The following is a 57,671-nucleotide window of genomic DNA, read 5'->3' as shown; positions in this document are numbered from 1 at the left end:
CCGGTCGAGATGGAGCTAAAATCGGCTTGAACCCTGTCCACTTTTTCGGGGGAAGATCAGTTCTGGATTGCCTCGCTTCGCTCGCAATGACGGCAGCGATCACTCCGCCCAGATCAGCTCCTGGAGCTCGATCAGATCGTTCGCCTGCTCCTGCCAGCCGTCGATGCAGATGTGGCTGTTGAGGTCGCTGGCCTGATGCAGCAGCATCAGGGCCATCAGGCGCCGCTTCAGCGCGAAATCGGGATTGGGATAGCCGAAGCCTTCGAGCAGGCTGCGCACCCTGCCCGGCCGGGCCGCCGACATGAAGGCGCTGGGGCCGAGCAGATCGTAATCGCGCCAGCCGGCCCGGACGTCGCCGAAATCGAACAGGCCAGCAAGCGACCAATCGCCGTCGTGGCAGGCAAGCAGAAAATTCTCCGGAATGTACTCGCCGATCAGGATCACTGGCGGCGCGTCCATCGGGATCAACGTCGCGGCGTCGCGCAGGAGATCATCGAGGCCTTCAAGGAATTTCGGCGCGAGGCCAAGACGCGTGTGCCGTGCCTTGCAGCCCTGCATCTGCGCGCGCATGAACGCATCCCAGCGCGGCTCGATCTCGGCGAGCGGGCCGAGCGGCGCGCCCTGCACGGCGGCGATGGTCTCGCCGATCTGGCGCAGCACGCGCTCCTTCTGCGCTTCCGGCAATGAGGGCCAGGCCTCCGAGCCGAGCGTGCCTGTGAGGCGCGTAATGATCAGATAAGGCCAGCCATCGCGCTCACCTTCCGCGACGATCTCGGGGATCGGCAAATGAAGCCGGCCCGCAAGCTGCATCAGTGAGCCGCGCTCGGAGACGAATTGCGCGCGGAGCAATGGCGGGAAGATTTTCAGGATCAGCGTGTCGCCGAAGCCGATGACGAGGTTGGTGCCGGTCGAAAACACGTGGGGCCAGCTGATGTCGACGTCGTGGCTACGAGCGATGTCGAGGGCGATTCCCAGCCATCGCGACGAATCGGAGCGGAAGGCGCGGAAGGCCCGAGCGTCAGCGAAAGCTGGGAATGCTTGTGATGCAGGGGTCATTCGCGCGCAGCAGACGGTGCACCTCGCCCGCGTGCGGGAGAGGTCGCGCCGAAGGCGCGGGTGAGGGCTCTCTCCGCTTGGGGATTGTCCCATTGCGAAGACACCCTCTCCCCAACCCTCCCCCGCAGGCGGGGGAGGGGGCGCACCGTGCTCGCGGCCATAGCTGCGCTCATCCGCAACATTACTGCTCCGGGCTGGCGCGCTCGAACTGGCGCAGCAGCTTGTTGCCGCGTTCGACTGCGGCATCGAGGGCGGCCTGCGCGCTCTTCTGGCCGGAGAAGGCGTGCTCGAGCTCCTCCTCGATCGTGCCGCGGATCAGGTTGAAGGAGCCGAGCCGGATGCCCTTCGAATTCTCCGTCGGCGGATGCAGCGTGATCTCCTCGAACGAGATCGCCGAGCCCGGATTACGCTCGTAGAAGCCCTGTGCGCGGGTCACCTCGAAGGCGGCGCGGGTGATCGGCAAATAGCCGGTGTTCTGATGCCAGGCGGCCTGCACGCCGGGCTGCGACAGATAGGCGAAGAATCGCGCCACGCCCTTGTATTCCTCGCGCGGCCGGTCGCGCAGCACCCACAGCGTGGCGCCGCCGATGATGGAGTTCTGCGGCGCGCCCTTGACGTCGGGCCAGTACGGCATCATGCCGTAGCCGATCTCGAACTTCGAATTTGCCTTGATATCGGCGCGCGTCGCCGAGGATCCGATGAAGATGCCGCATTCGCCGTTCTGGAAGCGCGGCTCGGCGGCCTGACCGCGGCCGCCATAGTCGAACAGCTTTGTCCTTTGCCATTCGGCGAGCTGGGCAATGTGCTTGACCACGACCGGATTGTTGATGGTCAGCTCGGCATCAAGGCCCGCAAAGCCGTTGGCCCGGGTCGCAAGTGGCAGATTGTGAAACGCCGAAAAATTCTCGACGTGAATCCACGACGGCCACGACGTGGTGAACCCGCAGACAGCGCCGCGCTCGCGCAGGCGCTTTGCAACGGCGCCGAGTTCGGGCCAGGTTTTCGGCGGCGTCTCCGGATCGAGCCCGGCATCGCGAAACAGGGTCTTGTTGTAATAGAGGATCGGCGTCGACGAGTTGAACGGCAAGGACAACAGATTGCCTGAAGCATCGCTGTAGTAGCCGGAGACCGCCGGAAGGTAGTCCTCGAGCGAGAACGGCTCGCCCATGTCCCGCATCATGCTGTACACCGGATAGATCGCCCCCTTGGCGGCGGTCATGGTCGCGGTGGCGACCTCGTTGACCTGGACGATCGCGGGCTGGCTGCGCGAACGGAAGGCGAAGATCGCGGCCGTCACCGTCTCGGTGTAATTGCCCTTGTAAGCAGGCACGACGCGATAATCCGACTGCGAGGCGTTGAAGTCGGAGGCAAGCTTCTCGATCTGCTTGCCGAGCTCGCCCGACATCGCATGCCACCAGGCGATATCGGTCGTGGCGCGCGCCTCGCAGCTCCATGCGAGAGCCAGGGTAGCGGCGGCGACCTGCAACAGGCGCAAAGCTGAAGTCACGATGGCTCTTCCCGGATCAAGCAGCAAAAGGCGACCATACCGTGCTTAAGGCGCTGCACAGGCGCTTTCAACCGGGAATAAGGGCCCGTCGCGCTGCACAATGGCCCGGCGGGATGGCCTTCTCTTTACCATCTGGTAGATTGCATTGAACCATTCGGTCTCGCCATAGACTCCATCTCCGAGGGGTTGAGTGTGCCAGTGTTAAACCGTGCCGAACCCACACGGACCGGGGTGATCTTCGTCGCATTTCTGCTCGCCACGTTCGCGACGGGCGTGTGCGCGATGCATGCTGCTGCGCGCGAATTCCGCGCCGCCGACACCCAGACCGAGGATTACCCGACGGTCCAGGCGCTACGCTACATGAGCGCCCTGATCTCCGAGCGCACTGGCGGCCGCCACGAGATCAAGGTGTTTCACTCCCGCCAGCTCGGCGAGGAGAAGGAGACCATCGAGCAGACCCGCGCCGGTGCGATCGATCTCAACCGCACCAACGTGGCGCTGATCGGCAATTTCGTCCCGGCGATGAACGTGCTCGCCATGCCGTTCCTGTTCCGGTCCATCGAGCACATGCAGAAGGTGCTGGATGGGCCTGTTGGCAAGGAGATCCTCGACAGCTTCGAACCTTACGGCTTCGTCGGGCTCACCTTTTACGATTCCGGAGCACGCTCGATCTACAACAGCGTCCGTCCGGTGAAGAGCATCGCCGATCTCAAGGGATTGCGGATCCGGGTGCAGCAATCGGAATTGATGAGCCAGATGATCCGCTCGCTCGGCGCCGAGCCGGTCGAATTGCCCTATGGCCAGGTACTGACGGGGCTCGCGACCCATCTGATCGACGGCGCCGAAAACAACTGGCCCTCCTACGTGACCACGGACCATTACAAACATGCCGGCTACTACACCCTGACCGAGCATACGATGAGCCCGGAGGTGCTGGTGATCTCGCTCAAGGCCTGGCGCAGCCTGTCGGCCGAAGACCAGACCATTTTCAAGGAGGCCGCGGTGCGCTCGAGCCTGTTCATGCGCGAGAAATGGCGCGACCTCGAGGAGCGATCGCAGCGCAGGGCCGAGGCCGCCGGCATCACCGTGATCAAGACGATCGACCGCAAGCCGTTCGAGGACGCGATGGCGCCTGTATACGCCAGGGCCGCGCAGGATCCCGCCACTGCCGCGCTGCTCGAACGCATTCGCAAGGTGGAGTGACGCCGCTTGATCGCGCCCGGCACCAGCGAGAGCGCAGAGCGGCCGCCCGGCCCGATCGGGCGGCTGCGTGCCCGCCTGGTCGGCGTGCTGCGCGCGGTGCCGATCCGCTGGCGCATCCTCTCGATCGCGGCGCTGAACTCCGCCGTCGTCATCGTGCTGGTCGCGATGATCTGGAACGGCGCGCAGGTGCTGGGCTCGGCCTGGGACGACGTGCGCCAGGTGCGCCAGTCGGACCGGGTCCTGGCGCTGCTCGAAAGCGAGACCGGACGGCTGCAGAACCTGATCCACCGCTACATCAACCAGCCGAGCCCCGAGCTGTTCGCCGAGATCCTGCTGCTGCGCGAGGCCGTGCTGGGCACGCTGACCGACCGCGCCGCCAAGGACCCGATGCTGTCAGGCTCGGTCGAGGAGCTGGAGCGCACCACCGACCGCTTCCTCAACGGCTTCGGCGAGCTGCGCACCGTGCAGGCCACCATCGCCAAGACCTATGAAGAGCAGGTGCAGGGGCCGGCCAGGGACATGGCGGGTCTTTACTCCATCATCGAGGGCGCCACCGGCCATCGCGATGCGCTGATCTGGCCGTCGCTCGGCAAGTCGCGCGAGGCCTTCACGGCGATGCTGGTCGCAGCCAATTCCTATTATTTGTCGCTGTCGCCCGGCGCGGCCGAGGAAGCGCGGCGCAACACCGAGACGATCGAGAAGACCATTCCCGTCATGATCGATCTGGCCGACAACGATCTCCAGAAGATGGCGCTGCAGAAGCTTTCGACCCGCACGACGGCGCTGCGCCAGGGCTTCGCAAAGCTCAGCGAGCAGCTGAGCAACCGCACCGAGCTGCTGCGCAACACCATCGATGCCAGCCAGGCCGAGGCGATCGGCGCCATCGACGATCTCTCGACCAAGATGCGCCAGCGCGAGCAGAAGGCGCAGGAGACCTTCGACCGCACGCTCGCCGACATTTCACGGCGCGTGCTGTCGATCGCGGTGATCTTCCTCGGCATCATCCTCAGCGCCGGCGTGCTGATCGCGCTGTCGATCCGGCTGCCGCTGCAGCAGATCATGGCGGCGATGCGCGCGATCGCGCTCGGCGATCTCGGCCGCGAGGTGCAGGGCACCAAGGCACGCGACGAGGTCGGCGCGATGGCGCGCGCGGTGGAGGTGTTCCGCGAGAACGCGATCGCGAAACGGCAGACCGAGGACGAGCTGCGGGCCTCGAAGGAAAAGGCCGAAAGCGCGCTGCTCGAGCTCAATGCCGCACAGCAGAATCTGATCGATGCCGAACGGCTCGCAGCACTCGGCGGCCTCGTCGCCGGCGTCGCGCACGAGGTCAACAACCCGATCGGCATCAGCCTGACGGTCGCCTCGAGCTTGGCGAGGCGCAGCGAGATCTTCGAGGCCCAGCTCAGGGGCGAGGGCGGGCTTCGCCGCTCGCAGCTCGAGGAATTCGTGCAATCCTCGCGCGATGCCTCGCAGCAGCTCGTCGCCAACCTCACCCGTGCCGGCGAGCTGATCCAGTCGTTCAAGCAGGTCGCGGTCGACCGCTCCCACGCCGAGCGGCGGCAATTCTCGTTGAGCGAAGCCACCGACCAGATCATCGCGAGCCTGCGCCCGGTGCTCAAGCGCTCGCCGATCACGCTTGATGTCGACGTGCCCGAGGGGCTGTTGCTCGACGGCTACCCCGGCTCCTATGGCCAGATCCTGACCAATCTGTTCCTCAACGCCGCCAACCATGCCTTTGCCGACGGCCGCGCCGGCACCATCACGGTCTCCGCCCGCCCCCGCGGCACCGACGATATCGAGTTCAGCTTCGCCGATGACGGGGCCGGCATGACCCCCGACGTGCAGCGCCAGGCCTTTGACCCATTCTTTACCACGAGGCGCAATGAAGGTGGCACGGGACTGGGCCTGCATATCGTCTATAACCTCGTCACCCAGCAGCTCGGCGGACGGATGATGCTGGAATCCAAGCTGGGACAAGGCACTACTTTTCGCATTATCATACCGCGGATCGCCAAGGGCGGCGCGCAAAACACAGAAAGTGACGGGACTTCTCAATGGCCGAACAGGACGATGTCCTCCACCTGATCGACGACACCGGTACCGCGTCGGAGGATATGGACGCCCGGAAATGGAAGATCGCCGTGATCGACGACGATCCGGCCGTGCATGACGGCACCCGCTTTGCGCTGTCCGATTACAGCCTGAACGGCCAGAGTCTGGAGATCCTCTCCGCCCATTCCGCGGCGGAAGGCCGCAGGCTGATGGCCGAGCACAACGACATCGCCGCGGTGCTGCTCGACGTCATCATGGAGACCGACGTCGCCGGCCTCGAGCTGGTCGAATACATCCGCAACGTGCTCAGGAACGAGACCGTGCGCATCATCCTGCGCACCGGCCAGCCCGGCCAGGCGCCGGAGCGGCGCGTGATCGTGCAGTACGACATCAACGACTACAAGGCCAAGACCGAGCTCACCGCCGACAAGCTGTTCACCTCGCTGACCGCGGCGCTGCGTTCCTACCAGCAGCTCGAGCGCATGGTGCAGACGCGGCGCGGGCTCGAGATCATCATCGATGCGGCCTCGACGCTGTACGACTTCAAGTCGATGCAGCGGCTCGCGGAGGGCGTGCTGACCCAGCTCGCCTCGCTGCTCAATGTCGATTGCGCCGGCATCCTGGTTTTGCGCGACAATGGCGGGATCGACCCTGAACTCTCGGTGCTCGCGGGCAGCGGCTGCTACAGCCGCTTCATCGGCACCACCTCGTCGAAGGCGCTCGACCCCGATTTGCGCCAGCTGGTGGAGGACGCCTTCCAGCGCCGCAAGAACGAATTCGCCGACCACCGCAGCGTGATCTACTTGCGCACCGGATCCGGCCGCGAGGTCGTGGTGCTGCTGCAGTCGGAGCGCGATCTGTCCGAGACCGACCGCTCGCTGGTCGAGATATTCTCCTCCAGGCTCTCGATCGCCTTCGACAACGTCATCCTCTACCAGCAGCTCCAGGCGGCCAACGCGCAGCTGGAAGACCGCGTCGCCCAGCGCACCCGCGCCTTGATGCAGGCCAACCGCCGCCTCTCGGCGCAATGGCTGCGGCTGCAGCGCGCCAACGGCTTCAAGAACGAGATCCTGGGCACCGTCGCGCACGATTTGAAGAACCCGCTCGGCGTCATCCTCGGCCGCACCGAGATGCTGAAGGAGCTGATCTCGACCGGCGCCTCGTCTTCGGGGGTGGTCGCCCAGGTCGACCACATCCGCGACGCCACCAAGCGCCTGACCACGATGGTCGACCATCTGATCTCGGATGCGATGGCCGACGCCTTCGACATCACCATCCGCCGCGAGCCGGTCGACGTCGCGGCGCTGGTGAAGGAGGTCGCCGAGGCCAACCAGCCGCTCGCGGTCAACAAGCAGCAGACGATCAGCGTCACTGCCCCGGCCAATATCGTCACCATGTGCGACACCGACCGCATCCGCGAGGCGATCGACAACCTCATCAGCAACGCCATCAAATACTCGCCGATCGCGGGCAAGATCACTGTCGCGGTCAGCCACGAGGGGAACGACACCATCATCCGCGTCAATGACGAGGGCGCCGGCCTCTCGCCGGAAGACCTCGGCCGGCTGTTCGGCCGGTTTCAGCGGCTATCCGCAAAACCGACGGCAGGTGAGAGCTCGACGGGGCTTGGGTTGTCCATCGTCAAGCGTATTATCGACATGCATGGCGGCGAGGTCACCGCCGAGAGCGACGGTCCGGGCAAGGGCTCGACCTTCACCATCACCCTGCCCGCGACCGAGGTGCCGTGATTTGCGTCCTGAGATCTGCAAGAATCTGAAGTGACATGACACAAAGCCAACACATCATGATCGTCGACGACGAGGCCCCGGCCCGCGAGATGGTCGGCGATTACCTCAAGATGCACGGCTTCACCGTGACGCTGTGCGACGGAGGCAAGAGCTTGCGCGCCGCGATCGACGGCAGCATGCCCGATCTCGTCGTGCTCGATCTCAACATGCCCGAGGAAGACGGCCTCTCGATCATCCGCGACCTCAAGAGCCGCATCAACGTCCCCGTCATCATGCTCACGGCGACGGCAAGCCCGATCGACCGCGTGGTCGGCCTCGAGCTCGGCGCCGACGATTACGTCGCAAAGCCCTGCGAGCTGCGCGAGTTGATGGCGCGCATCCGCTCGGTGCTGCGCCGGAGCGTTCCGGTGAAGGCCGCCGCATCCGAGGCAGCGGCTGCGAAAGCGGACAAGGACCAACTGGTGCGCTTCGGCACCAAATGGCTCGACCTCGAAGCCCAGGCGCTGCGCGACGACGAGGGCAACGAGCATCCGCTGACGGCGTCCGAATTCGGGCTGCTGAAGGTGTTCGCCGCCAATCCGAAGCGCGTGCTGTCGCGCGAGCGCCTGCTGGAATTGGCCAATGCGCGCGACGCGGAAGCCTTCGACCGCGCCGTGGACCTGCGCATCATGCGCATCCGCCGCAAGATTGAGCCCGATCCGACCAAGCCCGCCGTGATCCGCACCATCCGCGGCGGCGGCTATCTGTTCTCGCCCGTGGGCGAGAAGACGTAAAGCGCCTCGCCCACGGCGCTGGTGTTCGGCGCGACCAAACGCAAGCCCCGGAAATGGGTTCCGCCCAGTCCAAATCAGCGGCTCCGTATTTTCCACACATTGAAATCACACGGCTTTTTAGTCCGAATGTTTCGTCGCGACGTGAGTGACGAAACAATTTGGCGGCGCACGAAACCATTTTCCCCTTGTCGTGCAGACGTCCCGAAACGTTGGCTCATTAACAATTTGGTCCAAGGAAACGCCGCTCGGTTGCGGCGCACCGGGGAGCAAAGTCAATGCCGAACGTCATCGCCATCAACGCCCAGGCCAATCAGAGCATCATTGCCGCGCAGGCGACTTCGGACGACATGCTTCTGGAGAGCATTGCCGACGGCAACCGGACGTCGATGCACATCCTTTATTGCCGGCACAATGTGCGGGTCTATCGGTTCATCCTGCGCATCGTGCGTGACGCCACCACCGCGGAAGACCTGGTCAGCCAGGTGTTCCTGGACGTGTGGAGGACCGCCGGACAGTTCCAGGGCCGCTCCCAGGTCTCGACCTGGCTGCTCTCGATCGCCCGCTTCAAGGCCCTGACCGCGATGCGCCAGCGCCGCTTCGAGGACATCGACCAGGAAGACGTGCGCGAGATTCCGGATGGATCCGATACGCCCGAGGCGTCGCTCGACCGCAGCGACACCAGCGCGATCCTCCGCGCCTGCGTGCAGAAACTGTCACCGGCACATCGCGAGATCATCACCCTCGTCTACTACCATGAGAAGTCGGTGGAGGAGGTCGGGCAGATCATCGGCATCCCCCAGAGCACGGTGAAGACCCGGATGTTCTACGCCCGCAAGCAACTCGCCGATTTGCTTAAGGGTTGCGGGGTCGACCGTTTCGCGGCTTGAGGTCAATGATTTCAATGGGATGGGGCGTGACTTGCGACCTATCCCGAGACACCAAAGCGTTACCGCCGACGAAACAAATGAAACGAAGCACAACATCAGGCGGAAAAACTTCCTCCCTATAAAGCTCACATACGGTTTCGTTAAACCTCCCAAGACCTCCAGCGACCCGGACGGGATGCCCCCCTCCGGGTCGTTTCATGTCTCAGGTGGCCCTCCCCGTCACGACCGCGTGACGGCGCGTAACGATCCTCGCCTCCATCCCGAACTGCCCTCGTGACCTCATTCACGGGTGCCCCATGCTCGAGCTTCTCTTCGCTGTCCTTGCCGGCATCCTCACCATCGCCGCGCCGTGCACGCTGCCGATGCTGCCGATCCTGCTCGGCGCCTCGATCGGGCGAAGCTCGCAGTTGCGGCCGGCGATGATCGCGCTCGGCTTCGTCGTTTCCTTCTCCGCGGTCGCGCTGCTGCTCGGCGCGCTGACGCGAACCTTCGATTTCGATCCGAACGTGCTGCGCGAGGCGGCTGCCGTCCTGCTGCTCGGCTTCGGCCTGTTGATGCTGTGGCCGGCGCCCTTTGAATGGCTGTCGATCCGGCTCAATGGCTGGCTCAATCCCGGCACGACGAGCGGCCTGCAGCGCGAGGGCGCGCTCGGCGGCCTCATGCTCGGCACCACGCTCGGCCTGGTCTGGACGCCCTGCGCCGGCCCCGTGCTCGGCTCGATCCTGACCCTGGTCGCAACGTCGAAGAATCTGGCCTGGGCCGGCACGCTGCTGGTCGCCTACGCGATCGGCGCGGCAATTCCGATGCTGGCGATCGCCTATGGCGGGCAGGCCGCGACCACGCGCGTGCGCAGCCTCGCCCGCGCCTCGCCGAGGCTGCAGCAGGGCTTCGGGGTGGTCGTGATCGCCTTCGCGCTCGCCGCCTACTTCCAGTACGACACGCTGATCGTGGCGTGGCTCACCGGCTTCTACCCCACCGGCCAGATCGGCCTGTGATCCCTCACCTCTCAACGGAGACCAAGTCCATGACCTTCAAGCTGCTCACTGTGGGCGCCGCGTTGATCGGCATCGCCGTCACCGGCGCCGTGATTCCCGGCATCTGCGACGAGGCCACGCAAGCGGCGCCGGTCAAGGTCGCGGCGGCAAGCCAAACTGCGACCGCGCCTGATTTCACCGGCATCACCAACTGGTTCAACTCGAAGCCGCTCAAAATCGCCGATCTCCGCGGCAAGGTCGTGCTGGTCGATTTCTGGACCTATGGCTGCGTCAACTGCGTCAACACGCTGCCGCACGTCACCGATCTCTACGCCAAGTACAAGGACAAGGGCCTCGTCGTGGTCGGCGTGCACACGCCGGAATTCCCGTTCGAACGCTCCGCCGCCAACGTGCAGGCCGCGCTGAAGCGCCACGGCATCACCTATCCGGTGGCGCAGGACAATGATTCCAAGACCTGGAACGCCTACAACAACCAATATTGGCCGGCGCAATACGTCATCGACCAGACCGGCAGGATCGTGTTCCAGCACGCAGGCGAAGGCCGCTACGACGAGATCGACCGCACCGTCGCCAAGCTGCTGAACGCCGAGAGTTGATGCCGCACCCGGCGGCGTTCTGCTTGACTCCACGGACCCGTCCGTGGAGTTTCGCGAACCTCGAAAACAGCCGCCGCAATGCACGACGCGATCATCAGCAACGACATCCGCCTTCGCGAAGGCTCCTCGATCGCGCAACGGCTGGTCGTGGCCGGCTCTGCGGCGGCCGTCGCGCTCTGCTTCACGCCGGGCCTGTTGACGCACGACATCCTCGAAGTGACGATCTCCGTCCTCGCCCTGCTGGCAGGCGCCGCCTTCGTTGGCGTGGTCATGCTGACGCCGGCCGTGGTGTGGATCATCACGCCGGATGAGATCCTGATCGGACGGCAGCGGCCGTTCGGGAAGCTGCAGACGCGAATCGTCGCGAAGGACGACATCACGGGGTTACAGGTTCCCGGCAGCAAGACCGCAAAGGCCCGCTTCCAACTCGCCTTCACGCTGGCCTCGGGCGAGCGCCTGACCTCCCCGCCCCTGTCCGACGTCACCCATGTCCATGACACCGTGGCGCGGATCGCGGCGCAGTTCGACGTCCCCAATGTCGAGACACCCGTCAATCCGCTCGATGCCAGCAATTCCGAGATGCGGCTTGGTGATCCCGTCGAGCCGTTTTCGCAGCGAGACCTTAGGATCGCGGCCTTGATCGCCGTCGCGCTGAGCGTCGCACCCTATGCCTACAGGCTATGGCGTGGCCTGCCGCCCCAATGGATCGACTACTTGCTGCTGCCGCTGGGTCTGATCGCGGCGTTCGGCGTCTACCGATTTGCCAACCTGCTCACCGGCGCGTTCTGGATCATCCGCGAGGGCGATATTCGCGTCGAACGCCTGTGGGGGAACGGCCAGCCGCGCGTCGACCACGTCGAAGGGCACGAGGTCAAAACGATCACCGTCGAGCGCCGCGGCCGGTCCGAGGACGAGCATTGCATCGTCGTGATCAGATTGCTTTCAGGACGGCGCTTTCGCAGCCCCCGCATCGGCTCGCGCAACGAGGCCCGCGCCGTGGGCGCCGAGATCGTCCGGCGGCTCGGGATCGGGGCGGAGGCAAACCAGATCTAGAGCGCGACAAGATGAGACCCCGCTAGCGCTCAGACAAAGGTGCGTTCCCTCCCCCCTTGTGGGGGAGGGCTAGGGAGAGGGGTAGCCCCGGAAAAAGGTGCCGATTTTTTGAAAGATGTATGGGCGGGTTCGCAATCGATGGAGTGCGCGAGTGGCACCCCCCTCCCTGACCCTCCCCCACAAGGGGGAGGGAACGGAGAGAGCGAGCCACCTCAACCGTGGGCGAGTCCAGCTCACTGCTTTTCGCGCCAACCCACCCTGTTCATGGTGTTGATCCACGTCAAAAAACCAAAGCATTCTCATGACATACCAACCGGGCGCGCCTTGAACTTGCCACGAAGCTGCCCCTGAGTTCAGATGGTTCCTATCGATTTGCGCCGTGGCAGCGGGGAGAGCTTTGAAATGACGGATTTTCGTCGCCTGACGGGGACCTGGCTGGTTGCGATGGGGCTGATCCTGTCCGCATCGCACGCCTTGGCCCAGCAGCCTGACCGGGGCGACGAGCCCGGCCTGATCGCGGACGACAGCTATCAACTCGATCCGGAATGGCAGAAGCAGGTCGTCTACTACCGCACGACCGAAGCGCCGGGCACCATCATCATCTCGACCTCCGAGCGTCACCTCTATCTGGTGCAGCCCGGCGGGCGCGCGATCCGCTACGGCATCGGCGTCGGCCGCGACGGCTTCCAGTGGCAGGGCCTGGTGCAGATCACCAACAAGAAGGAATGGCCGGACTGGACGCCGCCGCCGGAGATGATCCAACGCCAGCCCTATCTGCCGCGCTTCATGGCCGGCGGCCCCGGCAATCCGCTCGGCGCCCGCGCCATGTATCTGGGCACCACGGTCTACCGCATCCATGGCACCAACCGTCCTGACACGATCGGCACCAAGGTATCCTCGGGCTGCTTCCGTCTGGTCAACAATGACGTCGCCGATCTCTACGATCGGGTCCCTGTCGGCACCAAGGTGGTCATCCGGCAGAAGCCAGAGCTCTAAGCCTGTCGTCTCGGCATGATCGCTCCGGATCATGCTTCCCGCCTTCGCAACACTTTCCTTTTTTCTTCCGATTTTTTCGAGAGAGCAACATGATGCGCACATTTCGAGGCGGCCTGCTGATCGGGCTCGCGGTCGCCGTGCTGGTCGCCGCCTTCGCCATCACTTACGAATTCTACGACACCCGCACGCTGAAGCGCACGGTGCGCCGCGGCGAAGTGCTGTGCGGCGTCAACAAGGGCCTGCCGGGCTTCTCGATCCCCGACGACAAGGGCAACTGGACCGGCTTCGACGTCGATTTCTGCCGCGCCGTGGCCTCCGCCATCTTCGACGATCCGAGCAAGGCCAAGTTCGTTCCGCTCGACGCCAACGAGCGATTCAAGGAATTGCAGAGCCGCAAGGTCGACATTCTCTCGCGCAACTCGACCTGGAGCATGTCGCGTGAGCTCGACTACGATCTCTACTTCCCGGCCGTGGCCTATTACGACGGCGAAGGCTTCATGGTGCCACGGTCGCGCAACAAGGAGACCTCGCTCGATCTCGCCGACAGCAAGGTCTGCGTGCAATCAGGCACCACCACGTTGCTCAACCTCGCCGACTACTTCAAGGCCAACAACATGAAGTATGAGCTGGTGAAGTTCGACAAGCTGGACGAGGTCGTAAAGGCTTACGACACCGGCAAGTGCGACACGCTCACCGCCGACGTGTCCCAGCTTTATGCGCTCAGGCTGAACATGACCAAGCCGGGCGACCACATGATCCTGCCCGACATGATCTCCAAGGAGCCGCTCGCCCCGGTGGTGCGCCAGCGCGACGACGACTGGATGATGATCGTGAAGTGGACGCTTTACGCGATGATCAACGCCGAAGAGCTCGGCGTCACCTCGCAGAATATCGACGAAGCCCTGAAGTCGAAGAAGCCGGAAGTGATGCGACTGGTCGGCACAGAGGGCAATTACGGCGAAGAACTCGGCCTCACCAAGGACTGGGCCGTGCGCATCATCCGCCATGTCGGCAATTACGGCGAGATGTACGAGCGCAATATCGGCGAGAAGTCGCAGCTGAAGATCCCGCGCGGCATGAACCAGCTGTGGAATGCCGGTGGCGTGCAGTATGCGCCGCCGATGAGGTAGGCTTCGCGGCGAGACCCTCGTAGGGTGGGTTATCGCTGCAATTGCGCGAAGCGCAATTACGGGGCGTAACCCACCATGCTTCCGCGTTCGCCGAACAAAGTTGGTGGGTTACGCCCAGCAGATGCGCTTCGCGCTTCTGCAGCGCTAACCCACCCTACGTGAGCAGATCAATACCCCCGCGCCCGCGCCAGCTGCTCGGTGTGGTAGTTCGCATCGCCGAACAGTTCCTCGCACACCCGTGCGCGCTTCATGAAGAAGCCGATGTCGAACTGGTCGGTCATGCCCATGCCGCCGTGCATCTGCACGCCTTCCTGCACCGCGCGGGTGGCGGTGGTGCCGGCGCGGGCTTTTGCCACGGCGACGGCTGAGGCGGCCTTGGCGACATCGCCATCCAACGCCTGCAGCGCCTTCATGGTCGCGGCGCGGGTGATCTCGACGTCGATGTAGAGTTGCGCTGCGCGGTGCTGCAGCGCCTGGAATTCGCCGATCAGCTTGCCGAACTGCTTTCTGCTCTTGAGATACTCGACGGTGCGGTTGAACACTTCATCGCTGAGTCCGACCATTTCGGCGGCGACGGCGCCGCGGCCGATATCCAGCACGCCGTCGAGCAGAGCGGCGCCCTGATCGACTTCGCCGAGCACGCTGTCGGCGTTGACCTCGACATTGGCGAGCTCGATCCGCGCCGCATTGTGCGCGTCGACCATGATGGTGCGCTCGATCGACACCCCCTTGACCTTGGGATTGACCAGGAACAGCGTGAGCCCCTCGCGCTCGCCGGCCGATCCGGCCGTGCGCGCGGCAACGATGAAGAGATCGGCGACGTGGCCGTCAACCACCAGCGCCTTGGCACCGGACAGCTTGAAACCGTTGCCGGCGCGGACAGCCTGCAAGTTCGTCTGCAGCGGACGATGCTTGGCGCCTTCGTCGATCGCGAGCGTCGCAAGCAGGGAGCCGTTGGAAACCTTCGGCAGATATTCCGACTTCTGCGCGGCATTGCCGCCGCGGTTCAGGGCCGAGGCCGCGACCACCGAGGTGGCGAGGAAGGGTGACGGCATCAGGGTGCGGCCGATCTCCTCCATGACGATTCCGGCCTCCATGAAGCCGAGACCGCTGCCACCGAACTCTTCCGGCACGAGCAAGCCGGCAAAGCCCATCTCGGCGAAGGAATGCCACAGCTCCTTGGAGAAGCCGGTGGGATCTTTGGAATCGCGCAAGCTGCGCAGGTGCGACACCGGCGCCTTGTCGCTGATCAGCCCGCGCGCGCTGTCGCGGAGCATCGATTGTTCTTCGGTGAGGACGAGGGCCATGATCTTGAATCTCTAGCAGCTAGCGAAGTGCTTATTGTTGGTGTCATTCCGGGGCGATGCGCAGCATCGAACCCGGAATCTCGAGGTTCCGGGTTCGGTCCTGCGGACCGCCCCGGAACGACGGAAAGCCTTACGCCCCCGGCAAATCCAGGATGCGTTTGGCGACGATGCCGAGCATGACCTCGGACGTGCCGCCCTCGATCGAGTTGGCCTTGGTGCGTAGCCAGGCGCGCGGGCGGGCGCCCTGCCGCGAGCGCTCGCTCTCCCATTCCAGCGCATCGACGCCGCCGGCCGACATCAGGATCTCGTAGCGGCGCTTGTTGAGCTCGGTGCCGTAATATTTCATCGCCGAGGAGAACGCCGGATGCGCCTGCCCCGCCTTGGCAAGATCGACGGCGCGCTCGGCGCAAGCCGCGAGCGCGGCTTCATCGACGTCGAAGGTCGCGATCTGGCCGCGCAGCATGGAATCGTCGAGCCGCCCCAGCGCATCGGAGCCGACGGAATCCGCGGCGATCTGACCGAGCGGACGGCCGACGCCACGTTCGCCCATGCCCGAAATCATCGCGCGCTCGTGCTGCAGCAGATATTTGGCGACGTCCCAACCGCGGTTGACGGTGCCGACCACGTGCGATTTCGGCACGCGGACGCCGTCGAAGAAGGTTTCGCAGAACGGCGAATAGCCTGAGATCAGCAGGATCGGCTTGGTGGTGACGCCCTTCGAGGTCATGTCGAACAGGATGAAGCTGATGCCGTCGTGCTTCTTCGCCGTGGGATCGGTGCGGACGAGGCAGAAGATCCAGTCGGCGTAGTTGGCGTAGGAGGTCCAGATCTTCGAGCCCGTGATGACGAAATCGTCGCCATCGCTTTCGGCGCGGGTCTGCAGCGAGGCCAGATCGGAGCCGGCGTTCGGCTCGGAATATCCCTGGCACCAGCGGATCAGGCCCGCCGCGATTTTTGGCAGATGCTCTTTCTTCTGCGCCTCGTTGCCGTATTTCAGCAGCGCCGGCCCGAGCATCCAGATGCCGAAGCTCGACAGCGGCGGACGCGCGCCGATCCTGGCCATCTCGGAACGCAGCACCTTGTGCTCGGCGGGGCTGAGACCACCACCGCCATATTCCCTGGGCCAATCAGGCACGGTCCAGCCCTTGTCCCGCATCCGCTCGAACCAGATGCGCTGCGGCTCGGAGGAGAATTTTGCGTTGCGCCCGCCCCAGAACACATCGGCATCAGCAGTCGCGGGCTTGCGCATTTCCGGCGGGCAATTGGCTTCCAGCCAAGCCCGCGTCTCCTTGCGGAATTGTTCGAGATCGGCGGTTTCAGTCTCGCTCATGGTCGCTTCCATCAGTCACATCAGATTTGTTGGGCGCGACTCTGGGCCATCGCACCGTGGAATTCAACCACTTCCGCAGCCCGCATTCAGCTATAGTCGGGACCACGACGGTGCTTGAAAACAAAGAGGAAACGACAATGCGCCTGAAACTTCTTTCGCCTGGCGAAATGAGTGAGAGCCAGCGGCAGACCTATGACGAGTCGATCGCCGGCAAACGCGGCAAGCCACCGGCGCCGATGATGGCCTGGCTCAACAGCCCCGACATGGCCCGTCACGCCACGCGGCTCGGCGAGGTGCTGCGCTATGACACGATGTTTCCGGCGAAGCTGTCGGAGATCGCGATCCTGGTCACGGCGCGGCACTGGACCGCGCATTACGAATGGTATGCGCACAAGCGCCTCGCGCTGGCGGGCGGCATGAAGCCCGAGATCATCGATGCGATCCGTGATCGCCGTACGCCTGAGTTTGACGATCCCAAGGCTGAGATGATCTACGATCTCGCGAAGTCGCTGCACGAGGGGCACGGCGTCGAGAAGGGCCTCTACGATGCAGCCGTTGCATTGCTGAGCGAGCGCGGCGTGGTCGAGGTGATCGGCCTGTGCGGCTATTACACCATGGTGTCGATGACGCTGAACACGTTCGAGTTCGAGCTGCCGGAGGGTGAGACGCCGGAGCTGACCTAAGTTTTCACATTTGGAAACGCTGGGTTTCGGGATCAGGCCATGGCGCTGTTCCGATCCCCGGCATAAGTGAGGTTCAGACACGGAGCAGCCACATGTCGCCAATATCACCCGTCGCCGCGGGGACCCGCATCGGCCACGTCCACCTCAAGGTCGCCGATCTCGATCGCGCGCTCGGCTTCTATTGCGGCGTGCTCGGCTTCGAGCTGATGCAGCGGATGGGCTCGGGCGCGGCCTTCATCTCGGCCGGCGGCTATCATCACCACATCGGCCTCAACACCTGGGAAAGCAAGGGCGGCTCGCCGCCGCCGCCGGGCACGACCGGCCTGTTTCACACCGCGATTCTCTATCCGACGCGCCCGGCGCTGGCGGATGCGCTGCACCGGGTGCTGACGGCGGGGATTGCGCTGGATGGCGCGAGCGATCATGGCGTGTCCGAGGCGCTGTATTTGCGCGACCCCGACGAGAATGGCGTCGAGCTGTATTGGGACAAGCCGCGGGAGCAATGGCCGTTCGGGCCGGATGGGAAGCTCGCGATGTTTACCAAGCGGCTCGATGTGGAGGCGTTGCTGAGACAGCGGGAGGGGTGAGTCCACCGCGATGAATGCGTAGGGTGGGGTTAGCCGAAGGCGTAACCCACCTCTTCTATTTCCGCAGAGATGAACAGTGGTGGGTTACGCCGAGCAGATGCGCTTCGCGCATCTGCAGCGCTAACCCACTCTACGCAGTTTTCGTGTGGCTGGTACCCCGCACCATGATCAGCGCTGCCGCGATCACCTCGAGCGCGATGCAGAGATAGAACGGCAGCGCGTAGCCGCCGGACCAATCCCGCAACGCCCCGACGACGCCGGGGCCGAACGCGTACGTCACCTGGTTGATCGCGGTGTTGAGGCTGATCAGCACGCCGAACGCGGCGCTGTCGAACTCTTGCTGCACGATCAGCGACGGCAGCGTGATGAGATTGCCGACGGAGAAGCCGAACACGGCGCACGCGGCGATCAGCACGTAATCATTGTGCAGATTGATGACGACGCACAGCGCGGCGGCCTGGCTCAGGAATGACAGGGCGGAAGCGAGCCGCTGGTTGAGGCGGTCGATCACCATCGAGAACAGCACCCGGCCGATCACCGCCATCGCCGTGAGCACCGCAACCGCTGCGGCGGCGCGCTCACGGCCGATCACGGGATCGAGGAACGAGATCAAGTGCACGATGAAGCCGACCTGCGCGAACAGCACCAGCGCGAAGGCAATCGTCACCGTGAGGAAGCCGATATCGCGCAGCGCCCAGCAGCGGATTTGTGTCGATGATTGCGGCTTCACCTTCGCAGCCGCCTGCCAGCCGTGGAGATCGGGCGGCCGGCCGACAACTACGAGGATGACCGGTAGCAGCAGCACCAGCATCGCGCCCGATGTCGCGAACATGGCGTTCGCAAACCCGATATGGTTGATCATCACCACCAGCAGCGGCACGCCGACGATGCCGCCAAAGCTGGCACCATTGAGCGCGAGGCTGATCGCCATGCCGCGCTTGTGGTCGAACCAGAGGCTGATCGTGTTGGTGATCATGGCCAGACTGGTGCCGGCCCAGCCGAAGGCGAGTACGGCATCGGCGAAATAAAGCTGCCAGGGCTCGCGCACCGCGCCGATCGCAACGCCGGCTGCCGCCATCGCCAGCGTGCCGGCGACGAGGCAGATGCGTGGGCCGTATTTTCGCACGGCTTCGCCGACGAAGACGACCAGCAGCGCGCCGAACAGGTAGAAGAACGTCGTGCCCGACGAGATCAGCGATGTTGGCCAGCCCCGTGCGCGCTGCAGCTCGGCGACATAGACGCTCTGGCCATAGAAGCCGAGACCCCAGCCGAAGGTCGCGAGCAGGAAGCAGACCGCGACGATGCGCCAGCCTTCGTAGCGGAGCGAGGATTCGTCGATTGACGTGGTGGAGCGGGGATTGTCCAGCATTTGCGCTTGTCCTTGCTTTCCCCCGCGAGCGCCTTCACGCTCGCCTGTTCATGACGAGCATCATGTAACAACCCGACGTCCGAAAATCACTTCGACCGCGATCGAACCGTCAACGCTGCTGACAGCCTGCCGCCAATTCAAATCGCATCCGGGAACTCGCCGAGCGCGGCCTCGAGCCGCGCCCTGCGGCGGCGGGCCCAGGACGCCAGCGAGAGCGCGACGAGGCCGATGGCAACAGGCGGGAACACCACCGTGTTCACCGCGGACCAGCCGTAATTCGCAAGCAGCTGCCCCGATGAGAACGAGCCGATCGCCATCATGCCGAATACGAGGAAATCGTTGAAGGCCTGCACCTTGTTGCGCTCCTGCGGCCGGTGCGTCTCCAGCACCAGCGCGGACGCGCCGATGAAGGAGAAGTTCCAGCCCATGCCGAGCACGATCAGCGTCGCCCAGAAATGCAGCGCGGTGATGCCGGAGAGACCGATGCAGGCGGCGCCTGCTTCCAGCAGCAATCCGGCGGCAACGATTCTGGGTGCGCCGAAGCGGGCGATCAGCGCGCCGGTGAAGAAGCTCGGCCCGTACATCGCGACGATGTGCCATTGAATTCCGAAATTGGAATCGGAGAGGCTTAAGCCGCACATCTTCATGGCGAGCGGCGCCGAGGTCATCACCAGGTTCATCATGGGATAGGCGATGACGCCGCAGAGCGCGGCCGCGATGAAGCGCGGCTGGGTCACGATGGTCAGCAGCGGCCGGCCACCATGCAGATCCGCCGGCGCGGGCTTCGGCATATCGACGCCGGCGACGATGCCCATCGCGACAAGCGCAACCACGGCCTGGACCAGGAAGCTGAAGGCGAACAGATAAGGCGACCAGACGTTCATGGTCCATTGCACGAGCTGCGGACCGAGCACACCGGCGAACACGCCGCCCGCCATCACCCACGACACGGCTTTCGGCCGGTCGGCCGCGCTGGCGCCGTCGGCGGCCGCGAAGCGATAGGATTGCGCCACGGAGCCGTAGAGGCCGCCGAGGAAGGTCGCCAGACAAAACAGTGCGAAGGAGGCGTGCAGGATCGCGAACGAGCCGATCAGGCCGGTGAGCGCACCGAGGCCCGTGCCGATGACGAAGGCGCAGCGGCGGCCGAAGCGGCGCGAGATCGCGCCTGTCGGCAGCGTGCCGGCCGCGAGCCCGACGACGTACATGGACAACGGCACGGTCGCGAGCGACATGTCGGGCGCCAGCGTAGCGCCGACGATCGAACCGGTGGCGAAGATCACAGCCGAATTGGCACCCGTCAGCGCCTGCGCGGCGGCAAGGCGCACCACGTTGGCACGCACGCGAGCGTCGTCGGCGATCTCATTGGCTGCTGTCACGTCGATCATCGGCATTTCCGCCCGGAAGGGCCTTGTTGATTCCCGGCACTATGGAGAGGCCGAAAGGGCCGGGCAACCGGCGCAAACGGGCGCAGGCCATGCCTCCGACGCAGTCGGGCCGATGATAGCGGCCCCCGCTCTTGACGGCTTGCGCTCGATCAAATCCTATCCCGCCGCGACTTTTTGGGAGTTTCGTTCATGCCCGTCGATAGCAGGCCCACGGTTCAAGCTCCCGATGACGATCCCTGGATCTGGCTGGAGGAGATCGACGGCGCCCGCGCGCTCGATTTCGTCGCGCGGCAGAACCAGCGGACGCTGCTGGAATTCGGCGGCGCGGCGTTCGAGCGCGACACGGCCATCCTTGCGGCGATCTACGACCGATCGGACAACATCCCCTATGTCGGCCGCAGCGACGGCCTGCTCTACAATCTCTGGAAGGACGCGAACAATCCGCGTGGTCTGTGGCGGCGCACCACGATGGCGGAATTTCGCAAAACAGCGCCGTCCTGGGAAACGCTGCTCGATATCGACAAGCTCGCGGCGGACGAAGGCGAGGACTGGCTTCTCAGCTGGTCGAGTTCGCTTCCGGGCGATGCCCCGCAGACGATCCTGAGCCTGTCATGCGGCGGTAGCGATGCCGTCACCATGCGGGAGTTCGACCTCAACGCCAAGAGTTTCGTTGCCGGAGGCTTCACGCTGCCGGAAGCCAAAGGGAGCGTTGAATGGGTCGATGCCGACACGGTGCTGCTATCGAGCGCTTATGGCGGCGCGAAGATGCAGACGACCTCCGGCTATGCCCGGACCGTGCGGTTGTGGCGGCGCGGCGAGGCGATCGAGAACGCGCGCGTGGTGTTCGAGACGAGGCCAGACCGCATGAGCGCCTCTTGCGACGTCGATCGCACCGCCGAAACGCCGCGGGTCTGGTTCGTTGACCGGCTCGACTTCTTCAATTTCGACGTCTGGCTCGGCACCGAGAACGGCGCGACCGTCAAGCTCGACTTGCCCCCGGATATCTGGCTGCAAGCTCACCGCGACTGGTTCGCCATCAAGCTGCGCTCGGCATGGACCGTCGGCGGTGTCACCTACGCCGCCGACAGCGTGCTCGGAATTTCGCTGTCGGCCTTTCTCGCCGGCGATCGCAACTTCACGACCGTGTTCGCACCAGGCGAGCGGCGCGCGCTTCAGGGATTTTTCTGGGCCGACGGCAGACTGCTCCTGTCGATTCTCGACGAGTTGCGGCCGGTATTCGAGATCTGCGCGCCATCGCCGGCGGGCTGGAAACGTGAGACGCTGCGCGGCCTCCCCGGGATCGGCGTCGTCGACGTGTGGCGCTTCGACCATCATGAATCCGAGAGCAACGGCGGCCTGCTCGCCAATGTGCAGGACCCGCTGACGCCGCCGTCGTTGATGCTGATCGAGCGCGGCGTCGAAAGCCCTGTTGTCCTGAAACAGGCACCGAAGATCTTCAACACGGACGGCCTCGTCGTCACGCAACACGAGGCGATCTCTGTCGACGGCGAGCGCATTCCCTATGTGCAGACCGGACCCGCCGGCGTGTCAGGGGATGCGCCTGTTTACATGAGCGCCTATGGCGGCTTCGGCCTCGCCGTGAAGCCGCAATACAATTCCGCGCTCGGCAAGCTGTGGCTGGAGCGCGGCGGCACGACCGTACAAGCGAACCTGCGCGGCGGCGGCGAGTTCGGCACGCGCTGGCACGATGCCGGCCGTTACGCCGGCAAGAAGCTGTCGCACGACGATTTCGCGGCGGTCGCAGCCGACCTCGTCCGCCGCGGCGTGACCAGGCCGAACCGCATCGCAGCCCAGGGCGGATCGAACGGCGGCATCCTCATCACCAACATGCTGGTGCGGTACCCCGAGCGTTTCGGCGCGCTGTTCTGCACCATCCCGCTGATCGACATGCGCCGCTACACAAAGCTGCTTGCGGGCGCGAGCTGGATTGCGGAATATGGCGACCCCGACAAGCCGGAAGAGTGGGAATGGCTCAAGACCTACTCGGCCTATCACAGCGCAAAGCCCGGCCAGCCCTATCCGCCGATCCTGATCGCCACCACGCGGCGCGACGACCGTGTCCATCCCGGCCACGCGCGCAAGATGGCGGCCAAGCTGCGGGCGATGGGCTATGAGGCCTGGTTCTACGAGCCTGAAGCCGGCGGCCACGGCTACGGCAAGGACAACAAGGAGCGCGCCGGTTTCCAGGTGCTCGGGTTTCAGTTTCTGAAGGAGAAGATCGGATGGAAGGAGGGTGAGGCCTGATGGCCTCACCCGCGCGCGAACACCAGCGTCAGATTGTTCGCGGGCATCTCGATCGTATCGACGAGACGAAGACCCACGCCGCGCGCGAGTGCCTCGACATCGCCGACGTCGCGCACGCCCCAATCGGAATTGCCTTCGCGCAGCGAGGTGTCGAACACGGCGTTGCTCAGGGCCGTGTGCTTGCCGTCGCGCTTGAACGGGCCGTAGAGGAACAGCTGGCCATCGGCGCGCAGATACCGGCCGGCGCCGGCGAACAGGCCTTCGGCCACGGTCCAGGGCGCAATGTGAATGACATTGGCGCAGAACACGGCGGCAAGATTGTTCGGCCCCTGCCCTTTCTTCATCTCCGGGCACCAGTCCGGATCAGAGAGATCGATCCGCAACGGCGAGCGGATGTTGGGCAGGCCCGAATGCAGGCGCCAGGCCTCGATGCTCTTCACATGGCGCTGGTTGAGGTCGCTCGGCCACCAGACGAGAGCGGGCGTATGGCGGGCGAAATGGACCACGTGCTGGCCGGTTCCACTGCCGACCTCGACCACGTCGCCTGTCCGCCCGGCGAGATGCCTCTCGAGCGCGGCCCAGAGCGGGACGTGATTGCGATGGAAAGCCGGCGCATCCAGACGGCCGTCGGATTCGACCCTCCCGCCGTCCCTGCCAAATTCAACGACATATTCAGCCAAATGGTGTCCCCGGAAATGAGAAAGCAGACGAAAACGCAACAAGGGCCAAACGCCCCGGACCTTGCCTGACAAGGCCGGCTTGATGAACGATCCTTCACTTCAGTTGCAATGCGGAAGATATTAACGGCATTTTGCGGGCTGCATAGTCTTGATTGTCAGGGCATGTCCTTTGTGCTTTTGAACACCATGTTTTCCAGACGTCACAAGCCTCGGAACGACGCCTTGACCGCCTTTCCTCGCAAGCCCGCCCTGCTCCTCGCGCTGGTCGTCCTCACGGACCTCGCCACGGGCCCGGCATGCGCGCAATCCACCGTCGCCGAGGGCGAGAAGCTCGCCTTCGACCGCGGCAAGGGCAATTGCCTGACCTGCCATGTCATCAAGGGCGGCGATTTGCCGGGCACGATCGGGCCCGAGCTGAAGGACCTCAAGGCCAGGTATCCCGACCGTAACGATCTGGTCGCGATCCTGACCGATGAGACCAAGCGCAACCCGCAGACCATGATGCCGCCGTTCGGTCGCAACCGGATTCTCACCGAACGGGAGATCAACGCGATCGTTGATTTCCTGCAAACGCTGTAACGGTGGGCCAAGGAGACCTTTGATGACCACGACCACCGGCCCTCACCCGACGCGGCGCCTCATCCTTCAGGGCACAGCCTCGGTCGTGCTGTTCGGCCTCGGCAATCTCGCATTCGCGCCGGCGCGCGCCGCGGCCAATGACAAATACCCGGAGGACGCGTTCAAGCAAAAGAGCGAGGCCGACGCGATCAAGGCGCTCTACGGCAAGACCGCGGAGCCCTCCGAGAAGGTGAAGCTCGATGCGCCCGAGATCGCCGAGAACGGCGCGGTGGTGCCGATCTCGGTGACGACGACGCTGGACAAGGTCACCTCGATCTCGTTCTTCGTCGCCGAAAACCCGAACGCGCTCGCGGCGAGCTACAGGATTCCCGACGGTACGATGCCCAGCATCGCCAATCGCCTGAAGATGGCCAAGACCACCAACGTGGTCGCAATCGTCGAGGCCGACGGCAAGCTCTTCAGCGCGACCAAGGAAGTCAAAGTCACCGTCGGTGGCTGCGGCGGCTAGGAGAATCGAAATGGCATCCAGCATTCGCGTCCGCGCCACCGCCAACGGCGATATCACCGAGGTGCAGGCGCTGATCCAGCACCCCATGGATTCCGGCTTCGTCAAGGACGCCAAGGGCGAGCTGATCCCGCCGCATTTCATCCAGGAGCTGAAGTTCGCCTGTAACGGCAAGGAGGTCTTCGTCGCCGATTGGGGCCCGGCCGTCTCCAAGGACCCGTACGTCAAGTTCAGCTTCAAGGGCGGCAAGAAGGGCGACGACCTCAAGATCTCCTGGACCGACAACAAGGGCGGCTCCGACGAGATCACGGCGAAGATTGCGTGATGAAAGCCAGTATCTCCCTCCTGCGTGGTTCGTTGGGCGCCGCGCTCGTCGCGTTTGCACTCGCCGTTCCCAGCGTGAGCGCGGCCGACAAGGTCGATCCCGCAGCTGACGCCAAGGCGTTCCAGAAGTTCTTCTTCAAGAAGTTTCCCGATGTGAAGCACGACGATTTCGTCAACGGTCCTTATTCCATGAACGAGGACATGAAGCGGCAGTGGCAGGAGAAGGAAGAATTCCCGCCTTACGAGTTCTCGCTCGACGCCGGAAAGGAGATGTTTGCGACGCCGTTCAAGAACGGCAAGACCTACGCCGACTGCTTCCCGAACGGCGGCATCGGCATTCGCCAGAACTATCCTTATTTCGATACGAAAGAAGGCAAGGTCGTCACGCTGGAGCTCGCGCTCAACCGCTGCCGCGAGGCCAATGGCGAAGCGCCCTACTCCTACGTCAAGGACGAGATGGCCTCGCTCACCGCGTACATGGCCTTCACCTCGCGCGGCAAGCCGATGGACATCAAGATCCCCGATGATCCTCGCGCGCTCGAAGCGTTCGAGAACGGCAAGCGCTATTTCTACACCCGCCGCGGCCAGCTGAACTTCTCCTGTGCGAGCTGCCATGTCCAGAGCCCGGGCGAGCGCATCCGCGCCGAGATCCTGGCGCCGGCACTCGGAATCCTCAACGCGATGCCGATCTATCGCTCCGAATGGAGCGGCATGGGCACCATCAGCCGCCGCTTCATCACCTGCAACAGCCAGACCCGGGCGGTTCCGCTGGAGCCGCAGGCGGACGAATATCGCGACGTCGAATATTTCCTGTCCTACGTCGCCAACGGCCTGCCGATCTCAGGCCCAGGGGCACGTCCATGAGCGCGGCCATGCAGCGGTCACTCGTCCTGGCCATGTTGCTTCTCTCGAGCCTCGCGCCACCAGCGCGCGCGGCAAATGAAGCAGACTACAAGGCTGCCTATGCCGCCGCGGAGGTAGCCTCCAAGGAGGCGTCAGGCATGCGCAACCAGTGGACCACGACCGTCTCGACGCTGGCGGCTGCCAAGAAGGCGGGCGATGGCGGCGATTTCGACGGCGCCGTGGCTGCGGCAAAGGAAGCCGAAGCACTGGCAAAGGCGTCGATTGTCCAGGCGACCTCCGAAAAAGAAGCCTGGAAGGCAATGGAAATCCGCTAGACTAGCGCCCAGTGGAACTGCCGAGAACCGGCGCGGAGAATGTGTGATGGCGATCCGCCGCCGCGATTTCCTGAAGAGTACCGCCGCTGTCGCCGCCTCGCTCGGCCTGCCGCGGCGTGCGCGCGGCGCTGAAGCCGCCAGCATCTACGACATCGAGCGCTTCGGCAACGCGCGGATCCTGCACACCACCGACACTCATGCGCAGCTCAACCCGGTCTATTTCCGCGAGCCCAGCGTCAATATCGGCATCGGCGAGATGTCGGGACGGCCGCCGCATCTGGTCGCGCGCGCGTTCCTGGAGCGCTTCGGCATCCGGCCCGACAGCGCCGATGCCTATGCTTTCACCTCGGTCGAGTTCGAGAAGTCCGCCGGCCGGTTCGGCAAGCTCGGTGGCTTCGCCCATCTGAAGACACTGATCGACCGCCTGCGCGCTGATGTCGGCGACAAGCATGCCATGCTGGTCGACGGTGGCGACCTCTGGCAGGGCACGGGGCTTGCCAACACCTTGCAGGGTCGCGACATGGTGGAGGTCGCCAATCTGCTCGGCATCGAGGCCATGACGGGGCATTGGGAATTCACCTATGGCGAGCAGGCGCTGCGCGACAATCTCGAGCACTTCAAGGGCGAGTTTCTGGCGCAGAACGTCTTCCTGACCGAGGAAGCCGCGTTCAACGACTCCCCCGCCTTCGACAAGGCGAGCGGGCGCGTGTTCAAGCCGTCGATCATCAAAGAGCTCAGTGGCCATCGCGTCGCGGTCATCGGCCAGGCTTTCCCTTACGTGCCGATCGCGCATCCCAAGCGGTTCACGCCGGACTGGACCTTTGGCATACGCGAGGAGGAGCTGCAGAAGCATGTCGACGCCTTGCGCGGCACCGACAAGGTCGACGCGGTGATCCTGCTGTCGCACAACGGCATGGACGTCGACCTCAAGCTCGCAACCCGCGTCACCGGCATCGACGTCATTCTCGGCGGCCACACCCATGACGCCGTGCCGCAGCCCATCCCGATGAAGAACGCCGGCGGCACGACGCTCGTCACCAATGCCGGCTCGAACGGGAAATTCTTAGCTGTGCTCGACCTCGCACTCGACAAGGGCAAGGTCGGCGACGTCAGATATCATCTGCTGCCCGTCTATTCCGAGCTGCTGAAGCCCGATCCCGCCATGGCCGAGCTGATCGGAAAGCTGCGCGCGCCTGTTGTGACCGACTGGTCTGAGAAGATCGCAACGCCCGACCGCCTGCTCTATCGCCGCGACAATTTCGCCGGCCCTGTCGACGAGTTGATCTGCACTGCGTTGCGCACTGAGCTCAACGCCGAGATCGCGCTGTCGCCGGGCTTCCGCTGGGGGCTCACCGCCTTGTCCGGCCAGCCCATCACCATGGAAGATGTGCTCGCGGAAACTGCGATCACCTATCCCGAGACCTACGTGCAGGAGATGACCGGCGCGCAAATCAAGGATGTGCTGGAAGACGTCTGCGACAATCTCTTCAATACCGATCCCTATTATCAGCAGGGCGGCGACATGGTCCGCGCGGGTGGACTGAGCTACACCTGCGCGCCTGCGAACACCATGGGCAGCCGCATCTCCGAACTCAAGCTCGACAACGGCAGGGCGATCTCGGCAAGCCATCACTACAAGGTCGCGGGCTGGGCCTCGGTGAACGGCCAGCAGGGCGCGCCGGTGTGGGACGTGGTCGGCAGATATCTGCGATCGGGCCGGATGTTTCAGGAGCGCCTCGGCGCCGGCGTCACGCTGAAGGGTGTGGACGGCAACCCGGGCATTGCAGGATAGGATATGCGCTCGCAAGTCTTTCGCACGATGCTGGTGGCACTGCTCGCCTGGGCGGCGGCGCCGCTCGCGTTTGCGCAGCAGGTGGCGCTGCAGGACAAACCGTTCGCCGAGCACAAGATCGTGCTGCAGCTCTCCGACGGCGATGCCAGGAAGCAGGCCCTGGTGCTCAGCGTCGCCAACAATCTCCTGAAGGCCTATGACCCCGACAAGATCGCGGTGGAGGTCGTCGCCTTCGGTCCCGGCATCGATCTGCTGCTGTCGGGCAACGAGCGCCGCAAACAGGTCGAAAGCCTGATCGCACAGGGCGTGCGCTTCGACATCTGCCTCAACACAGTGGATACGATCGCGCGAGAGACGGGCAAGCGGCCGGATTTCATCCCCGCGGCGACACCCGTGCAGGTGGGCGTCGGGCAGATCCTGTTTCTGGCCGAGAATGGGTACACATTGGTGAGGCCGTAGGGAGGTCCGCTGTAGTCCCGCGCTGCGTTCGGAGGCACGTCATCCCCCGCGCACTCGCTGTCATTCCCCGCGAAAAGCGGGGAATCCAGTACGCCGCGGCTTCTCCGTGTTCCACTATGGCTTCTGAATACTTCATGGCCCGCCTTCGCGGGCGATGACAGCGGTGGGTGGGGCGAAGACCTGCCCAAACGCCACCCACCCCTGCGGAATAAAATCTTCTAAAATCTCTTCGTCACCCAGTGAATTACTTCTCTTCCCACCCTCCTGCGTAGTAGAATCCTCGAAACCACTCCACGTCGGGGTTCTGCCATGATCTTCCGCCAGCTCTTCGACAGCGTTTCAGGCACCTACAGCTACGTCCTGGCCAGCCGCCCCGGCGGCGAGGCGCTGATCCTCGATCCCGTGCTGGAGAAGGTCGACCGCTACTGCCAGCTGCTGCGCGAGCTCGACCTCAAGCTGGTCAAGGCCGTCGACACGCATCTGCATGCCGACCACGTCACCGGGCTCGGCGAGCTGCGCGACCGCACCCATTGCATGACGGTGATGGGCGACCAGACCAAGGCCGACGTGGTGGCGATGCGGGTCGCCGACGGCGACAAGGTGACCATCGAGGGCCTCTCGCTCGACGTGATGTATACGCCGGGCCACACCGACGATTCCTATTCCTATCTGATGGGCGACCGCGTCTTCACCGGCGACACGCTCTTGATCCGCGGCACCGGACGCACCGATTTCCAGAACGGTTCTTCGCGCGCACAATACGAGTCGATTTTCAACCGGCTGCTCAAGCTGCCCGATGAGACGATGGTGTTCCCGGCGCATGACTACAAGGGCGACACGGTCTCCACCATCGGCGAGGAGAAGCGCTACAATCCGCGGCTCCAGGTCCGCTCGGTCGACGAATATATCGAGCTGATGGCGAATTTGAAGCTGCCCAATCCGAAGATGATGGATGTGGCGGTGCCGGCCAACATGCATGTCGGCCTGCATCAGGAAGAGCTGGAGAAGGAGGGCCGTGCGCTCAGCGCGGTCGACGCGATCCGCATCCTCGGCCGGCCCGACATGCTGCTGGTGGATCTGCGCGAGACCAATGAGCGAATGAAACACGGCATGCTCGAAGGCGCGCTGCACACGCCCTATCCGAGCGTCGAGGAAAGCCTCAAGCCGGGTGGTATGCTGCGCGAGGTCGCGGCCGCCACCGGTCGCCGCGTCGTGTTCTTCTGCGCCTTTGGTGAGCGCTCGGCGATGGCTGTTGCCGCCGCCAAGGAGGCCGGGCTCAGCAATACGGCGCATATCGCCGGCGGCATCGATGCCTGGAAAAAGGCGGGCGGGCCGGTGGTGCACTGAAGGCTTGAGATAAGTCAGGAAGCGCGCAGGTTTTCAGACTAGAAGCGGATTATGCATCACCATCCGGGACCAGCCATGGCCAAGATCGAAAGCAAGATCGGAAGCAAGACCGTCAAGCCGAGCGAACCGCCGCAGACGAAGACCGCGGCCGACAGAGCGAAAAGGCCCCAGCCGCCACCCGACACCGACGACGATTACGAAGACGGTGACATCGCCACGCCGAAGCGTGATCGCTATGGGCCGGACGACGAGCCGTTGTGAGGTGTTGAGAGGGTGATCTTGCCACACGAACGGTACGTTCCCTGCCCCAAAAGGGGGAGGGCGCGCAGTTGTGCTACGCGGCTCTCTCGAGCCCTTATTGATGGCCCCGCGCCCTGACCGCGCTACCTGCCATGCACCTGCGTTCATGGACAAATAACTGCCGTCCCTCGATAATTTGCCTGCCTCCACGACGCAAAACGGAACTGCAATGGTCGACGTTCTCGCCGCACCGCAACAAGGCAAGGCGGACAGCGCGCTGCGCACGCTGACCGGGATCTCGATCGCGCATTGGGTCAGCCATTTCCATCTGCTGGTCCTGCCGATGCTGTTCCCGTTCCTGAAAGATCAGCTCGGCGTCGGCTATGTCGAGCTCGGTTTCGCGCTGACCGTGTCGGCGGTCGTCTCCGGGCTGACGCAGGCGCCGACCGGCTATCTCGTCGACCATTTCGGCGCGCGCAAGATCCTGCTCGGCGGACTGACGCTCGGCGGGCTCGCGCTGATGATGCTCGGCCTGCATCTCAGCTACGCCTCGCTGATCGCCTGCGGCGTGCTGCTCGGCCTCGCCAACAGCGTCTATCATCCCGCCGATTACGCCATCCTCGCCGAGCATATGGACGAGGCGCGGATGGGCCGCGCCTTCTCGGTCCACACCTTTGCCGGCTATTTTGGGGGCGCCGTCGCGCCGGCGATCGTCGCGACCCTCGTCACCTTGTCCGGCGGGACAGGTGCCCTCATTGCGTCGGGCGCGATCGGCGTGCTGGTCGCGCTGCTGCTGGTGGCGATGAGGATTCCGGATGCCGGCGCGCACGAGGGAAAGCCTGAAAACGCAAACGCAGCGAAACAGGCCGTCATCACGCCAGCACTGATCACGCTGACCGCACTGTTCATGCTGCTGAGCCTGTCGGTGGCCGGCATCAATAATTTCGGCGTGGTCGCGCTGATGAGCGGCTACGGCGCAACCTACTCCGCCGCCAACCTCGCGCTGACGGCGTTCCTCGGCTCCAGCGCTGCGGGCGTCCTCGCGGGCGGGTTCCTCGCCGACCATACCGAGCGCCACGGCTATGTCGCCGCGGCCTGCTTTGCCGCGAATGCCGCGATCGTGCTGCTGATCGCGCTGGTCGCGCTGCCGGGCTGGGCCTTGACCGCCGCGATGGCGACCGCAGGCTTCCTCTCCGGCGTGATCGCGCCGTCGCGGGACATGCTGGTTCGCAATGCGGCGCCTCCCGGTGCCGCCGGTCGTGCCTTCGGCATCGTCTCCACCGGCTTCAATCTCGGCGGCATCGTCTCGCCGCTGCTGTTCGGTTGGATCATGGACCAGAGCGCACCGCATTGGGTGTTCGGCGCCTCCGTCATCTTCATGGTCGCGACCGTGCTGCTGTCGCCGTTCACGGAACGGAAGCCGCAAGCGAAGGCGTAGTTACGCTGTCGTCCCGGCGAAGGCCGGGATGACAATCGCGTACGTGGCTGGTTTTCAGCCAAACCTTACGTCGGCGATACCACGCCCTTCAGCCCGGCTTGCCGCGAAGCTGCGCTGCGCGTCAGGCGGGCCTTTTCGGTGTTGGGCCAGAGCAGCAGCAGGCCGACGACGCCGGAGCCGATCATCACCAGCGCATTGATGGTATAGCCGGTCATGTAGCCGTTCAGGACGTTGCCGGCGCGCTGGATGACGCTTCCCATCACCATCGGCGCGATGATGCCCGAGAGCGTGTAGAGCGCGCCGTAGATCGCGATGACCGCGCCGCGCTGCGAGGCTGGCGTGAACTCGCCGAGCATCGGCGGGCAGACGACGTAGATCGCGCCGCACAGGCCCGCGCCGACCACGAGCAGCGCGATCTGAAGACCAGCGCCCGAGGCATGCGGCATCGTCGCCAGGATCAGGCCGCCGAGGACCAACGGTGCCGAGCCGAGCACGCCGCGCGACATACGCGTGGTGTAGCCGCGCGCCGTCATCACCTGCGAGACCCAGCCCGTCAAGATCACGACGGTGGCGCCGAATATCCAGGGCAGGATCGAGATGAAGCCGGCCTGCTGCTGCGAGAAGCCGAGCCCCGTGACGATGAATGCGGTGAACCAGGTGAGTCCGAGCGAGAGCGCCCAATAGGCGCCGAAAGTCGCGATCACGCAGCCGAGAAAGGTGCGCGAGGTCAGCAACTGGACGTAGGGAATCTTGGGCTCAGTGGCAGCGAGCGCCTGCGTGTCCTCGAGCGGCCCTTCCTTGCCGAACGCCAGCCAGGCGCAGACCCAGATCAGGCCGGTCACGCCGAGCGCGCCGAAGGCGTAGTGCCAGGAATGATTGACGATGACCCAGTTCAGCGCCGGCACGGCGAGGATGACGCCGAAGGCCGAGCCCTGCGACAGGATCGCGGTCGGCAGCGTGCGCTTTTCGTCCGGGAACCATTTGTAGATCGCGTGCGCGGCGACCGAGAATGCCGGGCCTTCGCCCGCGCCAAGCACGACGCGGCAGATCAGCAGCGTGGTGAAGGAGACCGTGCCGACCATTGGAAACTGCGCCAGCGCCCAAATCACCGCGAGGGTCAGCAGGACATAGCGCGTCGCCACCTTGTTGACAATGAAGCCGACCACGATGGCCGAGATCGAGAACAGGAAGAAGAACGAGGAGCCGAGCAAGCCGAATTGCTCGGGCTCGAGCTTCAGATCGGTCATGATCGGCACGCCGGCGAGGCCGACGACGATCTTGTCGGCGAAATTCACGACCATGAAGAGAAAGAGGAGAATGGTGACGGTCCAGGCGCCCTTCGGCGTTGTCATGGATGCCTCTGCCGTCTTAGCCGCCGCCGACGGCGTTGCCTGAGCGCTCATAGTTCTCCCCGCATGTCATTTCTCGGCACTTTTTGCATGGCCGTGCCGGCAGCTAACAACGGCTTGAACGGCAACGCAACCCCGGTATTTCCGCAGCAAGTGTGCTACGCAGCATTGAGTTCATTCCGTCCGGCGCATTAATCTTGCTGAGCATTCGAAACCTCTCCAAAAGCTTCACCTCGGCCGGCGAGCCGGTCCATGTGCTGCGCGGCGTCGACCTCGATCTCAGGCCCGGCGAACGCGTCGCACTCACCGGCGAATCGGGCAGCGGCAAGAGCACGCTGCTGCATTTGATCGCGGGGTTAGACGCCGCCGATGCCGGCACGATCTGCCTGGAGGACACCGAGATCACCAAGCTTGCAGACGCCGGCCGCGCCGAGTTGCGCCGGGACCGTATCGGGCTGGTATTTCAGCAGTTCAATTTGATTCCGAGCCTGTCGGTGGCCGACAACCTCGCCTTCCAGGCGCGCATCGCGGGCCGGCATGATGCAGCCTGGAGCAGGGAGCTGGTCGAACGGCTCGGGCTCGGCGGCCTGCTCAAGCGTTATCCCGAGCAATTGTCCGGCGGCCAGCAGCAGCGCGTCGCAATCGGACGGGCGCTGGCGACGAAACCATCGCTGCTGCTTGCGGACGAGCCGACCGGTAATCTGGATGAAGCCACCGCCGAGGACGTGCTGGCGCTGACACGCGATCTCGTCGCGCGCACCGGCTGCGGCTTCCTGATGGTGACGCACAGCCTGCATCTGGCCGGCACGCTCGACCGGCACGTCGTCCTCCATGCGGGACGAATCGCATGAGGCGCGGGCTGTGGGTGCTCGCGGTGCTGCTCAGCCATTGGCGGCGGCACAGGATGCAGTTCGCGACGCTTCTGATCGGCCTGATCGCCGCAACGGCGCTGTGGAGCGGGGTGCAGGCGATCAACCAGCAGGCCCGCACCGCCTATGATCGCGCGGCGGCGACGTTTGGCGGCGTCCGCACCGCCACGCTGGTCGCGCCCAATGCGGCGACGTTCCCACAGAACTTGTTCATCAAACTCCGTCGCGCGGGCTGGCCGGTTTCGCCGGTGCTGGAAGGGCGGGTTCAGATCAATGGACGTTCGATGCGGCTGCTCGGCATCGAGCCGGTGACGCTGCCCGCCGATGTCGGCAACGCACCACGCCTCGGTGCGGGCGATTTGAGCCGTTTCGTGGCCGCACCCGGCCAGACGCTGGTGGCGCGGGAGACACTGGGCGATTTGCACCAGGACGAAGGCGCGATGCCATCGATCAGCAGCGGGGCAAAGCTGCCGCCGCTGCATGTGCTGCCTCAGCTCGTGCCTGAAGTGCTGGTGGTTGATATCGGCGTCGCGCAGCGGCTTTTGAACAAGCCGGACCAGGTCTCACGCCTGCTGATCGGGACGGCGAAGGGCAAGCCCGCGCCGCTGCAAAGCGTCGTCGGCGATCAACTGCGACGCGTCGAGCCGAGCGACGAGACCGAGCTGGAGCGCCTGACGGACAGCTTCCACCTCAATCTCACGGCCTTCGGCCTGCTCTCGTTCTTCGTCGGGCTCTTCATCGTCAACTCGGCGGTCGGCCTCGCTTTCGAGCAACGGCTGCCGATGCTGCGAACCTTGCGCGCCTGCGGCGCTTCGGCGCGGCTGGTCAACAGCGTGCTGGTGCTGGAGCTGGTGGCGCTGGCGCTGGTCGCGGGACTGATCGGACTCGTCTGCGGTTACGTCATCGCGGCTGCGCTCCTGCCTGATGTCGCGGCCTCCCTGCGCGGGCTCTATGGCGCGCAGATTCCAGGGCAGCTCACGCTCCGGCCCGAATGGTGGCTCGCGGGGATCGGCATCAGCGTTGCGGGTGCGATCGTGGCGGCCGCGACCAGCCTGATCAAGGCGGTCAGGATGCCGGTGCTGGCAACCGCGCAGCCGCGCGCCTGGCAGCAGCGGCAGCGCCGCTGGTTGGTGCTGCAAAGCCTCGCCGCTTGTGCCGTGTTCGCCGTCGCGCTGCTATTGCTCCAGTATGGGCAATCGCTGATCGCAGGGTTTGGCCTGCTGGCCGCGCTGATGCTTGGTGCAGCGCTGATCCTGCCGGCCATCCTCGAAATCCTCCTGCTCGCAGGACAGCGTCTTGCGCGCGGCCCCTTGGCATTGTGGTTCTGGGCCGACAGCCGGCAGCAACTCTCCGGCTTGTCGCTGGCGCTGATGGCGCTGCTGCTCGCGCTGTCAGTCAATGTCGGGGTGTCCACCATGGTGGAAACGTTCAGCCGCACCTTCGTCGGCTGGCTGGACGGCCGGCTCGCCGCCGACGTCTACATCAGCGCCGCCGACAATGCGCAAGCGATCGCGGTCCGCAACTGGCTCAAGGACCGCAGCGAGGTCCAGGCGATCCTGTCGGGCGGACGCGCCGAGACGCTGGTCGAGGGCCAGCCGGTGGAGCTGCTCGGCCTGCCCGATCACCCGCTCTATCGCGAGCGCTGGCCGCTGCTGGAGAGCGCGCCGCGCGCCTGGGAGCAACTCGTGCCCGGCAATGCCGCCTTCATCAGCGAGCAGCTGAGCCGCCGCCTCAATGTCCGCGTCGGCGACGTCATCGAGCTGCCGGCGCCTGAGGGGACCTGGGAGCTCGACATTGTCGGCATCTATGCCGATTACGGCAATCCCAAGGGGCAGCTGGCGGTGAATGTCGCGGCGCTGATCCGGCACTTTCCACAGACACCGCAAACGCGGATCGGGCTGATCGTCCCGCGCGACAAGATCCCCGGATTGATCGCGGCCTTGCAGAAGCAGTTCGCGCTCGACGACCGCGCCGTGGCCGACCAGGCGACGGTGAAGGCGGAATCGATCCGCATCTTCAACCGCACCTTTGCCGTGACGTCGGCGCTGAATGCGTTCACGCTCGGCGTCGCCGGCATCGCACTGCTGACCAGCCTCTTGACGCTCGCGAACTCACGGCTGCCGCAGCTTGCGCCGCTCTGGGCGATCGGCGTTACCCGGCCACGCCTTGCGGCGATCGAGCTGACCAAGACCTTGTCGGTCGCGCTGTTCACCTCGCTGCTGGCGGTGCCGCTCGGGCTGCTGGTGGCGTGGTGCCTGATCGCGATCGTCAACGTGAAGGCGTTCGGCTGGCGGCTGCCTTTCCATGTGTTTCCGCTGCAATTGGCCGAGCTGGTCGCGGTCGCGCTGGTCGCATCGTTGTGCGCCGCGCTGCTGCCCGTCCTGCGATTGGCAAGGATGCAGCCGGCGAGCCTCGTCAAGGTGTTTGCCAATGAGCGCTGACAAACTCTCGCGCCGCGCCTTTGCCGGCGGCATCGCCGCGCTGGCTTTCGCGCGCCGCGCCAGCGCGCAAGGTTATGCCGGGCTCGGCGAGTCCGCCGACGGCTTTGCGAAAGTCACACCCGGAAAGACGTTCTCCTTCCCTGGAGATCACGGGCCGCATCCGGATTTTCGCATCGAGTGGTGGTATCTGACGGCGAACCTCGTCGACGGCAATGGCGCGGCCTGCGGGCTGCAATGGACATTGTTCCGCCAGGCCGCAAAGCCGGGGCCGCAAGCCGAAGGCTGGGCCAATCAGCAGATATGGATGGCGCATGCCGCGGTGACGCGCGCCGATACCCATCGTTTCAACGAGCTGTTTTCGCGTGGCGGCATCGGGCAGGCCGGCGTCGAGGCCAAGCCGTTCGTGGCATGGATCGACGATAGGGAGATGAAGGGGACCGAGCGCACCGACGATCGGACCTTGGCGCCGGTGACGCTGAAAGCCTCCGGCGCCGATTTCAGCTATGCGCTGACGCTGGACGCCGATCGCGCGGTGGTCTTGCAGGGGGACCGCGGATACAGCCGCAAGTCGGAGCGCGGCCAGGCGTCCTACTATTACAGCCAGCCATTCTATCGCGCGCGGGGCACGCTCACCGTCGACGACATCCAAGTCGAGGTTTCAGGCCAGGCCTGGATGGACCGCGAATGGAGCAGCCAGCCGCTCGACACCGACCAGACCGGCTGGGACTGGCTGTCGCTGCATCTGGCGTCCGGCGACAAGCTGATGCTGTACCGGCTGCGTCAGAAAGACGGGCACGATCATCCGTTCGGCAACTGGATCAGCGCCTCGGGCAGCACGGAGATGATTGCGGGCAGCGACATCCAGATGACCCCGAAGGCGACGGCCGAGGTCGCCGGCCGCAAGCTGCCGGTGGAGTGGCAGATCGCCATCCCCTCGCGATCCCTCTCGATCACCTGCAAGCCGCTCAATCCCGGAGCGTGGATGGGGACCGGCTTTTCCTATTGGGAGGGACCGATCAGCTTCGCCGGCACGCACGACGGCGTTGGCTATCTCGAGCTGACCGGGTATTGAAGCGCGGTCTTTCTGGGGAACGCGCGATGTACCATTTCACCGCCCTCGTCACGCTGCTGGCGCTTGCATTTTATTTCTTCACCTGCATCAACGTCTCGCGGTCGCGGAGCAGGACCGGCATCAAGGTGCCGGCGATGTCGGGCCATCCTGACTTCGAGCGCGCCTTCCGCATTCAGATGAACACGCTGGAATGGATGCCGATCTTCCTGCCGTCGCTGTGGCTGTTCGCGATCTATAACGGCGATGCCATCGCGGCCGGCATCGGCGCGGTCTGGATCGTCGGCCGCATCGTCTATTTCATCGGCTACTCGCAAGCTGCCGCCAAGCGCGGCCCCGGCTTTGCGATCCAGGGAGTGGCCGCCATTGCGCTGTGGGCGGGAGCGTTGGGCGCGGTGGTGCTCCGGCTGGTGTGAGGGAGGAATTGCAGGCTGTCATTCCGGGGCGGCGCGCCAGCGTCGACCCCGGAATCTCGAGATTCCGGGTTCGATGCTTCGCATCGCCCCGGAATGACGTTACGCGTCACTTCGTCAGCGGGCAGCCGCTGTCCTTGGCGCTGAAGAAGGCCTGGTCGCCGGGGACGACGGCGAGCTGCTTGTAATAATCCCACGGCTTCTTCGATTCCGACGGCTTCTTGACTTCGAACAGATACATGTCGTGGACCATGCGGCCGTTGGCCAGCACCTTGCCCTTGGCGAAGGCGTCATCGACCGGCAGCTCCTTGAGCTTGCTGGCCACCACCTCGGAGTCCTTGGTGCCCGCGGCCTTCACGGCCTTCAGATAGCTCAGCGTCGCCGAATAGGTGCCGGCGTGGATCATGCTCGGCATCCGCCCGGTGCGCTTGAAGAAGCGCTCGGAGAAGGCCCGCGTCGTGTCGTTCTGATCCCAATAGAAGCCTTCGGTCAGGACCAGGCCCTGCGCCGCCTGGAGGCCCAGACCGTTTACCTCGGCAAGCGTCATCAGGAGGCCGGCGAGTTTCTGGCCACCCTGCACGATGCCGAATTCGGCCGCCTGCTTGATCGAGTTGGTGGTGTCCTGGCCGGCATTGGCAAGCCCGACGATCTTCGCCTTCGAGCTCTGCGCCTGCAGCAGGAAGGAGGAGAAGTCCGACGAGTTGAGCGGCACGCGGACCGACCCCAGCACCTTGCCGCCGCTGGCCGTGACGATCTCGCTGGTGTCCTTTTCCAGCGCGTAGCCGAACGCGTAATCGGCGGTGAGGAAGAACCAGGTATCACCACCGGTCTTGGTCAACGCACCGCCGGTCCCGACGGCGAGTGCATGGGTGTCGAAAGCCCAGTGGAAGCCGTAGGGCACGCAGGCACTGCCGGTGATGGCCGACGTCGCCGCACCGACGACGATGTCGATCTTCTTCTTTTCCTTCGACAGCTCCTGCACGGCGAGCGCGACCGACGATGTCGTCAGCTCCGTGATCATGTCGACATTGTCGGCGTCATACCAGCGCCGCGCGATGGAGGTGGCCAAATCCGGCTTGTTCTGGTGATCGGCGGTCACCATCTCGATCTTCTGGCCGAGCACCTCGCCGCCAAAATCCTCGATCGCCATCTTGGCGGCTTCGACGGAATATTTGCCGCCGTAGTCGGCGTAGACGCCGGACTGATCGTTGAGGATGCCGATCTTGACGGCTTGTCCCGTTCCTTGCGCGGAGGCAGGCGCCGCCAGCAGCAAAGCCGACGCTGCGACAGCGGCCAAAAGGACTGATTTCATCTGTTATCTCCCAGCATTGTTCTGTTTTGAAATCGCGCGGAGTGTAGTCAAGGCGACGGCCCGTGCCCATGGGTTTGTGTGGGCATCAAGATTGCCGATACGTGGGTGGTCAAGATGACGAGACCGCGCCCTTCCCGTTCCGCCCTTCCGCCAGGTTCCGCACCACCACATAGAAGATCGGGGTGAACAGGAGGCCGAACAGCGTGACGCCGATCATGCCGAAGAAGACGGCGACGCCGACGGCCTGACGCATCTCGGAGCCCGAACCGGACGAGATCACCAGCGGCAGCACGCCGAGGATGAAGGCGAAGGACGTCATCAGGATCGGCCGCAACCGCAGCCGGCAGGCTTCGATCACGGCCTCCAGCCGCGGTTTGCCTTCCTTCTCGATGTCGCGCGCGAACTCGACGATCAGGATCGCGTTCTTCGCCGCCAACCCGACCAGCACGACGAAGCCGATCTGGGTGAGGATGTTGACGTCCTGGCCCATGATGCGGACACCGATGGTGGCGGCGAGCAGGCACATCGGCACGATCAGGATCACCGCGAATGGCAGGGTCCAGCTGCCATATTGCGCGGCGAGCACGAGATAGACGAACAGCACGCAGATCGGGAACACGTAGAGGCCGGCATTGCCGCCGGTGACCTGCTGATAGGACAGGTCCGTCCACTCGAAGGAGAAGCCGCTCGGCAAGGTCTCGTCGGCGAGCTTCTTGATGGTGTTGAGCGCGGTGGTCGAGCTCACGCCCGGCGCCGGCTCGCCCTGCAATTCGGAGGCCGCATAGAGATTGTAGCGCGCGACGCGGTCGGGGCCCGAGACGTCCCTGAAGTCGACCACGCTGCCGAGCATCACCATGTCGCCCGAGGCATTGCGCGTGCGCAGCCGCGCGAGATCGGCAGGCTCTTTGCGGAACGGGAAGTCCGCCTGCGCGGTGACGTGATAGGTGCGGCCGAACAGGTTGAAGTCGTTGACATAGGTCGATCCGAAATAGGTCTGGATCGTGTCGTTGATGTTGGCGATGGGCACGCCGAGCTTCTGCGCCTTGGTGCGGTCGATGTCGACGAACAGCTGCGGCGTACTGGCCGAGAACGGCGAGAACACCGAGGGGGCGAGGAGCGCCGGGGATTTGCGCGCGGCGGCGACGAGCTCGTCGGTTGCAGACGCCAGCAGCTCGGGCCCGCGGCCCTGCCGATCCTGGATGCGGATGGCGAAGCCGCCGCCGGTGCCGATGCCGGGCACGGCCGGCGGCGGGATCACGATGATGAAGGCGCCCTGGATCGCGGCGAGGCGCTTGCGCAGCTCGCCTGTGATCGCGTTCGCCGTCAGCCCCTTCTTCAGGCGCACCTCGGGTTCATCGAACACCGGAAACAGCGCGGCAGCATTGCCCGCCTGCGTGCGCGTGGCACCGGAGAAGCCGGCGAATGCGGCGACACGGATGATACCCGGCGTATCCAGCGAGATCCGCTCGATCTCGCGCACGATCTCGGTGGTTCGCGCCAACGACGCCGCCCCCGGCAATTGCACCGAGATGATGACGTAGCCGCGGTCCTGCGCCGGGATGAAGCCCTGCGAGGTCGTCGCGATCAGCCAGCCTGCGCTGCCGATCAACACGACATAGATCAGCAGCATCACCACCGCGTGCCGGATCACGAAATTGGCGACGCCGGCATAGCCGTGCGCCAATCGGTCGAACACGCGGTTGAAGGCGCCGGTGAAGGCGCCCCACGCCCCTGCGATCAGATTCCAGGCGGCTGGCGGCCGTTTCTCCTCGTGCGGGACGAGTATCTGCGAGGCCAGCGCCGGCGACAGCGTCAGGGAGCAGAAGCAGGAGATCGCAGTCGCAACCGCAATGGTGACGGCGAATTGCTGGAAGAACTGCCCGGAGATGCCGCCGAGGAACGCCGTCGGCACGAACACCGCGCACAGCACGAGCGCGATCGAGACCAGCGCGCCGCCGACCTCCTCCATGGTCTTCAGCGCAGCATCACGGCGGCTGAGACCATGTTCGAGATGCCGCTCGACATTCTCGACCACGACGATGGCGTCGTCGACCACGATGCCGACGGCGAGCACGAGCCCGAACAAGGTGAGGTTGTTGATGGAGAAGCCCAGCGCCGCCATCACCGCGAAGGTGCCGACCAGTGAGACCGGGATCGCGATGATCGGGATGATCGCAGGCCGCCAGCCCTGCAAGAACACCAGCACGACGACGACCACGAGCAGCATCGCCTCGTAGATGGTCTTGATCAGCTCGTGGACCGACTGTGCGATGAACTCCGTCGGGTTGTAGCCGATGTTGTAGTCGAGGCCCTTCGGGAAGCTCGTCTTGAGCTTCTCCATCGTGTCGGAGATGCTCTTTGCCGTCGCGAGCGCGTTCGACCCCGGCCGCTGCGTCACCAGCATCGCGACTGCGGATTTGCGCAGCAGGAAGCTGTTGGTGGAATAAGCGAGCGCGCCGAGCTCGATGCGGGCGACGTCGCGCAAACGCACGGTGCGGCCGTCGGAGCCGGCCTTGATCAGGATGTCCTCGAACTGTTTCTGGTCTTTCAACCGCCCCGTAAAGACGAGGTTGGGCTGGAAGGCGCGGTCGGCGATCGGCGGCTCGGCGATCTGGCCGCCGGCGATCTGCACGTTCTGGGCACGGATCGCGGCCAGCACCTCGGTCGAGGTCAGGCCGAGATTGGCGATGCGGTCAGGATCGAGCCACAGCCGCATCGAATAGTCGCGCGCGCCAAAGATCTGGATGTCGCCGACGCCGTCGATGCGCAGCAGCTGGTCCCGGACCTGCAGCAGCGCGTAGTTGGAGATATAGAGTTGGTCGAACGTGTCGTCCGGCGACAACATGAACACGACCATCAGGATATCGGGCGAGTTCTTGCGGGTGACGACGCCGTTGCGCTGGACCTCGTCCGGCAGCTGCGGCTGCGCGATCGCAACGCGGTTCTGCACCAGCACCTGCGCCTTGTCGAGATCCGTCCCCAGCTTGAAGGTCACGGTGATGGTGAGCTGGCCGTTCGAGGTCGCCTGGCTGTAGAGATACAGCATGTCCTCGACGCCGTTGATCTGCTGCTCGATCGGAGCGGCGACGGTGTCGGACACGGTCTGCGCCGAGGCGCCCGGATATTGCGTGGTGACGACGACGGTCGGCGGCACCACTTGCGGATATTCGGAGATCGGCAGCGTCGAGTAGGCGAGCGTACCGACGATCAGCAGCACGATCGACAGCACCATCGCGAGGATGGGCTGGTTGATGGAGAGACGGCCAAGATTCATGACTTGTCACCAGCCTTGCCACCGGCCGGCGCTTGCGCGGGAGACGGGGCGACCTTGGCGCCGACGCGGGCCCGCTGGATGCCGTTGACGATGACGCGGTCCTCGGCCTTCAACCCGTCGCGGATCACCCGCAGACCGTCGTCGAGCGGCCCTAGCACCACGGGCCGCGCTTCGACGGTGTCATCAGGCTTCACCACGAACACGATCTTGCGCGACTGGTCGGTCGCGACCGCGGCATCCGGGATCAGGAGCGCCTCGTAGGGTGCGCTGCCGATCAGCCGGACGCGGCCAAACTGGCCGGGCAGGATCGACAGATCGGTGTTCTTGACGACGGCGCGGCTCCGCAGCGTTCCCGTGGAGACATCGAGGCGGTTGTCGAGAAAGTTGATGGACCCGTCATGCGACGGCTTCGGTTCACCGGCGAGCGTGACCTGCACCGGGTTCGCCGTGTCGCGCGAGCTTGGGCGCTTACCCTCGAACCACAGCTTGCTGTATTTGATGAAGGTCGTCTCATCCATGTCGAAATAGATGTAGATCGGGTCCATCGTCACGATCGAGGTCAGCAAGGTCGAGGAGCCGGCGTCGCTGCCCTGCACGAGATTGCCCGGACTGACGAGATGGCGGCTGGCACGGCCGGTGATCGGCGCGGTCACATGGGTGAACTCGATGTTGAGCTTGGCAGCCTTCAGTGCGCCCTCGGCCTGGGTCTCGGCGGCGTGCGCAGCCTGCAAGGCCTGGCGGCGCTGGTCGACGACCTGCTCGGAGACCGCGCTGGTCTGCACCAGGTTCAGGCCGCGATCGAGCTCGCGCTTGGCGAGCTCCACCTTGGCGCGGGCGTCAGAGAGCTGGCCGTCGGCCTGCTCGGCCACGGCCTCGAACGGACGGGGATCGATCACATAGAGCAGATCGCCCTGGTGCACGATGGCGCCGTCCTGGAACTCGACGGAATTGACGAAGCCACCGACGCGGGGGCGCACCTGCACCTCCTCGACTGCCTCGAAGCGGCCGGTGTACTCGTCCCAATCGGTGACGGTGCGCTTGACCGGCTGGGCGACGGTGACAGACGGAGGCGGCGGCGCGGCCGCTTGCGAGGCTGGCTGGCCGCAGCCGCCGAGCGCGAATGCCACCGCGAGGAGGCAAGCTACCGCAGGGTGCGTCGGTTGAACGAAATCGTGCTTTTTGACAAGTCGCTCGCTTCCGTCCGGTCCAGTCATCCAAAGCCCTCGCCTCAAATGCCGCGGAAAAGGCAGGGTACGGCTTTACCCGCGGGCGTCCCAAGATGGTTGGAGTTGATGAACTCTTCAAGACCAAAGGATGCGCAGAGTTTGGAACGGTGCCCTGGCCGGATGGCGGGTTGACAGGGAGAGCTGCACGCGACGCGGCGATTAACCCCGGGGTGCAATTGGACTTATTCGCGGAGCTCATGAATGTGGGGCGGAGATCTCACTTTCCGTCATGCCGGGCTTGTCCCGGGCATCCACGTTCTTCCTTCGAGCGCAAGGCGTGGATGGCCGGGACAAGCCCGGCCATGACGATGCGGATGTATGACGCCCAGGTGTGCTCCCCGAACACTGGGAAAGAGGAGAACAGCCAGCGTCTTCGCACATGACGGGCGGCGGATGCTCGGCTAGATTAGTCGTTACAAAACAAGGCGAGTTGTCCGGGAGGACAGGCGTGCATCAGGGACGTGTCGTCTACGGCGCGATCGAGGAGGTCGTGTTCGGCCATCCGGCGGCTGACGCCATCGTCGCGCAAATGGACCGGCTGGGAACGCAGCGTGCCTTCCTGATGGTCTCGGGCACCCTGAACCGCGAGACCGGCCAGATCGCAAACATCGTTCAGGCCCTCGGGCCGCGCTGCGCCGGGCTGTTCGATGCGATGCCGGCCCACACGCCGCGCGAAGCGGTGATCGCCGCCACCAATGCTGCGCGCGGGGCGGCCGCCGATCTGATCGTGACCGTGGGCGGCGGCTCGATCACCGACGGCGCCAAGGCGGTACAGCTCTGCCTTGCCAATGGCATCGACGACATCGAAGGCATCGACCGCATCCGCGTGCACAAGGGCGTCACACCAGAGATGACAGCGCCGAAGGTGCGCCAGATCAGCGTGCCGACCACGATCGCCGGCGGCGAGTTCTCGTCGATCGCCGGCGTGACCGACAGCAGAACGCATGTGAAGCAGATGCTGCGGCATCCGCTCACGGTGCCGCGCGCCACCATCCTCGATCCTGCCATCACCGTGCACACGCCGGAATGGCTGTTTCTGTCCACCGGCATCCGCGCCGTCGATCATTGCGTCGAGGCGATCTGCTCGCACGAGACCCACCCTTATGCCGACGCCCAATCGGTGAAAGGGCTCGCGATGCTCGCGGACGCGCTGCCGCGGGTGAAGGCCGACCCCACCGATCTCGACGCGCGCATGGATGCCCAGATCGGCACCTGGCTGTCGATGGGCCCGCTCGCGGCCGGGGTGCCGATGGGGGCGAGCCACGGCATCGGCTATGTGCTCGGTGCGGCCTTCGATGTGCCGCACGGCTACACCTCCTGCATCATGCTGCCGGCGGTGATGCGCTGGAATGCCAGCGCCAACGCCGAGCGCCAGATGATCGCCGCCGCCGCGATGGGTTTCCCCGGGCACAATGCCGCCGACGTGCTCGATGCCTTCATCCGCTCGCTCGGCATGCCGCGCAGGCTCGCCGAAATGCGCGTCTCTCCGGAGCATTTCGACCTCATCGCGGAACAGGCGATGCGCACGAACTGGATCCCGCACAATCCGCGCAGGATCGAGAGCCCGGCCCAGGTGCGTGAAATCCTCGATCTCGCCGCATGATGTCAAACCCGGAGCTCTGATGTACCCAGGCCTGCATGCCCGCCTGCGCCCGCTCCAGCCCGCCTTCATCATGGCGGCAACCGGCGAGGCCGTCACCTATCGCGAGCTCGATGCGCGCAGCAACCGGCTGGCGCACCTGTTTCGGAAGCACGGATTGAAGCGGCTCGATCACTACGCGATCTTCATGGAGAACAATCCGCGCTATCTCGAAGCCTGCAGCGCGGGCGAGCGGTCCGGACTCTACTACACCTGCATCAACTCCTTTCTGACGCCGGGCGAGCTCGCCTATCTCCTTGTCAACAGCCAGTCGAAGATCTTGATCACGTCCGCTGCAAAGCTCGACATCGCGCGCGAGGCAATCCAGGCCTGCCCTGATATCAAGCTCTGCATCGTCGCCGACGGACCCGGCGAGAGCGACCGGATCGTGGGACTTGCCGATGTCACCGCCGATCTGCCGAAGACGCCGATTGCGGACGAATGGCTCGGCACCGCCATGCTTTATTCGTCGGGCACGACCGGACGGCCGAAAGGCATTTTGCGGCCGCTGCCGGAGCAGCCACCGACGCACAATCTGCCGCTGTTCGATTTCCTGACAAAGCTTTGGCACTACCGCGAAGGCATGGTCTATCTGTCGCCTGCCCCGCTCTATCACTCGGCGCCACAGGCCGCGGTCAATCTCACCATCCGCATGGGCGGCACCGCGGTGATCATGGAGACGTTCGATCCCGAGCGTTACCTTCAGCTCGTCCAGCAATGGGGCATCACGCACACGCAGCTGGTGCCGACGATGTTCTCGCGCATGCTGAAGCTGCCGGAGGAGGTGCGCCGCCGCTACGATCTGTCATCGCTCGAGATCGCGATCCATGCCGCAGCGCCCTGCCCGGCGCTGGTCAAGGACGACATGATCAAATGGTGGGGGCCGATCATCCACGAATATTACGGCGCGACCGAGGGCCTCGGCTTCACGGCATGCAACAGCGAGGAATGGCTCGGCCATCGCGGCACCGTCGGCAAGGTGCTGCTCGGCGATCTCCATATTCTGGACGAGGACATGCAGCCCTGTCCGACCGGCACGCCGGGCCAGGTCTGGTTCAAGACCGGGTCGCCGTTCGAATATTTCAACGACCCCGAGAAGACCAGGGAGGCCCGTTCGGCCGACGGCAGCATGAGCACGGTCGGCGATGTCGGGTATGTCGACGACGACAATTTCCTGTATCTCACCGACCGCGCCACCTTCATGATCATCTCCGGCGGCGTGAACATCTATCCGCAGGAGTGCGAGAATCTGCTGATCACCCATCCCAAGGTCGCTGACGCCGCCGTGTTCGGCGTGCCGAACGCCGATCTCGGCGAGGAGGTGAAGGCGGTGGTGCAGCCAATGCCGGGCGTGATGCCTGATGACGCGCTCGCCACGGAGCTGATCGCCTTCTGCGGGGCGTCGCTGTCGCGGCAGAAGGTGCCGCGCTCGATCGATTTCGAGAAGGAATTGCCCCGGCTGCCGACGGGAAAGCTCTACAAGAGGCTGCTTCGGGACCGGTATTGGGGCAACAAGACGTCGCGGATCGTGTGAGCCCCTCGACAGCCGCGTTTCCGACACAAGCTGGCACAACACATTTGGTGTCGTCCCGGCGAACGCCGGGACGACGATCGGGTTTGTTGATGCGGGATTGCACACACCAGCCGCGGAGCCGTTCGCACCTGCACTCTCACATGGCGAAAGCGTGAAACGCCTGCGGCGTTACGTCATCCAAATTGCCAAGGCTCTAAAACGCGTTGGCCGGTTGCTTCCCTCCACGCGCCTCGGCTATCGTCAGGTCAAACAGGCCACAAATGGCCGATGTCCAGGGAGGACGAGGATGCGGAGCGTGTGGGCGCTTGCCGCGACGGCGGCGCTATCTTTGCTGGCGTTTTCGACCATGACGCTCGCAGCCGAGCCCAAGCAGGGCGGCATCCTGCGGATATATCACCGTGACAGCCCGGCGAACGCGTCCATCCTCGAGGGCGCGACCTATTCGGTCAACGTGCCCTTCATGGGGGTCTTCAACAATCTCGTCATCTATGATCAGCACATCGCGCAGAACAGCCCTGATACCCTCAGGCCGGAGCTGGCCGAAAGCTGGTCGTGGAGCAGCGACAACAAGAAATTGACGTTCAAGCTCCGACAGGGAGTCAAATGGCACGACGGCAAGCCGTTCACGTCGGCTGACGTCAAGTGCACCTTCGATCTCCTGATGGGCAAATCGCAGCAGAAGCTGCGGCAGAATCCGCGCAAGGCCTGGTACAGCGAGGTCAACGACGTCACGCCCAATGGCGATTTCGAGGTCTCCTTCGACCTGAAGCGGCCGCAGCCCTCGCTGCTGGCGATGCTCGCTTCCGGTTATACGCCGATTTATCCCTGTCACGTCTCGCCGGCGGACATGCGCACCCATCCGATCGGAACCGGGCCGTACAAATTCGTCGAGTTCAAGGCCAATGAATCGATCAAGCTGACGCGAAATCCGGACTACTGGAAGAAGGGTCTGCCCTATCTCGACGGCATCGAGTACACGATCATCCCGAACCGCTCGACCGCGATCCTCGCCTTCGTCGCCGGAAAGTTCGATATGACTTTTCCGACTCATATCACCATCCCGCTCCTGAAGGACATCAAGTCGCAGGCGCCGAACGCGGTTTGCGTCGTCGAGCCGACCAACGTCTCGACCAACATCATCGTCAATTCAAGCTCCCCGCCATTCGACAACATCGATATCCGCCGCGCGATGTCGTTGGCGCTCGATCGCAAGGCGTTCATCGACATCCTGTTCGAAGGCCAGGCCGACATCGGCGGCACCATGCTGCCGCCGCCGCAGGGCATCTGGGGCATGCCCAAGGACAAGCTCGAGACCATTCCGGGCTACGGCCCGGACGTGAACGCGAATCGCGAGGAGGCGAAGAAGCTGATGCAGAAGGCCGGCTATGGCCCCGACAAGCATCTCGCCGTGAAGGTTTCGACGCGCAATCTCGCGGAATACCGCGATCCCGCGGTGATCCTGATCGACCAGCTCAAGAGCATCTATATCGACGGCGAGCTCGACGTCGTGGAGACCGCCAACTGGTTCCCGAAAGTGGCGCGCAAGGACTACATGCTCGGTCTCAATCTGACCGGCAATTCCGTCGACGATCCCGACCAGTCCTTCTACGAGAACTATTCCTGCGGCTCGGAGCGGAACTACACCAACTATTGCAACAAGGAAATCGAGAAACTGTTCGACGTGCAGTCGCAGGAGATCGACATCAACAAGCGCAAGCAACTGGTCTGGGACATCGACAAGAAGCTGCAGGAGGATGTCGCCCGTCCGATCATCTTCCATGCGCGGGCCGGCACCTGCTGGCAGCCCTATGTCAAGGGGATCACGATCATGTCGAACAGCTCCTATAACGGATTTCGCTACGAGGATGTGTGGCTCGACAAGTAGCACGTCAGGCTGAAGATGAGCAGCTCGCGGAGGGTGGATGTTTGCCTATCTGGTGCGGCGCCTGTTCCTGATGCTCGTGACCCTGTTCGGGATCTCGGTCGTCATCTTCTTCCTGTTGCGCATCGTTCCCGGCAACATCGTCGACATCCTGTTTGCCGCGGCCGGCTACGTCGATCCGGCCGACAAGGTTGATCTCGAGAAGCAGCTCGGCATCGACCAGCCGCTGGTGATGCAATATCTGCACTGGATCGGCGGCCTGCTGCACGGCGATCTCGGTTACTCCTATGTCTCGGAGAAGCCGGCGCTGCAGGAGATCCTGCCGCGGATCCCGATCACGGCGCGGCTCGCTGGTCTTGCGCTGCTGTTCTCGGCTTCGATCGGCATTCCCCTGGGCGTCCTCAGCGCGGTCAAGCAAGGCACGCGGCTCGATTATGCGCTGCGCGTGGTGAGCCTGAGCGGATTGTCGCTGCCCTCGTTCTGGCTCGGTCTGCTCATCCTCACCGCCGCGGTGGCGATGTTCGGCGAGATCCCGATCTTCAATCCGAATCCGCGGACCTGGCTCGAAGCGTTCGCGACATACGCGGTGCCCGCGGCCGCCGTGGGCTTCCGCAGCGCGGCGCTGACCATGCGCATCACCCGCTCGTCGATGCTGGAGGTGCTGCGGCAGGACTATATCCGCACCGCGCGTGCCAAAGGCGCGTCCGATGCCGCCGTGAACTATCACCACGCGCTGAAGAACGCGATCCTGCCCGTCATCACCGTGATCGGCATCGAGGCGGCGTTCCTGATCGGCGGCCTGATCGTCACGGAGACCGTGTTCAACATTCCCGGCGTCGCGCGCTTCCTGGTCGAGGCGATTCGCTGGCGCGATTATCCGATCGTGCAGAACCTCGTGATGCTGATTGCCGTCGTGGTGGTGAGCGCCAATTTCGTCGTCGACATGCTCTACGCCGTGTTCGATCCGCGCATCAGGTACACGGATTGATCGCATGAGGTTGAATCAATCAGAGGCGACAGCGGTGCTCCACCTCTCCCATAGGGAGAGGTCGGGCCGCATCGCAAGATGCGGTCCGGGTGAGGGGTTGCGCTTCCTCCTGAGGGCTGAGCCCCCTCACCCGGCGCTACGCGCCGACCTCTCCCCGAGGGGGAGAGGTGCATCTCCCAGCGGAGACCCGAATGGCCGCAATCGACTACGATGTTGAACTCAGGCGGGCCGGCGCCCATGCGACCGGCGGCTGGCGGCGCGTGCTGTTCCTGGCACAGCGGCATGTGCTGGGCGCGGCGGGCCTCTTGATCATGACGCTGTTCGTGCTGACGGCCATCTTCGCCGATTTCATCGCGCGCTATGATCCCCTGACGGTCGACGCCGCACACGCACTGGCGCGCCCGAGCTGGGCGCACTGGATGGGGACCGACTCGTTCGGCCGCGACGTGTTCAGCCGCATCATCCACGGCGCGCGAATTTCGCTCGCGGTCGGCATCGGCTCGACCGCGCTTGGCGGCACGATCGGGGTCATGGTCGGCCTCACCTCCGGCTACCTCTCGGGCTGGGTCGACCTCGTGTTCCAGCGCGTGTCCGATGTCTTGCAGGCGCTGCCGCTGCTGGTGCTGGCCCTGATCATGACGGCGGCACTCGGTCCGTCGCTGCCGAACGTCATCCTCGCCATTGCCATTCCGCTGATCCCGACCGTTTCGCGCGTCACCCGCGCCAACACCCTGGCGCTCCGGGAGCTGCCGTTCGTGGAAGCCGCGAAATCGATCGGCATGAGCGAGGTACGGATCGCGCTCCGCCACGTGCTGCCCAACACGCTGGCGCCGCTGATCGTGCTCGCGACCGCCCAGCTCGGTTCGACCATTCTGACCGAGGCCTCGCTGTCTTTTCTGGGTCTCGGCATTCCCGAGCCCTATCCATCCTGGGGCCGCATGCTGTCGGAATCCGCCGCCGAATATGTCCGCACCGCGCCGTGGCTCGTGATCTTCCCGGGCATCGCGATCAGCCTCGCGGTGTTCGGAGCAAACCTGTTCGGTGACGCCCTACGTGACATCCTCGATCCCCGGCAGCGCGGCTGATGGCTGATACCTCCAAAGTCGTGCTCGACGTGAAGAACCTGAAGACGGTGTTCTTCACCAACTCCGGTCTTTTCAAAGCGGTCGACGACGTCTCCTTCACCGTAAGCCGCGGCGAGACGCTCGCCATCGTCGGCGAATCCGGCTGCGGCAAGAGCGTCACTGCGCTGTCAATGATGCGGCTGGTGCCCGATCCGCCCGGGCGCATCGTCGGCGGCTCCGTCACGCTCGAAGGCACCGATCTGCTGGCGCTTGACGAGGCGGAGATGCGCAAGATCCGGGGCAACCGCATCTCCATGATCTTCCAGGAGCCGATGACATCGCTCAATCCCGTCATGCGGATCGGCGACCAGATCGTCGAGGCGGTGCGGCTGCACCGGAACATCTCGTCGAAAGAAGCCCGACAGATTGCCGTCGAGATGCTGCGGCTGGTGCGCATTCCCGAGCCGGCTCGGCGGGCGCAGGAGTATCCCCACCAGCTCTCCGGCGGCATGCGCCAGCGCGCCATGATCGCGATGGCGCTGGCGTGCCGGCCGGCGCTCTTGATCGCGGACGAGCCGACCACCGCGCTCGACGTCACCATCCAGGCGCAGATCCTGGCGCTGATCCTCGATCTCCAGAAGGAGCTCGGCACTGGCTTGGTGCTGATCACGCACGATCTCGGCGTCGTCGCGCAGACCGCGCAGCGTGTGATCGTGATGTATGCGGGGCGAAAAGTCGAGGACGCGAGCGTCGAGGCGCTGTTCGCCGCGCCAAAGCATCCCTATACGCGCGGTCTGATGGCCTCGATCCCCGCGGTGCCGGCATCCGGCGTCGCCGCACAGGAGCGGCTGAACGAAATTCCGGGCACGGTGCCGTCGCTGGTGCGGCTGCCGAAGGGCTGTGCCTTCGCGCCCCGATGCAAACTCGCAGTGAAGCGCTGCGAGGAATATCCGCCGCTCATGGATTGGGGTGGCGGCCACCTCGCCGCCTGCTGGCGCGCGGCCGAAGTGGCGGAGGTGGCATGAGTGAAGTGCTGCTCGAAGTCACCGACCTCAAGAAGCATTATCCCGTGCGCGCCGGCGTGCTGCGCCGGCAGGTGGGCACCGTGCATTCGGTCGACGGCGTCTCGTTCTCGCTTGGCGCGGGCGAGACGCTCGGTCTCGTCGGCGAATCCGGCTGCGGCAAGTCGACGGTGGCGCGCAGCGTGCTACGGCTGGTCGAGCCGACGTCCGGCAAGATCCGCCTGGGCGGCGAGGACATCACCCATCTGTCCAAGAGAGCGCTGCGCCCGCATCGCCGCTCGATGCAGATCGTCTTCCAGGATCCGTTTGCCTCGCTCAATCCGCGCATGACCGCGGGGGACATCGTCGGCGAGCCGCTGGCCGTGCATGGTCTTGCCACCGGCGAGGCGCTGGAGGCGCGCGTCGCAAAACTGTTCGAGCAGGTGGGCTTGCGGCCCGACCAGATGCGCAACTTTCCGCATCAATTTTCCGGCGGCCAGCGCCAGCGCATCTGCATCGCGCGGGCCCTGGCACTGGAGCCGCGGCTGATCGTCTGCGACGAGCCGGTCTCCGCGCTCGACGTCTCGATCCAGGCGCAGGTGATCAACCTGCTGATCGATTTGCAGAAGCAACACGGCTTCTCCTATCTCTTCATCGCCCACGACCTCGCCGTGGTGGCCCATATCAGCCACCGCGTCGCGGTGATGTATCTCGGCCGCATCGTCGAGATCGCCGGCAAGGACGAGCTGTTTAGCAATCCGCGACACCCCTACACGCAGGCGCTTCTCGCCTCCGTGCCGATCGCCAATCCGCTCGCGAAAAAGCTCGCGCCGCTGGTCGACGGCGACGTGCCGAGCCCGGTCAATCCACCGCCGGGCTGCGCGTTCCACACCCGCTGCCGCTTTGCGATGGAGCAATGCAAGACCGAGCGGCCGGTGCTGACGCCTGCGGGCGACGGGCATCAGGTGGCTTGTTTGCTCAACAAGGGGACGGGACGGCAAGCGTAAGTTTCGTGGGCCTTCGGCTAATCCAGCCTACGATGCTCCAATCTCAGCCACGATCCTGCCCGTCGTGACCTGCTCGCCCTCGGCGACCTCGATCGCGGCGACCACGCCGTCGATGCCGGCCTTGTGGACGTGCTCCATCTTCATCGCTTCCAGCGTCAACACCGGCTGACCTGATGTGACGCGATCACCCGGCTTGACCAGCACCGCGACGACGCGACCGTTCATGGCTGCGCGGACTTTGCCGTCGCCGCCGTTGCTTGCTGCGGCCTTCGGTGGGGCGAGGGTGAGGTCGGCGGCCGCGACCGGGATGCCGCGGTGCTGGAGATAGAGCCTGTCGCCATCGCGCAGGAACTTTACGCTGTCCATGACGCCGTCGCGGCGGAAGCGGATGGCATCGGGATCGATTTGCTCGATCTCGAACTTGTCCTCCCGGCTGTCGGTGGCGACGGTGTAACTGCCATCGCGCTCGCGGGTGATTTCGAGCTCGACCGCATGGCCGGCGATCTCGATTTTGGCGGGCAGAGGAAACGTTGCCGACAGGCTCCGGCCACGCCGCCATGACGGTGCGCGCGGATGGGTAACGTAGAACAGCAGGCCCGCGAGCGCGGTATCGCATGCAGCATTCTCCGGGGAAGCCAGGAGCTGGTCGCGATGCGCGCCGATGAAGGCCGTCGTCGCCTCGCCCCTGGCAAAGCCGGGATGGCGCAGACACGCCATCAGGAATGCCTGATTGGTCGTGACGCCAAGCGCGGTGAGCTGCTCCAGGCCGACGATCAGCCGCCCCCTCGCCTCCTCGCGCGTGGCGCCGTGGCTGATCACCTTGGCGATCATGGAATCGTAGAACAGCGGAATCTCCGAGCCCGATTGCAGCGCGTGCTCGACACGGATGCCATCGGGTACCTGCCAGCGCGCCATACGGCCGGACTGCGGCATGAAATCCTGCGCGGCATCTTCGGAGCAGAGCCGCACCTCGATGGCGTGACCGGACAATTTGATGTCCTGCTGCTTCACCGGCAGGGGCTCACCGCGCGCAACGCGCAATTGCAGTTCGACGAGGTCGAGCCCGGTAATCGCCTCGGTGACGGGATGCTCGACCTGAAGACGCGTATTCATCTCCATGAAGTAGAATTCGCCGCTCCCATCGAGCAGGAATTCCAGCGTCCCCGCGCCCTCATAACGCAACGCCTTGACCGCAGCGACGGCGACCTCGCCCATCTTCGCGCGCAGCTGCGGCGTCACGGCCGGCGACGGCGCCTCCTCGATCAGCTTCTGGTGCCGCCGCTGCACCGAGCAGTCGCGCTCACCGAGATGGATGGCATTGCCATTGATGTCGCCGAACACCTGAATCTCGATATGGCGCGGATTCCGGATGGCGCGCTCGAGGATGACCGCGGGATCTCCGAACGCCGCCTTCGCCTCCGACCGCGCGCTGCGCAGCGCATCGCCGAAGGATGCGGCGTCGGTGACCAGCCGCATGCCGCGACCGCCACCGCCCGCGACGGCCTTGATCATCACGGGAAAGCCGATCTTCATGGCTTCCCCGAGCATCACTTCCTCGCTTTGGTCAGCGCCCTGATAGCCGGGCACGACAGGCACGCCGGCCTTCTTCATGATCTCCTTGGCGCCGGCCTTGTTGCCCATCGCCGCGATCGCCTGCGGCGACGGGCCGATGAAGACGAGCCCGGCGTCCTTGCAGGCTTGTGCAAAGTCCTCATTCTCGGCGAGGAAACCATAGCCGGGATGAACGGCATCCGCGCCGCCGGCCCTGGCGGCGGCAATGATCGCGGAGATGTTGAGGTAGGAGTGCGCCGGCAAGGCTTCGCCGATCCGCACCGCCTGGTCAGCCCGCTGGACGTGGAGCGCGTCACGGTCGGCATCCGAATAGACGGCGACAACGCCGAGGCCCAGCCGCCGCGCGCTACACATCACGCGCAATGCGATCTCGCCGCGATTGGCGACCAGGACCCTGTAGAACGGCCGGCAGAGCACTGATCCGTTCCTCATGGCCGGGCCACCGAAAACTGCATGCGCCGGGGTGTGCGCGCATCGCCCTCGCGGCAGATTGCCAGCACCTCGGACAGGACCGCGCGGGTGTCGCGCGGATCGATCACACCATCGTCGAGCACCCGCGCGCTGGTCGAGAACACGTCCATTTGGCCGTCGAACACGCCGACGATCTCGGCCTTCATGGCATCCAGCTTGTCCTTCTCGATCGGCTTGCCGCGGCGCGCCGCCGCCGCCTCGGTCACGATCGCCATGGTTTCCGCGGCCTGCTCGCCGCCCATCACGGCGGTCTTGGCGTTGGGCCAGGAGAAGCAGAAGCGCGGATGGAAGCCGCGCCCGCACATGCCGTAATTGCCGGCGCCGAACGAGGCGCCGCAATAGATGGTGATCTGCGGCACCGTGGCCGAGGTCACCGCCTGGATCATCTTCGAGCCGTGCTTGATCATGCCGGCTTCTTCATAGGCTCGACCTACCATGTAGCCGGTGGTGTTGTTGAGATAGAGGATCGGCGTGCGGGTCTGGCAGCAAGCCTGGATGAAATGCGTCGCCTTGTTGGCGCCTGCGGGATCGAGCGGACCGTTGTTGGTGATGATGCCGACGGCCTGGCCCTCGATCCGGGCATGGCCGCAGACGGTCGCCGGGCCGTAGTTCGGCGCCATCTCGGTGAAATCGGAATCGTCGATGATGCGCGCAATCACCTGCTTCATGTCGACCGTGCGCTTGTGGTCCATCGGCATGATGCCGAGCAGTTCGTCCTGGTCATAGCGCGGCGGCTTGAACTCTGGAGCCGCCCGGCCCGGCCGTTCCCATTCCAGCGCCGCCATGATCTCGCGCGCGATGCGCAGGGCGTCGCGGTCGTCCTCGGCGAGATAGTCGCCGAGGCCGGAGATTTGCGTATGCATCTCGGCGCCGCCGAGCTCCTCCTCGGTCGCGATCTCGCCGGTTGCAGCCTTCAACAACGGCGGCCCGGCCAGAAAGGCGCGCGTGCGCCCGCGGACCATGACGATGTAGTCGGACAGGCCCGTCTGGTAGGCGCCGCCGGCGGTGGACGAACCGTGCGTGACGGTGACGACAGGCAGGCCTGCGGCCGAGAGCCGCGCGAGGTTGCGAAAAATATTGCCGCCGCGGACAAAGTCCTCGACGCGGTAGCGCAAGAGATTGGCTCCGGCGCTTTCGACGAGCTGGACGTAAGGCAGCTTATTCTCCAGCGCCAGTTCCTGCACCCGCAGGGTCTTGTCGAGGCCGTAGGGCTGGAGTGCACCGGCATCGATGCCGGAATCGCTGGCGCTGACCATACAGCGGATGCCCGAGATGAAGCCGATACCGGCGATGACACCGCCGCCCGGCACGCTCCTGCTCGTATCAGGCACATCGAACATATAGCCGGCGAGCGTCGAGAGCTCGATGAAGGGCGCGCCGGGGTCGAGCACCAGCGCGACCCGCTCGCGCGGCAGCAGCTGGCCGCGTTTGTGGAAGCGATCCTTTGCCGCGGCCGACGCGGCACGCGTGCGCGCTTCCAGCGTGCGCAAGCGGTCGATCAGCGCGAGCATGCCGTCGCGGTTGGCGCGGTAGGCGGCGCTGCCGGTGGAAATGGTGTTCTCGAGAATGGACATAAACTTTATCCTGCTCGTCATCGCGAGGAGCGAAGCGACGAAGCAATCCAGACTGCCTCAGCGGAAAGATTCTGGATTGCTTCGCTTCCGCCTTCGCTCTTCGAGCTTCGGCGGACAAGTCGCTCGCTGTGACGGCTACGTTCAGCGATTCGTCCCAAAGATCTTCCGCGCCTCGGCGGGGCTGGCGATCTCACGCCCGGCGCGGCGGGCGCAGGCGGCGATGGCCTCGATCAGCTGGCCGTTCGATGTCACCTTCTTGCCGTCGGCGAGATAGAAGGCGTCCTCGAGACCCGTGCGCAAGTGACCACCGAGTTCGGCGCAGCGCTGGTGCAGCGGCCAGATTTCCTCGCGGCCGATCGCCGTGACCTGAAAATGCGCTTCGGGGCGCTTCAGCTTGATCAGGATCGGCAGCAGCTCCGGATCCGCAGGCATTCCCGAGGCGACACCCATCACGAAGTTATATTCGAGCGGGCCCTTGTACATACCGACTTGGGTGTACATGCCGACGCAGCGCACGATCCCGACGTCAAAGCACTCGAACTCGGGAATGGTGCCGACTTCGTTCATGACGTCGAGATAGTCCTTCACCTTTTCGACCGCGTTGTCGAACATCATCGGCGGCCAGGCCCAACTGTTGTCGGCCTTGACCTTCAGATAGTTGAGCGAGCCCGCGTTGCAGGCGGCGATCTCCGGCCTGGTTTCGCGGATACAATCCAGGGCGCCGCTGTAGTTCGGGCCAGAAACGCCCGAGGTGTGGTTGATGATGACGCCGGGACAGGCTTCGCGGATCGCCTGCTGGATTTCCTTGCTGACGCTCACCTCCCAGGACGGCAGATGGCCCTTGCCCGGCGCCTGCTGGCGCAGATGGATGTGCATGATGGAGGCGCCGGCATCGAACGCAGCCTTCGCCTCGCGCGCCATCTGCTCGGGCGTCACAGGCACGTTGTGCTGTTTGGGGTCGGTGAGCACGCCGTTCAGCGCGCAGGTGATGACGGCCTTGTCGCTCATGCCAAAGATGTCTCGCACGTTGAGAATTCAACGATGCAATCATGTGATGCGGGGCATGCAGCTTCTTGCGCGGAGAAGCTGAGGAAAAACGAGGAAATCGTAGGGTGGGTTAGCGCAGCGTAACCCACCAACGTCTCTTACCGCGCATGCAAAAGTGGTGGGTTACGCCGTGCGAACCGCGCTTTGCGCGGTCGCAGGGCTAACCCACCCTGTACCCTTCTTGTCGTTCGGCGCCAGTCCAATGATGTAGACTGGCAGCACGGGCCGATCTGCCGGGAGCAGCCTTATCCACCTGTGCCTGAGCACCTGCGTAGGAACCGCGCCCCGACGGAGCGGCCGCGATCGAGATCCAGTAGGAGGTCATTGCGCCGAGAGCGCCAGTACAGGGATCGATCAGGATCGCGGTGGCCCGCTTCGAGAACGAGGAGGAGATCCCTATCATGGTCGACGGTGCACAATGGTTCGTCGGGGTCGACTGGGCGACGCAAAGCCATTGCGTTTGCCTTCTTGATGC

Annotated in this window: 49 protein-coding genes (1 of these 49 running past the window's edge); 35 read left to right on the top strand and 14 right to left on the bottom strand. The window is 64.7% G+C overall.

What is annotated here, in order from left to right; translation table 11 throughout:
- The coding region annotated (locus BM222_RS35325) for an IS3 family transposase (RefSeq protein ID WP_143106035.1) crosses the window boundary (this coding region is incomplete at its 5' end): on the top strand, positions 1 to 30 show 30 of its 301 nt. 271 nt of the annotated region lie to the left of the window's left edge.
- 69 nt (positions 31 to 99) lie between these two features.
- On the opposite strand, the gene BM222_RS35320 is transcribed toward BM222_RS35325, so the two are convergent.
- Both BM222_RS35320 and ugpB read right to left on the bottom strand, forming a co-directional pair.
- Positions 100 to 1,056 (bottom strand): aminoglycoside phosphotransferase family protein, encoded by a 957-nt coding sequence (locus BM222_RS35320; protein ID WP_092239109.1) that lies wholly within the window; start codon positions 1,054 to 1,056, stop codon positions 100 to 102.
- Between the two features lie 181 nt (positions 1,057 to 1,237).
- A complete protein-coding gene (ugpB, locus tag BM222_RS35315) occupies positions 1,238 to 2,563 on the bottom strand; it encodes a sn-glycerol-3-phosphate ABC transporter substrate-binding protein UgpB (protein WP_502690990.1) in 1,326 nt (441 codons plus the stop codon).
- Between the two features lie 192 nt (positions 2,564 to 2,755).
- Between ugpB and BM222_RS35310 the strand changes: the two genes are divergently transcribed.
- The 10 genes from BM222_RS35310 (at position 2,756) to BM222_RS35265 (ending at position 13,996) form a co-directional block, all read left to right on the top strand.
- On the top strand, positions 2,756 to 3,766 hold the full coding sequence (locus BM222_RS35310; protein WP_092239092.1) for a TRAP transporter substrate-binding protein: 1,011 nt from the start codon (positions 2,756 to 2,758) through the stop codon (positions 3,764 to 3,766).
- Between the two features lie 54 nt (positions 3,767 to 3,820).
- Entirely contained in the window at positions 3,821 to 5,851 is a 2,031-nt protein-coding gene (locus tag BM222_RS35305; protein WP_177243653.1) for a sensor histidine kinase, read from the top strand.
- Positions 5,821 to 7,566 carry an ATP-binding response regulator gene (locus tag BM222_RS35300; protein ID WP_092239090.1) on the top strand — a complete coding sequence of 582 codons (1,746 nt, stop codon included), beginning with the start codon at positions 5,821 to 5,823 and terminating at the stop codon, positions 7,564 to 7,566. The genes BM222_RS35305 and BM222_RS35300 overlap by 31 nt, the downstream gene beginning before the upstream one ends.
- A gap of 35 nt (positions 7,567 to 7,601) precedes the next feature.
- Entirely contained in the window at positions 7,602 to 8,339 is a 738-nt protein-coding gene (locus tag BM222_RS35295) for a response regulator (RefSeq protein WP_092239088.1), read from the top strand.
- Between the two features lie 275 nt (positions 8,340 to 8,614).
- Positions 8,615 to 9,226 (top strand): sigma-70 family RNA polymerase sigma factor, encoded by a 612-nt coding sequence (locus tag BM222_RS35290; RefSeq protein ID WP_092239086.1) that lies wholly within the window; start codon positions 8,615 to 8,617, stop codon positions 9,224 to 9,226.
- A 296-nt stretch (positions 9,227 to 9,522) separates the two neighbouring features.
- Positions 9,523 to 10,221 carry a cytochrome c biogenesis CcdA family protein gene (locus BM222_RS35285; protein ID WP_092239085.1) on the top strand — a complete coding sequence of 233 codons (699 nt, stop codon included), beginning with the start codon at positions 9,523 to 9,525 and terminating at the stop codon, positions 10,219 to 10,221.
- A gap of 29 nt (positions 10,222 to 10,250) precedes the next feature.
- A complete protein-coding gene (locus BM222_RS35280; protein WP_092239084.1) occupies positions 10,251 to 10,817 on the top strand; it encodes a thioredoxin family protein in 567 nt (188 codons plus the stop codon).
- Between the two features lie 78 nt (positions 10,818 to 10,895).
- A complete protein-coding gene (locus tag BM222_RS35275; protein WP_092239082.1) occupies positions 10,896 to 11,870 on the top strand; it encodes a hypothetical protein in 975 nt (324 codons plus the stop codon).
- 402 nt (positions 11,871 to 12,272) lie between these two features.
- On the top strand, positions 12,273 to 12,866 hold the full coding sequence (locus BM222_RS35270; protein WP_092239080.1) for a L,D-transpeptidase: 594 nt from the start codon (positions 12,273 to 12,275) through the stop codon (positions 12,864 to 12,866).
- A gap of 92 nt (positions 12,867 to 12,958) precedes the next feature.
- Entirely contained in the window at positions 12,959 to 13,996 is a 1,038-nt protein-coding gene (locus BM222_RS35265; protein ID WP_092239103.1) for an amino acid ABC transporter substrate-binding protein, read from the top strand.
- A gap of 167 nt (positions 13,997 to 14,163) precedes the next feature.
- Here the strand turns inward: BM222_RS35265 and BM222_RS35260 are convergent, their stop codons facing one another.
- Positions 14,164 to 15,303 carry an acyl-CoA dehydrogenase family protein gene (locus BM222_RS35260; RefSeq protein ID WP_092239078.1) on the bottom strand — a complete coding sequence of 380 codons (1,140 nt, stop codon included), beginning with the start codon at positions 15,301 to 15,303 and terminating at the stop codon, positions 14,164 to 14,166.
- 130 nt (positions 15,304 to 15,433) lie between these two features.
- Positions 15,434 to 16,633 carry an acyl-CoA dehydrogenase family protein gene (locus BM222_RS35255; protein ID WP_177243652.1) on the bottom strand — a complete coding sequence of 400 codons (1,200 nt, stop codon included), beginning with the start codon at positions 16,631 to 16,633 and terminating at the stop codon, positions 15,434 to 15,436.
- A gap of 137 nt (positions 16,634 to 16,770) precedes the next feature.
- On the opposite strand from BM222_RS35255, the gene BM222_RS35250 reads away from it, so the two are divergent.
- Together BM222_RS35250 and BM222_RS35245 are read left to right on the top strand one after the other, a co-directional pair.
- The gene (locus tag BM222_RS35250; protein ID WP_092239101.1) at positions 16,771 to 17,316 is read left to right on the top strand and encodes a carboxymuconolactone decarboxylase family protein; all 546 of its coding nucleotides are present in this window, start codon (positions 16,771 to 16,773) and stop codon (positions 17,314 to 17,316) included.
- A gap of 92 nt (positions 17,317 to 17,408) precedes the next feature.
- Entirely contained in the window at positions 17,409 to 17,903 is a 495-nt protein-coding gene (locus BM222_RS35245; RefSeq protein WP_092239074.1) for a VOC family protein, read from the top strand.
- A gap of 130 nt (positions 17,904 to 18,033) precedes the next feature.
- Here the strand turns inward: BM222_RS35245 and BM222_RS35240 are convergent, their stop codons facing one another.
- Both BM222_RS35240 and BM222_RS35235 read right to left on the bottom strand, forming a co-directional pair.
- On the bottom strand, positions 18,034 to 19,272 hold the full coding sequence (locus BM222_RS35240; protein ID WP_092239072.1) for an MFS transporter: 1,239 nt from the start codon (positions 19,270 to 19,272) through the stop codon (positions 18,034 to 18,036).
- Between the two features lie 137 nt (positions 19,273 to 19,409).
- Entirely contained in the window at positions 19,410 to 20,657 is a 1,248-nt protein-coding gene (locus BM222_RS35235) for an MFS transporter (protein ID WP_177243651.1), read from the bottom strand.
- Between the two features lie 189 nt (positions 20,658 to 20,846).
- On the opposite strand from BM222_RS35235, the gene BM222_RS35230 reads away from it, so the two are divergent.
- Positions 20,847 to 22,922, top strand: a complete 2,076-nt coding sequence (locus tag BM222_RS35230) for a prolyl oligopeptidase family serine peptidase (protein ID WP_092239068.1) — start codon at positions 20,847 to 20,849, stop codon at positions 22,920 to 22,922.
- Between the two features lie 5 nt (positions 22,923 to 22,927).
- Here BM222_RS35230 and BM222_RS35225 read toward each other — a convergent pair whose 3' ends face one another.
- A complete protein-coding gene (locus BM222_RS35225) occupies positions 22,928 to 23,602 on the bottom strand; it encodes a DUF938 domain-containing protein (protein WP_092239066.1) in 675 nt (224 codons plus the stop codon).
- Positions 23,603 to 23,824: 222 nt separating this feature from the next.
- Between BM222_RS35225 and soxX the strand changes: the two genes are divergently transcribed.
- From soxX to BM222_RS35175, 10 genes are all read left to right on the top strand, one after another.
- Positions 23,825 to 24,181 (top strand): sulfur oxidation c-type cytochrome SoxX, encoded by a 357-nt coding sequence (soxX, locus tag BM222_RS35220; RefSeq protein WP_244547378.1) that lies wholly within the window; start codon positions 23,825 to 23,827, stop codon positions 24,179 to 24,181.
- A gap of 22 nt (positions 24,182 to 24,203) precedes the next feature.
- Positions 24,204 to 24,689 (top strand): thiosulfate oxidation carrier protein SoxY, encoded by a 486-nt coding sequence (gene soxY / locus BM222_RS35215; protein ID WP_092239100.1) that lies wholly within the window; start codon positions 24,204 to 24,206, stop codon positions 24,687 to 24,689.
- A 10-nt stretch (positions 24,690 to 24,699) separates the two neighbouring features.
- Positions 24,700 to 25,011, top strand: coding sequence for a thiosulfate oxidation carrier complex protein SoxZ (gene soxZ, locus BM222_RS35210; protein ID WP_092239063.1), 312 nt, complete (start codon positions 24,700 to 24,702; stop codon positions 25,009 to 25,011).
- On the top strand, positions 25,011 to 25,874 hold the full coding sequence (gene soxA / locus BM222_RS35205; RefSeq protein ID WP_177243649.1) for a sulfur oxidation c-type cytochrome SoxA: 864 nt from the start codon (positions 25,011 to 25,013) through the stop codon (positions 25,872 to 25,874). The genes soxZ and soxA overlap by 1 nt, the downstream gene beginning before the upstream one ends.
- A gap of 8 nt (positions 25,875 to 25,882) precedes the next feature.
- Positions 25,883 to 26,188, top strand: coding sequence for a hypothetical protein (locus BM222_RS35200; protein WP_092239098.1), 306 nt, complete (start codon positions 25,883 to 25,885; stop codon positions 26,186 to 26,188).
- Between the two features lie 46 nt (positions 26,189 to 26,234).
- Entirely contained in the window at positions 26,235 to 27,980 is a 1,746-nt protein-coding gene (gene soxB / locus BM222_RS35195; protein WP_092239059.1) for a thiosulfohydrolase SoxB, read from the top strand.
- A 3-nt stretch (positions 27,981 to 27,983) separates the two neighbouring features.
- Positions 27,984 to 28,439: a DsrE family protein gene (locus tag BM222_RS35190; RefSeq protein ID WP_092239057.1), complete on the top strand. Its 456-nt coding sequence runs from the start codon at positions 27,984 to 27,986 to the stop codon at positions 28,437 to 28,439.
- A 309-nt stretch (positions 28,440 to 28,748) separates the two neighbouring features.
- Positions 28,749 to 29,786: an MBL fold metallo-hydrolase gene (locus BM222_RS35185; protein ID WP_092239055.1), complete on the top strand. Its 1,038-nt coding sequence runs from the start codon at positions 28,749 to 28,751 to the stop codon at positions 29,784 to 29,786.
- Positions 29,787 to 29,861: 75 nt separating this feature from the next.
- Positions 29,862 to 30,047: a hypothetical protein gene (locus BM222_RS35180; protein WP_092239096.1), complete on the top strand. Its 186-nt coding sequence runs from the start codon at positions 29,862 to 29,864 to the stop codon at positions 30,045 to 30,047.
- A 208-nt stretch (positions 30,048 to 30,255) separates the two neighbouring features.
- On the top strand, positions 30,256 to 31,464 hold the full coding sequence (locus BM222_RS35175; protein WP_092239053.1) for an MFS transporter: 1,209 nt from the start codon (positions 30,256 to 30,258) through the stop codon (positions 31,462 to 31,464).
- A gap of 65 nt (positions 31,465 to 31,529) precedes the next feature.
- Here the strand turns inward: BM222_RS35175 and BM222_RS35170 are convergent, their stop codons facing one another.
- Complete coding sequence (locus tag BM222_RS35170) at positions 31,530 to 32,867, bottom strand: MFS transporter (protein WP_092239050.1); 1,338 nt, start codon at positions 32,865 to 32,867, stop codon at positions 31,530 to 31,532.
- Positions 32,868 to 33,010: 143 nt separating this feature from the next.
- On the opposite strand from BM222_RS35170, the gene BM222_RS35165 reads away from it, so the two are divergent.
- The 4 genes from BM222_RS35165 to BM222_RS35150 are packed head-to-tail and all read left to right on the top strand — an operon-like array spanning position 33,011 to position 37,608.
- Entirely contained in the window at positions 33,011 to 33,664 is a 654-nt protein-coding gene (locus tag BM222_RS35165) for an ABC transporter ATP-binding protein (RefSeq protein WP_092239048.1), read from the top strand.
- The gene (locus BM222_RS35160; RefSeq protein ID WP_092239046.1) at positions 33,661 to 36,123 is read left to right on the top strand and encodes an ABC transporter permease; all 2,463 of its coding nucleotides are present in this window, start codon (positions 33,661 to 33,663) and stop codon (positions 36,121 to 36,123) included. Before BM222_RS35165 ends, BM222_RS35160 begins: the two co-directional genes overlap by 4 nt.
- Complete coding sequence (locus BM222_RS35155) at positions 36,113 to 37,195, top strand: lipocalin-like domain-containing protein (protein WP_092239044.1); 1,083 nt, start codon at positions 36,113 to 36,115, stop codon at positions 37,193 to 37,195. Before BM222_RS35160 ends, BM222_RS35155 begins: the two co-directional genes overlap by 11 nt.
- 26 nt (positions 37,196 to 37,221) lie before the next feature.
- Positions 37,222 to 37,608 (top strand): MAPEG family protein, encoded by a 387-nt coding sequence (locus tag BM222_RS35150; RefSeq protein ID WP_092239042.1) that lies wholly within the window; start codon positions 37,222 to 37,224, stop codon positions 37,606 to 37,608.
- Between the two features lie 106 nt (positions 37,609 to 37,714).
- Here the strand turns inward: BM222_RS35150 and BM222_RS35145 are convergent, their stop codons facing one another.
- The 3 genes from BM222_RS35145 to BM222_RS35135 all read right to left on the bottom strand — a co-directional run bounded on the left by BM222_RS35145 (position 37,715) and on the right by BM222_RS35135 (position 43,405).
- Complete coding sequence (locus tag BM222_RS35145) at positions 37,715 to 38,917, bottom strand: ABC transporter substrate-binding protein (protein ID WP_092239039.1); 1,203 nt, start codon at positions 38,915 to 38,917, stop codon at positions 37,715 to 37,717.
- A gap of 109 nt (positions 38,918 to 39,026) precedes the next feature.
- Positions 39,027 to 42,191 (bottom strand): efflux RND transporter permease subunit, encoded by a 3,165-nt coding sequence (locus tag BM222_RS35140; RefSeq protein ID WP_092239037.1) that lies wholly within the window; start codon positions 42,189 to 42,191, stop codon positions 39,027 to 39,029.
- Positions 42,188 to 43,405 (bottom strand): efflux RND transporter periplasmic adaptor subunit, encoded by a 1,218-nt coding sequence (locus BM222_RS35135; protein ID WP_092239035.1) that lies wholly within the window; start codon positions 43,403 to 43,405, stop codon positions 42,188 to 42,190. The genes BM222_RS35140 and BM222_RS35135 overlap by 4 nt, the downstream gene beginning before the upstream one ends.
- Positions 43,406 to 43,865: 460 nt before the next feature.
- Here BM222_RS35135 and BM222_RS35130 point away from each other — a divergent pair, with 460 nt between their 5' ends.
- The 7 genes from BM222_RS35130 (at position 43,866) to BM222_RS35100 (ending at position 52,532) form a co-directional block, all read left to right on the top strand.
- Positions 43,866 to 45,020 (top strand): iron-containing alcohol dehydrogenase, encoded by a 1,155-nt coding sequence (locus BM222_RS35130; protein WP_177243648.1) that lies wholly within the window; start codon positions 43,866 to 43,868, stop codon positions 45,018 to 45,020.
- A gap of 19 nt (positions 45,021 to 45,039) precedes the next feature.
- A complete protein-coding gene (locus BM222_RS35125) occupies positions 45,040 to 46,590 on the top strand; it encodes an AMP-binding protein (RefSeq protein ID WP_092239031.1) in 1,551 nt (516 codons plus the stop codon).
- A gap of 286 nt (positions 46,591 to 46,876) precedes the next feature.
- On the top strand, positions 46,877 to 48,475 hold the full coding sequence (locus tag BM222_RS35120) for an ABC transporter substrate-binding protein (protein WP_092239029.1): 1,599 nt from the start codon (positions 46,877 to 46,879) through the stop codon (positions 48,473 to 48,475).
- Positions 48,476 to 48,512: 37 nt separating this feature from the next.
- Complete coding sequence (locus BM222_RS35115) at positions 48,513 to 49,460, top strand: ABC transporter permease (RefSeq protein WP_092239027.1); 948 nt, start codon at positions 48,513 to 48,515, stop codon at positions 49,458 to 49,460.
- Positions 49,461 to 49,651: 191 nt separating this feature from the next.
- The gene (locus BM222_RS35110; RefSeq protein ID WP_092239025.1) at positions 49,652 to 50,545 is read left to right on the top strand and encodes an ABC transporter permease; all 894 of its coding nucleotides are present in this window, start codon (positions 49,652 to 49,654) and stop codon (positions 50,543 to 50,545) included.
- The gene (locus BM222_RS35105) at positions 50,545 to 51,549 is read left to right on the top strand and encodes an ABC transporter ATP-binding protein (RefSeq protein WP_092239023.1); all 1,005 of its coding nucleotides are present in this window, start codon (positions 50,545 to 50,547) and stop codon (positions 51,547 to 51,549) included. Before BM222_RS35110 ends, BM222_RS35105 begins: the two co-directional genes overlap by 1 nt.
- On the top strand, positions 51,546 to 52,532 hold the full coding sequence (locus BM222_RS35100) for an ABC transporter ATP-binding protein (protein ID WP_092239021.1): 987 nt from the start codon (positions 51,546 to 51,548) through the stop codon (positions 52,530 to 52,532). The genes BM222_RS35105 and BM222_RS35100 overlap by 4 nt, the downstream gene beginning before the upstream one ends.
- A gap of 27 nt (positions 52,533 to 52,559) precedes the next feature.
- On the opposite strand, the gene BM222_RS35095 is transcribed toward BM222_RS35100, so the two are convergent.
- The 3 genes from BM222_RS35095 to BM222_RS35085 form a co-directional block, all read right to left on the bottom strand.
- Positions 52,560 to 54,536 (bottom strand): acetyl/propionyl/methylcrotonyl-CoA carboxylase subunit alpha, encoded by a 1,977-nt coding sequence (locus BM222_RS35095; protein ID WP_092239019.1) that lies wholly within the window; start codon positions 54,534 to 54,536, stop codon positions 52,560 to 52,562.
- Positions 54,533 to 56,149, bottom strand: coding sequence for an acyl-CoA carboxylase subunit beta (locus BM222_RS35090; protein ID WP_092239094.1), 1,617 nt, complete (start codon positions 56,147 to 56,149; stop codon positions 54,533 to 54,535). The genes BM222_RS35095 and BM222_RS35090 overlap by 4 nt, the downstream gene beginning before the upstream one ends.
- Positions 56,150 to 56,290: 141 nt before the next feature.
- A complete protein-coding gene (locus tag BM222_RS35085) occupies positions 56,291 to 57,157 on the bottom strand; it encodes a beta-keto acid cleavage family enzyme (protein ID WP_092239017.1) in 867 nt (288 codons plus the stop codon).
- Positions 57,158 to 57,671 lie beyond the last annotated feature (514 nt).

Origin of the sequence: Bradyrhizobium sp. Gha (assembly GCF_900113735.1) — a bacterium.
Taxonomy (GTDB): Bacteria; Pseudomonadota; Alphaproteobacteria; order Rhizobiales; family Xanthobacteraceae; genus Bradyrhizobium.
The sequence above is the reverse complement of the archived record's forward strand: the minus strand, read 5'-3'. Positions and strand labels throughout refer to the sequence as shown.

Excerpts from the sequence above, each read along its gene's own strand:
- soxY (WP_092239100.1), top strand. The coding sequence starts at position 24,204 with ATGACCACGACCACCGGCCCTCACCCGACGCGGCGCCTCATCCTTCAG.
- BM222_RS35105 (WP_092239023.1), top strand. The coding sequence starts at position 50,545 with ATGGCTGATACCTCCAAAGTCGTGCTCGACGTGAAGAACCTGAAGACG.
- BM222_RS35260 (WP_092239078.1), bottom strand. The coding sequence starts at position 15,303 with ATGGCCCTCGTCCTCACCGAAGAACAATCGATGCTCCGCGACAGCGCG.
- BM222_RS35100 (WP_092239021.1), top strand. The coding sequence starts at position 51,546 with ATGAGTGAAGTGCTGCTCGAAGTCACCGACCTCAAGAAGCATTATCCC.
- BM222_RS35155 (WP_092239044.1), top strand. The coding sequence starts at position 36,113 with ATGAGCGCTGACAAACTCTCGCGCCGCGCCTTTGCCGGCGGCATCGCC.
- BM222_RS35300 (WP_092239090.1), top strand. The coding sequence starts at position 5,821 with ATGGCCGAACAGGACGATGTCCTCCACCTGATCGACGACACCGGTACC.
- BM222_RS35230 (WP_092239068.1), top strand. The coding sequence starts at position 20,847 with ATGCCCGTCGATAGCAGGCCCACGGTTCAAGCTCCCGATGACGATCCC.
- BM222_RS35170 (WP_092239050.1), bottom strand. The coding sequence starts at position 32,867 with ATGAGCGCTCAGGCAACGCCGTCGGCGGCGGCTAAGACGGCAGAGGCA.
- BM222_RS35255 (WP_177243652.1), bottom strand. The coding sequence starts at position 16,633 with ATGAGCGAGACTGAAACCGCCGATCTCGAACAATTCCGCAAGGAGACG.
- BM222_RS35140 (WP_092239037.1), bottom strand. The coding sequence starts at position 42,191 with ATGAATCTTGGCCGTCTCTCCATCAACCAGCCCATCCTCGCGATGGTG.
- BM222_RS35175 (WP_092239053.1), top strand. The coding sequence starts at position 30,256 with ATGGTCGACGTTCTCGCCGCACCGCAACAAGGCAAGGCGGACAGCGCG.
- BM222_RS35250 (WP_092239101.1), top strand. The coding sequence starts at position 16,771 with ATGCGCCTGAAACTTCTTTCGCCTGGCGAAATGAGTGAGAGCCAGCGG.
- BM222_RS35180 (WP_092239096.1), top strand. The coding sequence starts at position 29,862 with ATGGCCAAGATCGAAAGCAAGATCGGAAGCAAGACCGTCAAGCCGAGC.
- soxZ (WP_092239063.1), top strand. The coding sequence starts at position 24,700 with ATGGCATCCAGCATTCGCGTCCGCGCCACCGCCAACGGCGATATCACC.
- soxA (WP_177243649.1), top strand. The coding sequence starts at position 25,011 with ATGAAAGCCAGTATCTCCCTCCTGCGTGGTTCGTTGGGCGCCGCGCTC.
- BM222_RS35240 (WP_092239072.1), bottom strand. The coding sequence starts at position 19,272 with ATGCTGGACAATCCCCGCTCCACCACGTCAATCGACGAATCCTCGCTC.
- BM222_RS35145 (WP_092239039.1), bottom strand. The coding sequence starts at position 38,917 with ATGAAATCAGTCCTTTTGGCCGCTGTCGCAGCGTCGGCTTTGCTGCTG.
- BM222_RS35235 (WP_177243651.1), bottom strand. The coding sequence starts at position 20,657 with ATGATCGACGTGACAGCAGCCAATGAGATCGCCGACGACGCTCGCGTG.
- BM222_RS35275 (WP_092239082.1), top strand. The coding sequence starts at position 10,896 with ATGCACGACGCGATCATCAGCAACGACATCCGCCTTCGCGAAGGCTCC.
- BM222_RS35280 (WP_092239084.1), top strand. The coding sequence starts at position 10,251 with ATGACCTTCAAGCTGCTCACTGTGGGCGCCGCGTTGATCGGCATCGCC.
- BM222_RS35090 (WP_092239094.1), bottom strand. The coding sequence starts at position 56,149 with ATGTCCATTCTCGAGAACACCATTTCCACCGGCAGCGCCGCCTACCGC.
- BM222_RS35290 (WP_092239086.1), top strand. The coding sequence starts at position 8,615 with ATGCCGAACGTCATCGCCATCAACGCCCAGGCCAATCAGAGCATCATT.
- BM222_RS35245 (WP_092239074.1), top strand. The coding sequence starts at position 17,409 with ATGTCGCCAATATCACCCGTCGCCGCGGGGACCCGCATCGGCCACGTC.
- BM222_RS35160 (WP_092239046.1), top strand. The coding sequence starts at position 33,661 with ATGAGGCGCGGGCTGTGGGTGCTCGCGGTGCTGCTCAGCCATTGGCGG.
- BM222_RS35320 (WP_092239109.1), bottom strand. The coding sequence starts at position 1,056 with ATGACCCCTGCATCACAAGCATTCCCAGCTTTCGCTGACGCTCGGGCC.
- BM222_RS35095 (WP_092239019.1), bottom strand. The coding sequence starts at position 54,536 with ATGAGGAACGGATCAGTGCTCTGCCGGCCGTTCTACAGGGTCCTGGTC.
- BM222_RS35190 (WP_092239057.1), top strand. The coding sequence starts at position 27,984 with ATGCGCTCGCAAGTCTTTCGCACGATGCTGGTGGCACTGCTCGCCTGG.
- BM222_RS35110 (WP_092239025.1), top strand. The coding sequence starts at position 49,652 with ATGGCCGCAATCGACTACGATGTTGAACTCAGGCGGGCCGGCGCCCAT.
- BM222_RS35135 (WP_092239035.1), bottom strand. The coding sequence starts at position 43,405 with ATGACTGGACCGGACGGAAGCGAGCGACTTGTCAAAAAGCACGATTTC.
- BM222_RS35120 (WP_092239029.1), top strand. The coding sequence starts at position 46,877 with ATGCGGAGCGTGTGGGCGCTTGCCGCGACGGCGGCGCTATCTTTGCTG.
- BM222_RS35200 (WP_092239098.1), top strand. The coding sequence starts at position 25,883 with ATGCAGCGGTCACTCGTCCTGGCCATGTTGCTTCTCTCGAGCCTCGCG.
- BM222_RS35285 (WP_092239085.1), top strand. The coding sequence starts at position 9,523 with ATGCTCGAGCTTCTCTTCGCTGTCCTTGCCGGCATCCTCACCATCGCC.
- BM222_RS35150 (WP_092239042.1), top strand. The coding sequence starts at position 37,222 with ATGTACCATTTCACCGCCCTCGTCACGCTGCTGGCGCTTGCATTTTAT.
- BM222_RS35115 (WP_092239027.1), top strand. The coding sequence starts at position 48,513 with ATGTTTGCCTATCTGGTGCGGCGCCTGTTCCTGATGCTCGTGACCCTG.
- BM222_RS35265 (WP_092239103.1), top strand. The coding sequence starts at position 12,959 with ATGCGCACATTTCGAGGCGGCCTGCTGATCGGGCTCGCGGTCGCCGTG.
- BM222_RS35085 (WP_092239017.1), bottom strand. The coding sequence starts at position 57,157 with ATGAGCGACAAGGCCGTCATCACCTGCGCGCTGAACGGCGTGCTCACC.
- soxB (WP_092239059.1), top strand. The coding sequence starts at position 26,235 with ATGGCGATCCGCCGCCGCGATTTCCTGAAGAGTACCGCCGCTGTCGCC.
- BM222_RS35125 (WP_092239031.1), top strand. The coding sequence starts at position 45,040 with ATGTACCCAGGCCTGCATGCCCGCCTGCGCCCGCTCCAGCCCGCCTTC.
- BM222_RS35185 (WP_092239055.1), top strand. The coding sequence starts at position 28,749 with ATGATCTTCCGCCAGCTCTTCGACAGCGTTTCAGGCACCTACAGCTAC.
- BM222_RS35270 (WP_092239080.1), top strand. The coding sequence starts at position 12,273 with ATGACGGATTTTCGTCGCCTGACGGGGACCTGGCTGGTTGCGATGGGG.
- BM222_RS35295 (WP_092239088.1), top strand. The coding sequence starts at position 7,602 with ATGACACAAAGCCAACACATCATGATCGTCGACGACGAGGCCCCGGCC.